We start from the raw sequence: 57,671 nt of genomic DNA on the forward strand, positions 1-57,671 counted from the left end.
GGTGATTTGGATAGTCTCGTTACTCGATACTGATCCTTGTGCCAAAACCACTAAATTATTCCATAAGGCTGGCCGTGTTTTAGCCGAAGACAGATGAGGCGCGCAGGTATGACTGACTTACCCTGGAAACGCATTGTCGTTAAGGTAGGTAGTGCCCTGATTGCTCCACACAAACAAGGTTGCAGCAGCCACTACTTACTCGGCATTGCCCAATTTATTACTTATTGTCGTGCCCAAGGGATCCAAGTTGTCTTGGTCTCTTCGGGCTCAGTCGCTGCAGGATGGCATCACTTTGGCGAGGTTGATAAACCGAGCGTCACAGTGAAAAAAGCCATGGCTGCAGCGGGTCAGGCCGATATGATGGCCACATGGAACAAGTTATTTGATTTCCCAACCGCACAGCTACTGTTAACCCACGGTGATTTACGCAATCGAGATCGTTACATCAGTATTAAAGACACGATTTTCAGCCTACTCGAACATGGGCTATTGCCTATCATCAACGAGAACGATGCCGTCACCGCCGACAAGCTCAAAGTTGGCGATAACGATAATCTCTCGGCCATGGTCGCCGCGGCGGCCGATGCCGATACGCTGATTATCTGTTCTGATGTGAATGGGCTTTACACGCAAAACCCCCATGAATATCCCGATGCACAGCTTATCAAACAGGTGACCGAGATTAATGCCGAGATCTACGCCATGGCAGGCGGCGCCAGCAGTGCCGTCGGTACGGGGGGAATGCGGACTAAGATACAAGCCGCCAAGAAGGCGATTTCCCACGGGATCGAAACCTTTATTATCAATGGTTTTGATGCCGACTCATTCAACCAATTGTTGAAGGGCCAAAACCCAGGAACCTTATTTACCCCCGATGAGAAGCCAATGCAGGATCACTTGCACTGGATGACACATACCTCGCAGGCTCAAGGCGAAGTCATTGTTGAAAATGACTTTAATATCGCCCTTGATATCCATAGCGAACAATTGACCAGTGACGATGTCGTTGCCATCAATGGGGACTTTTCTGTCGGTGACACCATTTTAGTACGCAAAGACGATGGCACTAAATTGGCCAAGGCCAAATCCAATTACAGCAGTTGTTTACTTAGCTTTATTACGGACCAAGACGATCGCGAGTTTGCCAGTGAATTTCAGCAAAAGACTGGACCGATCATTTCCGAGAAAAACATCGCCATTCTCGAGTAAACATCAGCCGAATAAAACTAAGCGAGTAAACATCTAAGCGGAGTAAATATGACTTTAATCAAAAATTTATCTCAAGAAGCTGCCAAAGCGGCTCTGATCCTCGCCCAAGTTGACGAACAGCTTAAAAATACTGTACTCCTCGATATGGCACGCTCATTACGCGAAAAGTCCTATGAAATCCAAAGCGCAAATTTAATCGACTTACACAGAGCGACCGCCGATAACGTCGGCCCTGCCATGCTCGACCGATTAACGCTAACGCCAGAGCGTATCGAAGCTATGGCGGTAGGCATTGAAACCATCGTCGCCTTACCCGATCCCATTGGCAACGAACGCTATATTGGTCAACGACCTAATGGTTTATCCATCAGTAAGATGCGCGTTCCATTGGGCGTGGTTTGTATGATTTATGAAGCGCGCCCCAATGTCACCGCCGATGCGGGTGCCCTGTGCTTTAAATCCGGCAATGCCGTGATCCTGCGCGGTGGTAAAGAGGCGCTGCACAGCAGTAAAATTATCGCCACTATTTTGCAAAGCGTATTGAAACAATACGGCTTGCCCGAGGCGTTAATCACTGTAGTGCCAGACCCAGATCGCGGCCTCATGCTAGAACTGCTGCAGCAACGAGATTATATCGATGTGATCATTCCCCGCGGCGGCGAAGGCTTGATTAACTTTGTGACTGACAACAGTAAAATCCCAGTGATCCAGCATTTTAAAGGCGTGTGTCATTTATACGTCGACAAAGATGCCGATCTGGATATTGCTATGGACTTACTGCTCAATGGTAAAACCCAGCGCACTGGCGTATGTAATGCCCTCGAAGCCCTATTAGTACACCAAGAAATTGCCTCGCAATTCCTGCCTAAAGTAGCCAAAGCGCTGGCCGAGCATAAGGTTAAAATCAACGCTTGTACTCAATCCGGTGGTTATTTTGAAAACTGTACTTACATGGAAGAAGACGATTTCGGCCAAGAGTATTTAGATCTCGAAATTGCCATTCGCCAAGTCGATCACTTTGACCATGCTATCCAACATATTGCCCGTTTTGGTAGCCAGCACACCGAAGTAATTTGCACCGAAAATGAAGTCACAGCCGCACACTTCCAACGTGCGGTCGATGCTTCTGTGGTAATGGTCAATGCCTCTTCGCGCTTCTCCGACGGCAGCGAACTCGGCCTTGGAGCAGAAATCGGCATCGCGACATCTAAGCTACATGCCTACGGCCCAATGGGACTCGAATCCTTGACCGCTGAGAAGTATTTAGTCTCAGGCACAGGCCAAGTACGGGCATAAACCTAAGGTGTAAATCACACTTTTAGGCTTAACAAGTCCGCTGGATTTCGATTCAATTGTAAAGATTAAAGGCCACAGTCGGTAACGACTGTGGCCTTTTTGTTGGCTAAATCGACTCGAACCACAACAGCCTGAGTTCCCAGTCAATGCCCTGAAACCGAGTTATAGTAAGGCATGCGCTAAAAGTGCAGATCCTACTGCGACGGCTTGTCACAGCTCGCTGACAAGCTATTCGCCAATAAGTTACAACCCAGCTTAAACAATTTACACATTGAGCATATTGCATTTATTTTCAACAAACCTATCATGCGATCGATTCTCATTTGCACCTAAACACTTTATTTGCACTCAGGATCACCAATCATTATTTAATCTGAAATCGCCTGAAAGGATTGAAATACCATGCCTCCCCTATCTGTTTTAACGTCTTGGCGCTCGCCATTGATCCCTGTACTTCTCAGCACACTTACTCTGTCGGTTCAAGCCAATACTGACCCTAAGCAAGATGAGAAAAAAGATACAGAACAGATAGAAAGATTGAACGTGGTAGGAACATACACCCGCGCGGCAATGAATAGCGCCACGGGTTTGTCTATGTCACTCAAAGAAACCCCACAAAGCGTCACTTTGATTACCGAAGAAATGATCAGTGACAAAGGTTTGGTCACTATGGAGTCAGTGTTAAATCACACTCCTGGCGTCACTATGGTGGGCGATGCCTCTGAAAATAGTCAGATATTCGTGCGCGGCTATGCACTAGACAGCGGTGTCCAAATTGACGGCTTAATCACAACCTCTTCATCCCATGTTTACAGCGGCTCAATTGATCAAGGTTTAGACCCTGTGATTGCCGAACGGGTTGAAGTATTAAAAGGGGCGGCAGGGATTTTAAGCGGTTTAGGTGAACCTTCTGCCACGGTTAATTTTATTCGTAAACGTCCAACGGATGACACCCGTGCCACGGCAAGTGCAAGTTATGGCTCATGGAATACCTATAGACTTGAGGCCGATGTTTCTGGCTGGCTAACGGATTCGGGCAATGTGAAAGGTCGATTCGTCAGTGCGGTGAAGAAAGGCGATTCTTTTATCGATCGCTATCAGCGCGATACCACAGTGCTCTATGGCGTAGTTGAAACGAGTCTAAGTACCGATACTAGCTTGTCGCTGTTTGCGGACTATCAAAAATCACAAACCGACGGTGTGTATAACTGGAACTCTAATCCCGCATTTTATACCGATGGCACAGCTGTCGATTTTGGCCGCAACTACTCTAGCTCACAGGACTGGACCCATTGGGACGTGACCCAAAAGAGTCTCATGGCCGAATTTAAACATAGATTCGATAACGACTGGTCACTCGTCAGTGCCTATCGTATCGCCAACGCCACCATAGACGCATTGGCCTTTTACCCAGGCGATTATATCGTCAAATCAACCGGCGAATTTGTTGGCCCTTGGGGCGATACCTATGCAGCCCAACATGATCGTGAATCCGATACCAACAGTTTCAACCTGTATGCAACGGGTAACTTCGACTTACTCGGCCGTGAACATAGCGCTGTGATCGGTTTTAACTATGGTGACAACGAGTTCGATAACATCAACACGAACTCCGCCACACAACGTCGCTATAACGTCGCGGATCAGGGCAATTACCCCAAGCCTAATATTCCTAATTCCCCCACCAATGGCCAAACCAATGAACAAAGCCAATCGGGTGTTTACGGCACTGTCCGTGTCAATCTGTTGGATTCACTGAAATTAATGGTCGGTGGACGCGTAAGTAACTGGTCCTATGAAAAGCATGATCTCGTGGGTAACAGCACAGATGCGACCATGGAAAAAACCGGTATTTTCATCCCCTACTACGGCCTAGTCTACGATGTGACCGAGCAGATCGCTGTCTACGCTAGCCGTACTGAGATCTTCAAACCTGGCACCTATTTTGGTGAAGATGGCCAACTGCTCGAACCTGCAGAAGGCACAAACGTCGAAGGCGGCGTCAAGGTCGCGCTGTTCGATGACACGCTAAACATGTCAGCCGCCATCTACGAAACCAATAAAGACAACGAACCCGAATATGCAGGTAAAGGTCAGCTACCTTCCGGTGACTCTATCTACGAAAGTGTGGATGGGATTACCACCAAGGGCTATGAGTTAGAAATTGCCGGACGTCTTACCGACTTATGGGATATCAGCGGCGGTTATACCCACAACAATGCAGAAGATAAAGATGGCCTACGTCGTCAAACTTATCTACCCGAAGATATCTTCAAACTCACCACTAAATATAACTTTGAAGATATTCTGCCGGGCATTACTGCAGGTGCGAGCTGGCGCTGGCAGAGCAGCACCTTCTATCAAGGCACTATTTGGGGTGTCGATGGCGCGCCGAATGTGGCTTACCGCCAAGCACAATCCGCCTACTCACTCGTTGACTTAATGTTTGGCTACCAAATCACACCTTCTATTTCTATGCAATTGAACATTAACAATATTTTCGACAAGAACTACAACCGTTCACTCTGGGGTTACGCCGACTTTGGCGAGCCACGTAATGCCACACTGTCACTACGTTGGACGCTCTAAAACATAGCCCTAACCCGAAATAACATTAAGGATGATCAAATGAAACAAGCACTTGTAATACTCACTTTACTCGGCGGTATCGCTTTTTCGGCTCAAGCACATGAAGTATGGCTTGAGCGTAATAACGATGGTTCAGTTAAAGTGCAATTTGGCGAACCGGGTTCAGAGCAAGCTTCGGCAGAAGAGTTAGCATCGTTAAGCGCGGCGCGTATTTTCGCCGCCAATGCCAAGACACCGTTAACCGCCACAGCGCAGGCCGATCATCTACTGGTCAAAACCCAAGATGGCAAGAGTGACATCAGTTTCTATGCCGATACCGCGTGGCAACCATGGAAAACTGAGACCGGATTGCAGGCTGCAATACTCTATGCCCGCACGGGACAAGAACACACAAAAGCGCTGCAAGATTTTGAATTTACGCCAGTAAAGTCAGGCGCTCCCGAGTTTGTACTTAGCTATAAAGGCGCACCACTGGTGAATCATCCAGTACAAGTTTATCGCCCCGGTTTTTGGAGTAAATCTTTCACCACCGATGCCCAAGGTAAATTCGCCCTCGATACCCCAGATGCAGGCCGCTATTTGCTCGTCAGTAATCACACCACAGAAGGTAAACAAACACTCGCAGGCAACGAGGTTGATAGCGTTTTACACATCACCACCACGAGTTTTATCACTCAGTAATAATCTTAATAGTGAGATGGAGTTAACGTGCGTTATTTAATGATAGGTTTATACATGCTGTGTTCTGCAGTCCACGCAAGCACAGCACCTGTAACAGTCGCCTTGCCACAAACAGGCAGTACCAATGAACTTTTGCCACTCAGTGGCTCCATTAAATCCGCACGGGTAGCCCGCTTATCTGCACGTACCGATGGCCTAGTTGCCAAAGTGCTGGTCGATGCGGGCTCTAACGTTACCGCTGGCCAGCCTCTACTCGCACTCGATGACACCTTAGCCGTACATCAATTAGCACAGCGTCAGGCCGATGTAATGGCCGCTAAGACCATGCTGCTAGAAAAACAGCGACTCCTCACCGAAGCGCAAACACTCAGTTCTCAGCAATTATTCCCCGAAACTGAGCGCGCGATTCGCCAAGCGGCGTTAACCGAAGCAGAAGCTAATCTGCAGAGTTTAACGGCGGCATTAGCACACCAAAAAGAGGTGGTCGCCCGTCACCAACTTATCGCGCCGTTTGCGGGAGTGATTTCAAGCAAACAAACTGAAACCGGTGAATGGGTCAATGTCGGCACTGAAATCTTCACCTTAGTATCCCAAGAACAGCTCTGGCTCGATATTCAAGTCCCACAGGAAATGTTCCAAAACATAGCCACAGCAACTCAAGTCGATATTGCCGCAGATATGCTGCCTGAACAGCAGTTTATCGGCCATGTGAATGCACTCGTCCCCGTGAGCGACCACAATGCTCGCAGCTTCTTGGTGCGCTTAACCATTCCTGATGCGAGTGGACTTTTGATGCCCGGCACATCGGCCACTGCGACCTTCCACTTACAGCGGGCGCAACACAGTGTTGTCGTGCCGCAAGATGCGCTAGTCCGTCACCCCGACGGCCAGTTCAGTGTCTTTACCGTGCAAAACAACATAGCCCAACGGCATACCGTTCAAGTGGGCCACACGAGCGCCATCGGGATTGAAATCCTTAGCCCATTACCTAAAGACGCGCCCGTGGTGATCCGCGGTAACGAGAGCCTACAAGACCAACAGCCAGTCTCTGTACTCAACTCTGCTGTAGGAGGTTAGTGGGATGCTGAAGTTTGGAATTAAACATGGCACCCTACTGTCGGTCATCGTCTTGATATTTTGCGTATTGGGCACGGCTGCCGCACTGCGTATCCCAATCCAAATGATCCCCGACTTAGATGTGCGCACCATCAGCGTGGCCACAGGTTGGCCGGGGGCAACGCCGCAAGACGTCGAGAAAGAAATTCTGCTTGAGCAGGAACGCTACCTGCGCACCCTGCCCAACTTACAACGCATGACATCTTGGGCAGATACGGGTTCGGCATGGATAGAACTCGAATTCCCCCAAAGCACTGAGATAAGCGATGCGCTTATTCGTGTTAGCAATGCGCTCAGCCAAGTATCGTCCTACCCTGAAAACGTCGACCAACCACGGCTTTACAGCAGTTCATATTCAGACAACGCTTTCATGTATTTCCGCCTCGTGCCTGTCGCGGGGAACCCGCTGAATCTAGACATAGACATGATGCGCGATTTTGCTAACGACTTTATTCGCCCACAAATGGAGCGCGTCAAAGGCGTTTCCTCCGTCACTATTCAAGGCGGCGCTGAACGGCAAATTCAAATACGGCTCGATCCCGCCAAACTCGCCCAACGTGGCATCAGCATTATGGACGTGCGCCAAGCCATTCGAGATCGCAACAAGGACACTTCTGCGGGCGATATCGACAGTGGTAAAAAACGTTATTTACTGCGGGTAATTGGCCGTTTTGAGGATTTAAATCAACTTAAGCAACTGATTTTAAAACGCCAAGGTAATACGAATATTCTGCTGCAAGACGTTGCCGAGATAAAACTCGACCACGCCGAGATCCGAGAACTGTCCTTTGCCGAACAAGAACGCACCCTCAGCTTAGCGGTCAAACGGGATGTCGGTTCTAACGTTATCGCCATCAAAGATGCCATGATGCCCGTGATAGCGCAGATCAATCAAAATCAACTCGCCCAGCACGCCATGCAGTTAGAGTTATTCAGTGATGATGTGCGCTATGTGCAAGATTCGGTTGCAAATGTCTGGGTCAATTTAGGCCTAGGTGCCTTACTAGCAACCTTAGTGATGTATCTCTTTTTACGCTCGAATCGAGCCACCCTGATTGGTGTTATCGGTATTCCGCTATGTACCTTAGCCGCCTTCGTCGGGCTGCTGGTGTTTGATCGCACTATTAATGTCATTTCGCTGGCGGGTGTTGCCTTTGCCATAGGCATGACGGTCGATAACAGCATTGTGGTGCTCGAAAGCATTGAACAAGCGCGCAGACGCGGATTAGAGCGTCTCGAAGCAGCCATAAGTGGTATCTACGATGTGTGGCCTGCGGTACTGGCCTCGACACTTACTACAGTGCTGGTGTTTGTACCCATTCTATTTATCAAACAAGAAGCGGGACAACTGTACTCGGATATCGCAATTGCCATCGCTTCATCCATTATCGCTTCTATGCTGGTCGCGGTGTTCATCGTACCCGCCGCTATTGCCCGTTTTGGTTTCGGTAAGATGCACTCGGCGCAGACAAACCAAAGTGAGCCGCCCAAAGCATCACGCATATTGAGCTTAGTCAGCCAACTTGTACTGTCGGCAAGACGCCGCGCCTTTGTGATTGTGCTGTCACTCGTCTCGACGATCGGGCTTGCGGCTTGGCTGATGCCTCCGGCCGAATATTTACCCGAAGGCGAAGAACCAAAAGCCTTTACTTCTATGGTCGCGCCGCCGGGTTACAACCTATCGGAAATGGCTAAAATTGCAGAAGAATTAACGACTCAGCTATCCGCGAGAGTCAATGCCGAGGCGGCATCCTTTGAACGTGGTGAGCAAAAGATCCCGCCGCTAAAATACTATACCCTCAGCGTGGGTGTCGGCAGTATTTGGGTGATGAGCGAACCCGTTCGCAGCCAAGATATGGATGCCATGATGAGCTCACTCACCGCCTTGTTTGAGCAATATCCGGGCATGCGCGCCTATTCATCGCGGGGTTCCATTATTTCCAGCAACGATGGTGGCACCCGCGCTGTCGCCTTGGATATTTCTGGCCCGAATCAAGCCAGCCTCTATCGTGCTGCCGAAGCGGCGTATCAAGCGGCGGAAAAAGTATTTGCCGAACCACAGCTGTATTCTGACCCATCGACCTTGTCGCTAGATCAACCGCTGTGGCAGATTTCCCCTCGCTGGCAACGTCTTGTAGAACAAGATTTTAGCGGTAGCGAGTTTGGCTATGCGGTTTCAGCACTGAGCGATGGCGCCTATGTCGACGAGTTTTTCCTCAATGATAACAAGGTGGATATCTTTCTATTTAGTCTGGCAGGCAATCAACAGAGTCTGTCGCAATTGGCACTCGCGCCGATAGTCACGCCTAAGGGTAATGTGTTGCCACTGCAAGCCTTGGCCGACATTAGCGAGCAAATGGATAGCGACAGTTTACGCCGCGTCGATGGCCGCAGAACCGTGACTCTTTACATTATTCCGCCGCGTTCCATTGCGTTAGAAACCGCGGTGGCTAAGGTGCGGGAAGAATTAGTCCCCATCCTCTATCAACAGGGTGCGGTCGGCAAAGATGTCAGTTTGGATATTTCAGGCGCAGCCGATCAGCTCGAAGCGACGAAAGCGGCACTCTCCAGCAATTTTCTGGTCGCCGTGTTGATCATCTACTTGTTATTAATCGCGATTTTTAATCACTGGGGTTATCCGTTATTTGTACTGATCACTATCCCGCTCGGACTTGCGGGCGGTTTAGTCGGCTTACAAGCGCTTAATTATACTGGCAGCTTATTTGCGTATCTTGGCGGCCAAGGTTGGCACCAACCCTTTGATATGATTACTATGCTTGGATTTTTAATCCTACTCGGCACTGTCGTTAACAACCCGATTTTGATCGTGGAACAGAGCCGTAAAAACCTGCAATCGGGTCAGTTTGGTATCGTTGATGCCGTCAAATCTGCCGTCGCCAGTCGATTAAGACCGATTCTAATGTCTACCGCGACGACCTTGTTTGGCTTATTGCCGCTGGTGTTATTCCCCGGTGCTGGCAGCGAACTCTACCGCGGCGTTGGCATAGTGGTATTGGCAGGCCTCATCGTGGCAACGCTACTCAGCTTAACCTTTTTACCCGCCCTGTTAATCTCTGTGCTATCCCGCACCCACAAGACAAATTCAGCAGAAGTGGCACACCATCATGACTGAAAAAACCAACATGACTCCGCCGTTAACACAAAGACTGATGCGCTGGAAAACTTCAGCCATCTGGAGCGATAGCCTGCACATAGGCAATCGCTGCCTCGCAGCAACCTTTGGCGGCTATTTGTTAAGTGCAGTAGCGACTATTTTGCTCGCGCAAATCCTGCCGTTATCTCAGGTTGATCGGGTGTTAACCGCCATGATGCTGTCATTTACTGTGTACACCTGCGCCGTGATTTGGGTGTTCAGCGTTAAATCAACATGGCGATACTGGCTGGATTTATTCGCGCTTAGCGGTCTGCTGTATTTAGCTTACCTCGCCGCTAAAGCGTTTGATGCAACAAGTGCTCAAGGGAGTGGATTATGAAAGACTCCTTTTTTCGTTCAATGACTTGGCTACACACTTGGGTTGGATTGCTCACATGCTGGGTGTTGTTTCTGGTTTTTTTCGCCGGAACAGCGGCCTATTACCGTGCTGAAATCAACCTGTGGATGCACCCCGAAAACCACGGCAGCCAATATGATGCCAATGCGGATAATCAACAATTGATACTCAAGGGCCTCACGTCCTTGGCACAACAAGCGCCTGACGCTGAGTCATGGTGGATTTACTTACCCACACAACGGATGCCATTACTGACCTATGCATGGAGCGACCCCGCCGCTGAAGGCCAGCGATTTGGTGATTATCATCAAGGCTTTATTAACCCTGCGACAGGTGAAGCCTTACCTAAAGCACGGGAAAGCCGAGGGGGCGACTTTCTCTATCGACTGCATTTCGACTTGTACTATATGAGTGTACTCACGGCGCGTTGGATCGTCGGCTTTTGCACTATGTTCATGCTGGTCGCCATCATCAGCGGGATAGTGATCCACAAACGTATTTTTAAGGATTTTTTTAGTTTTCGCCCCGGAAAAGGCCCGCGCTCTTGGTTAGATGCCCATGTCGCCAGCTCAGTTCTCGCATTGCCCTTTCATCTTATGATCACTTATACCGGCCTAGTGACCCTGATGTTTATGTATATGCCATGGGGACTTAACACGCAATATGGTGATGAAACTCAAGCCTTTTATTCGCAATGGAAACCCATTTACCAAACTCCCGCCGCCACTGGCACACCAGCCACTATGCTCGATAGTCAGAGTTTACTCAGTGCGATTCACAGTGTCGTGGGTGAGTCGCCACTTGAAGGCTTGCAGTTTGATAATCTCAACGACAGCAATGCCAGCGTAACAGTCAAAATCGCCCCTGAGCACAGCTTAAATCAGCAAGCGCCTTGGTATCACTTGTCCACTGTGACAGGTGCTGTGTTGGCGCAGTCGGCTGTGACTTCGGGAGCGAATCAAACCCAAAGTGCCATGATAGCCCTGCACAGTGGTCGCTTTGCTGGCCAAGGCCTACGTTTACTGTATTTACTGGCGGGATTAACGGGCTGCGTGATGATCGCCAGCGGCGCGATTATGTGGGCCGATAAACTGGCACAAAAGCAGCTTAAAAAAGATAAGAATCATAGCGGGCTCACGCTAGTGAACATGTTGAATCTCGCCACCTTTGGTGGCCTGCCCATTGCGCTAGCCTGTTATTTTTATGCCAATCGACTCTTACCCGTCACCTTTGCAGATAGAGAAAACTGGGAAATCCATTGTTTCTTTATCAGTTGGGCGTTAGTCGCACTGCTCGCTTGTTTCAAACGAGATAAACAAACATGGCAACGACTCTTTTTACTCACATCCTTGCTTTATGGTCTGCTACCCCTGCTCAACGCCATGACTTCGCAGTATCAGCTGATAAGCAATCTACAGCGCCAAGCCTATGTTCTCGCAGGATTTGATCTCATGATGCTCGCACTTGCAGCGCTGTTTTACATGGCAGCCAAACGCTTGCGTAGCCCTAAAAAAGTGCTGGCTACACGGGTAACCAAAGCGACGGCAGAATTAGGAGTTGAATCATGACAGCCACAGTCGAATTATTAACCTGTTTTATCGCCATGGGGCTGTTGGCCTTGTCTTATTTTAGCCACCACCGCGCCGTGCGTAACCGCCCGTTAACCGATGCACAGGCACGCGGATTTCGCACCGCTGGTACTGCAACGCTCGTCCTGTGCTATTGGCTTGCCAGTCGTCATTACGGCCCAGCGTACGCCAGCGTATTACTGCTCGGCTGGGTGTGTTTAAGTTCGATAATCCTAGTGATTTTACTCAGTTACAAACCACGCTGGTTACAGCCCATATTGCCCGCCAGCACCGTAGTGTGTTTGCTCGGTTTGCTGTATTAAGTCACCATACCAAGCGCCGAATAACGTCAATCATGATCGAGGTTGGAAAGGTAGGAGATAGGTTTAGCTTGATAAAAAATCGCTGAGTGTGATGTGAAGCGGATAGCCAAACTATAATTCGATAGAATTATAGTGAAAATGCTTAAGCACTCGCATTCCAGTGACTCGCTGTGAATATATCCCTATAGGCTCGACGGCGGCATCCATGCCGCCAACGGTCACTTACATGCAAGTACTTAATCTCGACAACTCAATGCAAACCTTAAGTACGCTCTTTCAAGTTTTACAAATAGACCTAGATAATGAAGTAAAGCCCCTTACAAAGGCTTCAAATAAACCGAAAGTACCCAAGCAACTTGGTTTTTATATAAAAAAACCTTCCAGTCACCACTGGTAGTAATAACTTCAATACGCTCTCCTTTTAAAAGTGAGCCGAGTAGATATCCATTACGATTAGGCTTATCTCTAACATTGAGCTTATCTACTGTAACTTCAAATACTTGTATATTCTCAGATGTAGGTTCGCTGGTACCTTTAACCCCAGAGGATTGGATATTATTTGCTCCGTACAATGTAGACGATTTATAGCTCTGACTTGATGTTCCAACATGACAAGTTTTATTCCACGAAATGCATGAATTACCACATGGTTGGCCTTTCTTACAGTTTTTAGCATAAGTAACTGATGTCAAATTACTCATTAAAAATACTAGCACTAGCACCCATAGCCTATTCATATTTAGTTCCTTTAATGTTCTTACCTAACACCCAAAAGACATGACAAGCAAATCTCTTCGGGCCTAAATTTCATACCTGATGCCGCAGAATACTATTCCCCTCGGAGTTGCCGCAGGGCGAATGGTAAATTCGCGTGAGTCTCGCCATGGATGGCGAGCTAGCTTTCGCAGGTGCATGGACGCATCCTTCGGAAGCGATAGCAAATTTGCCAATGAGCACAAGGAGCTTTCAACTCCGTTGGGGGCGTCATGGAGCATCCAAGGAGGATAGGACGAGCAGTCCTCCTTGGTCGGGTGTGGGGTGAAGCCCCACGACTTTCTCGGCTGTAAGGCCGCAAAACTCAACGTAAATCAAATAGTGATTTACGTTGCCCCATCACACTGTGATTTACCTGCTTGATAGCAACTGGGTTGGCGTGGGCATACGGCGCCGCGAGAGCAAATAAGGCGGGCGTCATTTTTGATCCCGCGCTCTATCCAGTTGATATTGAGGATTTTTGCGACGCTCACCAGATCGCTTTTAATGTGTTTGGGAATAGTGACTGAACCGCCGCTGGCGACACAGGCATTCTTCAAATCGTGGGCGATAGACAAGGCATCTTTACCTTGGGCTTCAATCGCTGGATTCAAATCGATACCAGCGCAGAGCACATGCGGGTTGCCAGCCGAGTCTTCGACTTTAATTGACTCACAGCAGTAAATGCGGGGTTCGTTGCCGACGTTTAAAATCGAAATCTGTGCCGAAGTGCCGACCGTCGGCTCGCTGATCATCCTAAAGACGGCCCAATGCTGACAAGGGTCTTCCACTAGTCGCATATTTCCCCAAGGCAGTGGAATACCGTTACCACGGTAAACGGCTTTGAGTTTGCCCGGCGCGTAAGCGTCGAAATAATGCCAATGAGGATAAGGAGATACCACTGTCATGCGCCGCATGGCGACTGAGGCTGACACTTGCAGTTGCTTGTGTACTTCAATCTCATAGCCGTGGCGGTCGAGTAATTGGCGATAAGGCACTTTAGGGCACAGCAGCGCACCAGCGAAGAAGCTCGATTCAAAATCGCGCCACGCATGCAAGATATCCTGCGCGTTCAAGGTATTGGACTGCATACCCGCCTCTTCATCCACTTCTAATTTGCGGCCTGAGATCATCACACTCTTGAGGCCATCCTTGTTGTGCAACACGCAATGACCTATGTGCACGGCTAAATCATATTTGAGTCTGTTGGGGCGATTTTTGAGGATTTTATTTACATAAATCGTGCTCGGCGGCTCAATAAATGAGGTGACCAACTGACGTGAACTCACGCCCATTTCATCGATAACTTCCTGCGGCGTACTATCTATCCACTTGATTTTTAATCCCATTCCCTTAGCGATATCCAGCATATCGTCCAGAGATAGGGGCATACGTTTGAGGCCGACTTCTTCGGCGGCACGTTCAAGATCGGGGAAATGATTTTGATGGTGTTCTTGATGGGCGCGGATCAATAAATGGGCAAACTGCCGACCTGAGATCCCTGTCTGCGACAGCATCTCAGGTATCGCTATTTGTAAAATATCATTGGAAAACAAAAAGCTGGGTTCAAGTGCCATACCACTTATGCCACCACGTCGGCCCTTGTCTGGCGTAATGGCGTTTTCTTCGGGCACATCGTCTAAGAACCATTCGGCGTCTTTTTGAAAAACCGCGGCGATGACTGCCAGCATTCCGGCACTCGGCACACGCTTGCCACGTTCGATCATCGACAAATATGACACAGAGGGCGCACTTCCCGCGTCGACTCGAATGCATCGTGCCGACAAATCTTCCATCGTTAAATTATTACGTTTCCGTAGGTTACGTATTTTTGTGCCTAGGAAATGTGATTTTCTCATCAAGCTCTGGTCATTGCGCATTTTGTAAAATTCACAGTGTAAAATTTTTATTGTGAAATTGTAGTCAAAAAAAGACTAGACTACAAATCAAGCAATCAAGGAAAGGCTAATGCGAACAAGCTAAGCCATTCCAGTACAAGAAAGGCTTAACCACTCCCACTTAAAGTGGCTAAGCACTCAAAGCGGACAAACCAAATTGAAGACAAACTTTGATAAGCCAAAAGTTAAATCAAAACCCTGAATTTTTTTAAAATTGAAAGAGTGAGAGGAACAAGCGATGAATATGTCAATTATCAAGAGCAACCAGATCCAACCGAATCTAAACAGCCTCATCGCAGAAGAAGTGCTAGCCGTGGCCCAAGTGAATGTCGCCGAGCACGAGAAGATCGCTAATGCGAAACAATTCCTCGACCGCCTCTTTCCACTTAACTCTGGTTCACACCAAGATGTGAGCAGCTATGTGGTTTACTACCAACACCTGTTGGCCTTTTTTGCCGACGGCAGCCACAGTGGTTTACGTCAGCCAAAACAGTTTGTGGCCTTTAACGGCACTAAAGATGCGCCTTGCGCCATAGTGTTACAGGACCTAGGTTGCCACGTTGAACTCAGTTTCGACCGCAGTGGCATGATAGGTGCGAGAGACGTTGCCAATCTGGAAGATATCCAAATCGGAACGTCATTAAACATGGTAGTCGGAACACCAGAGTCACGTTCTGCCGCATCGCGCCATTGGCTCAGCCTATTACATGCGGGTATGTCCAGCGCTAACGACACCCAAGATAAGTTGTTTACCGCAAAGGATGGCAGCGATTACAACTTGAAAAGTATCGTAAATTTATAATTTCACGCTTTGTAACCTCGCCATTTATTATCTAGCCAAGAAGATGAACTGAGCTCAGTTCATCTTCTTCGATTTACCCTCCTACTTTGCCAAATTTTCTAAGAGTCAATAAAACTGATTAACTAGATAAGTTTAATTGATTTTATTGAGGCTCATACACCCAGCTATAATGCCCTCTTGCATCTGTCTCCATGATCAATCCAATTGATCGCCATTTTGTATCCGTCGCTTAATGTGAAGATCTGTGGTTGGAACGATAAACCGAATCGCTCGATCCTAAGGCGTTATGAATTCTTCATCGACATCACAGCAAGATAATAAGACTCATCGCATCGTTTTCATCTGTGCGGGTTTGTTATGCCTCGCGCCTTTTATCTCATCGCCCATGGCGCTAGTGCTCGGTTTTACCTTAGCGAGCCTTGGTTGGGTACCAGTGCAATGGAATATCGCCGCACTCACCAAAAAACTCCTGTCTTATTCGATCATTGGCTTAGGGTTTGGAATTAACTTAAACGCGGCGATCGAGGCGAGCACCCACAACTTCGGCCTGATTGTTGGCTCAATCTTTTTCACCCTCAGCTTAGGGTTTATGCTCACCCGCGCCCTGAAATTTGATCATGTCACGGGCCACTTAATCGCCTCTGGTACTGCTATTTGCGGTGGCAGCGCCATTGCCGCAGTCGCTCCGGCCATCAATGCGCGTAACGATCAAACCGCCACTGCATTAGCCTGCGTATTTGTGCTCAATTCAGTCGCGCTATTTTTATTCCCTGCACTCGGCCACTTGCTCAATATGAGCCAATACGATTTTGGCGTGTGGAGTGCCATCGCCATCCACGATACTTCATCGGTTGTTGGCGCGGCTTCAGCCTACGGCGATGAAGCTTTAAAAACCGCAACCACCATAAAACTTGCCCGCGCCCTGTGGATTATTCCGATCGCATTGGTCAGCGCTATGTTGTTTGGTGGCGATAAGCGCAAGCTTAACCTGCCGTATTTTATCGGTTTTTATTGTTTAGCCATTGCCGTGGCCCATTGGTTGCCACAATTCCACGCTGTTTATGACACCTTATTTATGGTGTCGAAACGGGCATTAGTCCTGTGTTTATTTTTGATTGGTGCAGGAATTACAGTGCAGAAAATGCGGGCGAGTGGCCCCAAACCTTTGTTGCTTGGGGTGATGCTGTGGGCAGCGATTGGTATCACGTCTTTAGTGTATATTCTTTATTTTCAATAGCTAAGATTTAACTCAAAGCCAATCTACTCTGCCGTCGGCTTCATTCGCCAAGCCCAGTAGAGGACGCCAACAAAGGCGGAGAATTCGATAAGTGAACGCACGAGTCCTGTGGTTTGCGTCGAAGCGACCAAGGCAATCAGGCAAAACACGATAATCAGCCAGTTTTTCAATTGCATCTTCCTGCAAACTTAGGGGATGCTCATTATTGTTTAGAACTAAAAACTCAGCAAATATCGATTTTCAATAACAAATAGCTATAACAGCTAAGCCAATCCAGCGCAGATTAAGCCGCCTTAGAACTTGATGCCGCTTCATTCGCAGCAAGATCTTGATTATGTTCTTGAATAAAGTCTTCCATAAACCAAGCACAGAAAGTGTGGCGTCCATCCACAGCCGCTTTGCCATAAATGGTCGATGCCTGTTGTCTGACGGTTTTTTCTTTAGTCTGGCGAACTTCGGCAATTTCTTTAAAACTTAAGCCTTTAAGTAATAAAAATGCCACTTGCTGCTCACTCTTAGTAAAGCCCCAAGTCTCGAATTGCTGCGACACCGCTTGGCTATATTCTTGTCTGGCAGAGCGCATTTGCGTCGACATATTGTCGATTTTTTTATCCGCATGCTCCAACCGTTTAGCCAACGCTTTCACTTCGCGGGAGCGACGAATAAGGTCATAACTTAAGTACATGGCACCAATCACAGTGAGCACTAATAACATGGCTTCCTGGGCAATATGCCATTGGGGAATGCCCAATTGAATGTCGGAAGTGATGTCAAAAAGCTTAAAGCATATGATCAAGGCCAACAGACCAATAATGACAAGATCCTTCATCGAAAAACTCCTAAATAAAAGCAAAATCAACCCATTAATTTATGGGACATATGTACCATAGACGGTTTTATGATACATGTCCCCCACGACTTTCGCCCACCAATCCCTACACTGACAGCACACTTTATTACCATAGAATCGTCCTATGTCTGTCAGTACGTCTTGTATCAAGTTATGTCTGTTGGCGACCTTAGTCAGCTGCAGTTTCCTGTGCCACGCCGCTAATTCCGAGCTATCTCAAGCACTCACCACCAGCCAAGCAAGATTACATTCTCTATCTCAATCAGGCGGTCAGTTACCGCAATCACAAATAAGCTTAAGCAGCTCATCTTGGCTCAATGGCCTGCCGAGCATTAGCTTGGGTCACTTAGGTAGCCTAGATAATGGTAACAGCTACGAGCAGGAACTCTCACTCAATTTGCCAATAAAATCCCCTGCTATGCACAGCAGCGATAAGCAAATTAAACAACTCACCCAAGGCATTCAGGTGCAACAAGCCGCGCTGCAAGGTCTGTATTTATCGGGATTATTGCGACAAAGCCTGTGGGAACATCGTCTTGCTGCAGTGAAACTGGCCCAATTAGATCGCAAGAGCCAATTACTCGACAAGCTTCATAGTCAGCAAAAGCAACTCACAGATGTGGGCGAACTGCCGATTGCCCACATTCTCTTGTTAGAACGCGAACTGGTGGATATTGCACTGGAGCGGGTCGATCTTAATCAGCAACAGGCCGAGGCGCGTGCCCTCTATCAACAACTCACCGGACAAGAGCAAATACCGCAGAACATAGCCGAAACCGCGCGGCCACTTTCTGCCAACAACCAACCCAATGACATGCTCGCGCAGCATCCATTATGGCAACTACTGAGCCTGCAGAAGCAGCAACAGCTGTTGATCATCCAGAGTCAGCAAGCAGGGAATAACGATCCTTGGGCAGTCTCACTCACGGCCAAAAATACCGCCGATAATCAAGTCGATGATCAACAGCTTGGCATCGCCGTTTCTGTACCACTGACCTTAGGTTCTGCCCTATCACAAACCGAATTATCCCAATGGCAACAAGCCAATACCGAGCACACGCTCAACCTCGACCGTACCTATATCGAGCTAAAAACTCAGCTTAAAAAGCTAGAGCAACAGCAACAAAACTTACTCGACCAACAAACATTGCTAACCCAAGCCTTACACCTTAGCCGCACCATCACTGAAGAGCTGGCCAAGGTCAAAGACCAAAATCAAGTTAGCTACGAAGTCTGGCTACGCCGCTATATGGATGCCCTCGATACCGAATCCCGCTTAGCACTGAACCAAGTCGCGCAGCAACAACTGCACTCCCAACAACTGCAAGCCTTAGGAATTTCATTATGATGGCCAAGTACGGCGCATGCCTTTTCTGTTTATCCGCCAGTGTTGCCACTTTAGTGCAGGCTGAATCCTTAACGATAAGCTCCCTCGGTAATTTAGACCTGAGCTACGTACAACCACAGAAAGTCGCCAGTTATGAGGGCAGCCCGTTGCCCGCGCAGGTTGAAATCCTCCCCGGTAACGATTATTGGATCAGCACGCCGGAGAATATCCAGCAGATCAGCTTTCTTGTCGGCCAAGGCCAGCTCGTCACTAAAGGCCAAGCGATTGTCAAACTGACAGGGCCAGAAGTGTTCCACTACCTCGCCCAAGTCGAAGCCGCCAGCAGCTTGTATCAACTAGCCAAAAGCCGTTATGAGCGCAATAAACCCTTATTAAACAATGGCAGTATCAGCGCAGAAAAATGGCAAGAGATCAGCCAAGACTACTTCAGCACTCACCTCGAATACGAGCACATGCAGCATTTTATGGAGATAGTCAAAAGCACAGATGCCACCACAGACTCCCTAGTGGTAGGCACGCCAGTGGCGGGGATCGTTAAACTCAACCAAGTGAATGGACCTTATATGGCGGGTTCACAGCTATTCTCACTGGTGCCCAGCGACAGCATTCGCGTCAAGGTCAGTGTGCCAATGAGTCAGTCACATTCGCTCTCGGCGGTGAATATCAATCAGTGCCATATCGCCATTGAGTCCGTGTCGGCCATCGCCGAAGGTGCCTTTGTGACCGCTTGGTCATCACCCTTACCGCAGGAATGTAACTTACTGTTAGGACAACAGATCACTGTGATTCCCGAGTATCAAAAGGCGGTGTATTTATTGCCTAAAAATAGTGTTTTTAGTTGGGAGCAAGATAGCCAAGTCTTCACTAAAACCGCCGACACGCTCACCTCGATTACGATCGATATTCTTGGTTCAACCCCTGAGCAATATATCGTTGAAAGCGATCAAGATCTGAGCCAAATCCAAGTGTTATCCCAGTCGGTTGCCGCAGTCAAAGGCATAATGCTTGGCCTAGGAGGCGAATAAAATGTTGACCTCAGTCATCCGCTTTTCGCTTACGCAGCGCTTATTTGTGCTGATTGTGGCGCTGATCATCATGTTAGCGGGAGCACGAGCCTGGTTTTCCATTCCCTTGGATGCCTTTCCCGATATTTCGCCCACCCAAGTGAAGATCATCCTCAAGGCGCCCGGCATGACGCCGGAGGAAATCGAAGCGCAAATTACCGTGCCGATTGAAACCGAACTGCTAGGCATTCCCCATCAATCGATTCTGCGCTCAACCACTAAATACGCCATCAGCGATATCACCCTAGATTTTGACGAAGGCACAGATATCTATTGGGCGCGCCAGCAGGTGAGTGAACGCATCGCCGCCGTGTGGGACAGTTTCCCTGAAGGTGTGACGGGCGGCGTAGCGCCTATGAGTACGCCACTCAGCGAAATCTTTATGTTTTCACTCGAAAATCCCAATCTATCACTGATGGAAAGGCGTCAATTACTCGAATGGGAAATCCGTCCGCTACTACGAACCGTTGCAGGTGTCGCCGATGTGAATATCCTCGGTGGCTATGCCAAAAGCTTTAGTGTGACCCCCAAACCTGCAGCTATGGCGGTCGCAGGCGTAAGTTTTGCGGCGCTGCAACAGGCGATAGTTGAGAATAATCACAACGAAGGTGCGGGCAAGCTCACGATTGGTACAGATACCATCATAGTGCGTGCCGAAGGTCGCATCGATGACATCGACGAGCTCAAACAATTAGTGATCAAGGCCGATGATGCCAGAGTGTATCGACTGCAGGATTTGGCCGATATTCAAATTGGCCACTTAGCCCGCTATGGCGCAGTCACTAAAGACGGCAATGAAACCGCCGAAGCCTTGATCATCGCCCTGAAAGACGCCAATACCGCACAAGTAGTCAAAAACATTAAAGAAAAACTCGATCAAATCAGCCTAACCTTGCCAGAAGGCAGCCAGATCAACACCTTTTACGACCGCGCGAATCTGATCAATACCGCGATTAAGACCATCTCCAATGCCTTATTCGAAGCCGTAGTGTTGGTGATCATCTTGCTGGCGCTATTTTTAGGCAACGTACGCGCCGCATTGGTCGTGTCACTCTCGCTGCCTCTTGCCGCATTGATGACGTTTTTGATGATGGATTACTTTAATCTTTCTGCGAACTTAATGAGCCTAGGCGGGCTGGTTATTGCCATCGGCATGTTGGTGGATTCATCTGTGGTCGTAGTCGAAAACATGGTGAATCTCATCGCTACTAAGCAGAGATTACCGCGGCTGCATTTGATTTTTCGCGCGACCAAGGACGTTGCCATTCCCGTGGTGTCGGGCACAGTGATCGTCATGATAGTGTTCTCGCCCTTACTGACCTTGAGCGGGCTTGAAGGCAAACTCTTCACCCCAGTTGCGGTCACTATCGTGTTTGCCATGCTGTCGGCGCTGGTGTTGTCGTTAACTGTCATTCCGGTTATCGCTTCTTATCTAGTCAACGAAAAAGCCGCCAAGGAACCTAAGGCGATTGAAAAGCTTAAACAGTTTTATCTGGTCAGCCTCAAGAGCACGTTTAGCCATCAAAAACGCTTTATGGTGATCGCCTTTAGCTTGCTTATCGTCAGCCTAGGGCTGTTCGGGTTAGTGGGAAAAACCTTTATGCCGACCTTAGATGAAGGCGACATTATCCTGCAGCTGGAGAAATCCCCATCGATTTCACTCGAAGCTTCGATTGCCATCGACAAGCAAATTCAGCAAACCTTGCTGGCTAAAGTTCCTGAAATCAAACAAATGGTGGCGCGTACTGGCGCGGATGAAATCGGCTTAGATCCCATGGGGCTCAATGAAACCGATGTATTCTTAGAACTTCTGCCCCGCAGCGAATGGCGCTTTGCAAATAAAGAAGCGCTTATCGATGCGATCCGCACTGTGTTATTGGACTATCCCGGCGTTAATTTTAACTTCACTCAACCGATACAAATGCGCGTGTCCGAAATGCTCACCGGTAGCATTGGCGACGTGGCGATTAAGGTCTTTGGTAATGATATCGACACCTTAGGTCAGCTCACGAGCCAAATCCAACAGCTGGTTAATGCCACCAGCGGCAGCGTCGATGTGAAAATGGCGATGATCGAAGGCAGCCCTTTTATCAACCTCACCTTAGATAACGAGCTCGCCCGTGGCTTTGGCATGAGCACCATGGAGTTTGCTCGCTACCTGAAAAGTCAGCTCGAAGGCGTGATAGTGACCGAAGTGCTACAGGGTAAGAAACGAACGCCCGTGCTGATGGCTAATAATCAGAGCCACTTAAGCAGCATTAATGAGCTTAAAAATCAGTTACTGGTGATGCCAGATCACTCCTTAAAACGCCTGAGTGATGTCGCCACCTTAAGCTATAAGCAAGGCCCCATCCTTATCGAGCGTGAGCAAGGGAATCGCTTTTCAGTGATCACCACCAACGTGCAGGGTCGCGATATCGTGAGTTTTGTAGAAGAGCTCAACGCTAAAATCGCAAAGGAAATCAAACTCCCGAGCGGTTATAGCGTGAGTTTTGGTGGCGAGTTTGAAAACCAGCAGCGAGCCACCAGCAATTTACTGTTAGTGATCCCCATTGCTATCGCACTGATCACTTTGATTTTATTCACCACATTTGGCTCACTGGCCAAAGCGGGCTTAATCCTCGCCAACGTTCCCTTCGCTATGATGGGCGGCATAGTTAGCCTGTATTTATCGGGGGAGTATTTGTCCGTGCCCGCCTCAGTTGGCTTTATCGCCCTGCTCGGCGTCGCTGTGCTCAATGGCGTGGTAATGGTCAGCTATTACGAACAAACCAAGCATATGTTCAGTAATCTGCGCGAACGGGTGGAACAAGGTGCGGCAAGGCGTTTACGCCCCATTTTGATGACGGCGACAACGGCCATGTTTGGTCTTATGCCGCTAGTGTTTGCCTCAGGTCCTGGGGCTGAAATTCAAAAACCCTTAGCGATTGTGGTGATTGGCGGCCTGCTCACTTCAACCATTACAACACTGTATTTATTGCCAATTCTGTATTTTTGGCTGGAGAAACGTAAATGAGCACAGAACAGCTGTTAGTACTGATCGCCCAAAATGATATTAAGGACGACATAGTCGATACCCTGATAGAGCTGGAGTTTCTGTCGGGTTTTAGCCTAGGCAATATTTGTGGTTTCAGCCGTGAACACAGCCATTTTAATATCAAGGAACAAGTGGAAGGTTATCGGGAGTTTTGCAAATTCGAGATCATGCACCCCGCTGCACAACAAGCGGCGCTGCTCGCTGCGCTGGCGTTGGTCTGCAAACATAATCCCTGTCGCTATTGGATTATGCCCATCTATCAAAATGGCACTCTGTCCTAACTCGCTGAGCGGTTAAATCTCGGCATCCCGACCTTATCGCTAAGGTCGGGATGCCTTATAAAATAGCTACAAAATTGGCGTTGGACGCCGCACTAAAAACCCACTCAGAATCGATAAAATGCAGTAAGCGGTAAAGAAGTAAAAACCATTTTCAAATTGCGCCTGTGTTTTTAGCATTTCCCCCATGCCACCTGAGGCGTTCCCCGCCATAAAGGTGATGATCAGCGCTATCACAAACACATCGGCCATCGACCACTTGGCGAGTGCGTTGACGACGGCATTAATCCTCAGTTTCAGGCCAATCGAGCTAACACATTGCTGTGCCAGCATTAAACTCAACTTCAAGGCTGGCACTATCACACTGAATAACATGACTAATCCCGCGACAAGCCCATTACCAGAGTGATAAAGTTCGGTTACCGTCCCCCAAATACTACGAGTCTTCTGCAGCACTTGGACTTCACCTTTAAGGCTATTAAACCCAAGCAAACCACTGACCATACTTAACATGCCGCGGGCACTGTCACGCCCAGAGTCCTCATCAAAGCTTTGGGCAACTTGCTCTATGCCTTGTTCCGCCAGTTTGGCCTTATCGATACTGCCGCTGATACTCAAAATAGGTTGAGTCACCCCAGGGATTAACAAAGCCAAGGATAAGATAATGATAAAAATAGGAAATAGAGATTTCATAGCACTGTTCATAGCATTGCTCGACCAGAGAAATACTTTCAGTTTACGGTTTTTAGCTCAGGCTCTGCAATCATTCACACCAGCCATCGACTCAGATGACCGGCATTTAAGGTAGGATTTGAGGATTAATAGAAAGGAGTCGGATCGATATCTAATGTACTCGGTGACACGCCGCGTTCAATATAAAGTTCAGATTTTAATAAATCCACCATAGCGACATCAGTGTAACGTTTTACTTTTAAAGAATAAAAACACTTTACGATTGGATGTAGCGCATCCCTATCTTTCGAGGCCCAAACAATACCAACACGACCATCCGATAATTCAACTAAGGAACCCACAGGGTAAACACCAATACAACGAATAAACTCATAGACCAATTCTTGATCCAAATGGAATGGCGTCAGACTGAGTAAAATTTTAAAGGCCGCGGCAGGGCTCATCGCCTCTTTATAACATCGCGTCGCTGTCAAAGCATCGAAGATATCAACGATACAACTCATACGGCCATGGCGGGGGATTTCATCACCCTTCAAACCCCTTGGATAACCTCTGCCATCTAACTTTTCGTGGTGCATTAAGCAGATATCTTTACTGATCTGCGACAGACCAGTAGTTTCGTTCATAATTTCAAGCGCATACACTTGATGCAGCTTCATATGTTCGAACTCTTCCGGCGTAAGTTTGCCCGGCTTATGCAGCACTTTATTGTCGACTTTAATCTTGCCAATATCGTGCAAAATCCCGCCGACCGCCATTTCCCGTAACATGACGCGATCTAGCTTTAAGTATTTACCAAAGGTCACCAGCAGAAAGGCGACATTCACTGAATGTTCAAGTAGATAGGCATCTTTTGAACGGAGTGCAGACATACATTTAAGCGCATCAGCATCCAACATCACTGACTCTATCATGGTATCGGCTAACGCTTCGAAGGGGGCAACTTCGATGGCTTTACCTTCAAAGGTCTCAGATAAGACTTTACGAATGAGGTCTTTCGCTTCGGTAAGCATGACTTTAGCTTGAGCTTGTTGCTTATCGCGGCTAATGAGCGCTTTTTTATTGTCAGTTTGATTATCGTTAGTGATTTTTTTCTTTAACCCACAATGTTCAGCCGAACGATCAGCGTCTACCCAAACAAATTTAATACCACTTTTAGCTAACTTTAAAATCGCATCCTTGTGTTTAATTTGTCCTGCATTTGCAATAGCAAGTTGACCTTTATCATTTTTGTCTATGGCACTGACAAACATACCCAATGTCAGCTGTGACACTGGTAATTTGATAAGTTCAACTGATTCTGCCGACTCACTCATATCTACAACCCCAAGGATGATGTGCCTGAATAAAATATCAACTTAACCATACGACATTAAAGCGACTTACGCTCAAATGTTCTGTTGTTATTTTTGATTATTATAGAACAGACGTGAGGGGCATTCTAAGACGAGGATTAGAAAATCACCATAGACTTTCTTGGTAAATAAAGGGGCTTAAACAAGATACGATGAAATCAGAGCTTAGGCGTAGATTAGACTCATTTCAATCTCTCATTATTTCAACAAATGCCTAAGGGCTAGGCATTCAAAACCTGCGACCCTCACGCGCAAAAAGCTCACAACTACCCCACATAACGCTCAGCCATTTCAGTTGACTCTTCCACCAATAAACCATTGCGTAAACTCAGTTGCCGTGACACAGCACTGTGTTCAATGCTTCTGTGAGTGCTGAGCAAAATAGCGCAACCTTGGGAGCTTAACCGCTTTAGCAAGTACCACACTTTGCCGTAGTAATGCTTATCCATCCCTGCCAATGGATCGTCCAAAAGCAGCACCTTAGGGCGTAGGCAGGCGAGTGACGCTAAGGCAATCAAGTGCTGTTGGCCGTAGGATAATTTGTGGGGCGACAGATGGGCTAAGCTAAATAAATCCAACTCGTCCAACATTTGCACCGCTCGCTCTTTGGGGAGTTCAAAGCGCCTAAGGCTAAACTGCATTTCGGCTAGCACGTTAGACTCGAATAATTGTCGACTCGGCCTTTGCATCAACAGTCCCAATTCCGCGCCATAAATCCCCAATTTAGGCCTTCGCCCTAGCACTTTAAGGGGAAGACGCTGCCTTAAACTGTGCACACCCGCTATGGTTTTCAATAGACTCGTTTTACCAGAGCCGTTGTCGCCCACTAAGGTCACTATCTCCCCCGCTTGCAATTGGAATCCTTGTGGACACGCAAATAATGTGGGACAAGCATCGAACCCAAAATCAAAGGCTTCGGCGCTGACCAAGACTTTGCCTAAATGCTCAAACTTAGCCTGATTTCGCCACGCAGGCGCTTCAATTTGCGGCGCATCGCTCACGGTATAGATGCCTTCGGACAACTTACCAGCCTCTAACTGCCAATAATGCTGAATAATCTCGGCGAATGCCGAGGCGTTATGCTCAACCAATACTAGCGCCATACCATCTTGGATAAGATTGCGAAGCACGACCAGCAGCTCACTCACACCGTGATCATCGAGTTGTGCCCAAGGTTCATCGAGCAGCAGTAAATGCGGCTCTGATACTAGTTGGGCGGCAATCATTAAGCGATATTTTTGACCGAGGGAAAGCGTGCTGACTTGGGTATCGAGGCGTAGATACAAGCCCACACGCCGCAGTGCTAATTGCACTTTAGGTAGCATTTGCTCAGCGGGAATACCGAGGTTTTCTAAGGCGAAAGCCACCTCGGCACCAACGGTTTGCCTTAGTAGCTGAGTTTGTGGGTCTTGCATTACCAGACCCGTAACCAATTGAGGATAACGCCAGATGTCACCTTCATGCGGGCGATTTAACACGCCCGCCAGTAGGTTTAGCAGACTCGATTTTCCTGAGCCCGTAGGACCGCTCACGCAATGACATTGGCCAGTGCCAATCGCCAAGTTAATTTCCTGCAATACCGTCGGTAACTGGCTGCCATAGTTGAAGCTAACGCCTTCGAGATCTAAGAGTTTCATGCTATATCTGCCTATAAAGATCTAACGAACAGCCTATGACAAGGCTTCACCCTAGTCGTCTTTTCATTCCCACGCCGAGTCATACGTTAATAGACATCTAACTTGTCACGTAGAAAATTTAAGATGTGCCAGCTATTGTGGACCGCGATTATTCTGTCTCAACCGAAAAACGTTTAAAAACCAACCTAGATCGACTAATTACGACAAAGGGAAAGTACATTTAACGACTAAGAGACAAAATGTCCACCGAGGGTGACTTGCCCGACAAAAAGACCCACTCAAGTCACATTTTTTATCAGCGTAAAATGAGACTATGGCGAAAGTCACACGATAGGGCCTTACATCTTGACACACTCGACCGTGGCCTTTAATTTGAGCGAAAGATTCTTATTTACAGACTAAAATCACTACAGGTAAATAGCTTGTAAAAGAGGATATTAACCTGAGTCGAATTTACTGACGCTGACAGAGTGACCTTCAGCTTTCGCCTTCATCCGTTATCTTTGGAGTTCTATTTGCCCGTTCATGCCCTGTCTGAAGACCTTAAGTCTCTCATCGACAAACTCATTCAATTAAAGCAAGTTCCACCGACGGAACCGATAGTGCAGTTGTCACTAAACACTGTCGCTATGCCTTTAATTTCATGGCTGGCATCCCAGACTCAATACCCAAGGATCTACTGGCATGGGCGCGACAGAATCGAAGAAGTCGCGGCGATAGGGGCGTGCAAAGACTTTAGATTTGAAACCGGAATCAATGATCAGCAACTGGCCATGGCCTACCAAGAGCAGCGAGCCTTATCGACGAATCAGAATATTCGCTACTATGGCGGTGTTGCCTTCGATCGCACTATAGAGTCTTGGCCTGAGTTCGGTAATAGCCGCTTTATCCTGCCGCGCATTGAATTTAGACGCAGTGGTAACAAATTTAGCCTATTAGTGAATCTTAATTTTGCTGATAATGATCACCATAGCGAGATAGATAAGGCCATCGGCGCTATCGAAGCCGTCATGCCTGCTAAGCCACTCTCGCCACCTAAAAAGATCGTTCCACTTGGGCGCAGTGACAAACCTGATTTTGAACGTTGGAAGACATTAGTCGAGCAAGTGGTGGATCCTAAGTTCAATCAAGATACCCCAAAAGTCGTGTTATCCCGCTTAACACAACTTGAAGTCAACGAACCTATCGATCCTTGGATGGTACTGGCTTGCTGGCAGGGCCGTAATCCCAATAGTTTCCAGTTTGGCTTTCAATTTAGCCCAGATCGCACTTTTATCTCTTGCTCACCAGAGCGTTTATTCCGCCGCCGTCAGCAGGAACTATTTACCGAGGCACTTGCTGGTACAACGGTACGCGGTCTCAATCAAGAAGAAGATATTGCGCTGGCGAACGCTTTATTAGAAGACAACAAAAATAGCGTTGAAAACCAACTTGTTCGCAGTCACATAGTGAATATGCTCACGCCGCTGAGCAATTATGTTGGCGCCGATGAATTAGCGACTATTTTTAAGCTGAACCATATTCAACATTTACACCGTGCAATTCGAGCCGAATTGAAGCCGGGCGTAAATGATTTCCAACTGTTGCAAGCCCTGCATCCTACTCCTGCAGTTGGCGGCTTGCCGCGGTATTCAGCGCTAAACTTTATTCGTCAACGTGAAGGTTATATTCGTGGTTGGTACGCCGGTGCCTGCGGCTATTTCAATAAATATGAGAGTGAGTTTTCGGTAGCGATCCGCAGTGCGCTGATCGAACCCGGTCGGATTAATCTATTTGCGGGGGCGGGAATTATTGCAGGTTCTGAGCCCGAAGCTGAGTGGCAAGAGCTTGAAAATAAACTCGCAACCATAATGTCGATTCTATTCGAAATGTAATAAGCCTAGTAAAAATTAAGACTATTCAGCGCCATCAGCCCTTCGTTTTTCAATCGTTTCAAGGTAAAGCCTGTCCTGTTCACCCGAATCGATTAAGCGCTTATGTGCAAGGTCAAAATGTTGTTTCAACATCTGGCCTTTCTCGGTGTTAGCGAAAACAAAATAGGTTTCGGCCTTGAGTACGCCTTGAATAATCACAAAATTTTGTGGCGCCTTTAATTTAGAAACAAACGTAAGCAAATTAGGTTTGTAATCTAGCACGGCATCTATACGTCCAGCATTTAAGCTATTGAGCATAGTCAGCATATCGCTACTTTCTTCGTAATACATAGGCACAGGTGTCAGCATATTGTATCTGTAGGCCAGCATGGCCTGAACCTTCTTGTGGGATAGGCTTTCAATACCAGTCCATCCTGCCGCCACCTCGGCAGTAACAGCCACATCGATAGAGTCCACTTCAACCATATTCTCTGTTAATAGCCCCTTTTTAATATCACCCTTGTAAACGCTGAGCGTGATATCGGTACGATTGTGCTCAACAAGATATAAACTGCGGGCAAAAGGCATAAACTGTACATTGAGTTGCCATTCTGGCTCAGGGAAAATCCGCTGAAGTAACTCGAAGTAGTAACCCGTTTTATCACGATTGGCAAATCCCTCCCAAGTTGACGTTGCGACATTGACCACTATCGGCTGAGCGGCGGAAACAGATACAGGTAACACAGCTAAAAATAAGCAAAAAGTAGCAAAAAATCGTCTCATGGCTATCCTCCTTCGACGTATTCAAAGTGTAGAAGAGTTTTCATTCTATGTGCACATTTAAACAGCAGACTTGCATCTTAAAACTCGACCACTATAATGGCGACCCGATTTCAGCACGCAGTCATCGGCAATAAAGTCGTAAACATAATAAATTGAATATTAGCGGGTTCCCTCACCCCGCCCTACACAACTAAAAAGGCCACATATGTTAATGTTAACCACAGCGCAGCTTCGCCGCGCTTTATTCCTATTAGTAGGATTTCACATACTGATTATTTGCGTCAGCAACTACTTAGTACAATTGCCATTTCAACTGTTTGGCTACCACACAACTTGGGGGGCATTCAGCTTTCCGTTCGTGTACTTAGCCACAGATCTCACTGTCCGTATTTTTGGCCAACAAGCCGCACGCAGCATCATACTCAAAGCTATGATTCCCGCTTTGATGATTTCCTACGTGATGGGAGTGATGTTCCATCAAGGCAGCTTTCAAGGTGCTGATTCACTTGCACAATGGAATACCTTTGTGTTCCGAATTGCCTTTGCCAGCTTCGCGGCTTATTTGATTGGTCAGTTGATGGATATTAAGGTTTTTGCCCGTATTCGAGCCAGTCGCTCTTGGTGGGTCGCCCCAGCAGCCTCCACCTTAGTCGGAAATCTGGTCGATACTCTAGTCTTTTTCAGTATCGCCTTTTACGCCTCTTCCGATAGCTTTATGGCTGCCAATTGGCCCGAAATCGCTACAGTCGATTACGGCTTTAAGCTAATCGTGAGCTTAGGCCTTTTCCTACCGGCATACGGTGTTTTGCTAAAAGTCTTACAGGACAAGATTTTGCGAGCCAATCCGCAAGAATCAATTTCCTGATTAACCCAACTGGCCAGACCTGTTATAATTTAACCAGTTAATAGCTCAGCCCTGCTCCTGTTAACGCGCGAGTGGGGCTGATTTTTTATGAGAGTAAACTATGTATTCTATTGAAATTAAAGCAGAGTCAAGTTTGACTCCCGAGTTAGCCGCTCAGCTTATCCAACTTAGCCAACAAATCCCAGAGCTCGATCACCCACTCACAAACGAAGTGTTAGACCAGCGCTTACAGGGCAAGACATGTTTGATCTTAGTCGCATATGTAGAAGGTGAACTTGCGGGTTTTAAACTGGGTTACGAGCAAGAAGAAACCATATTTTACAGCTGGTTGGGTGGGGTAGCATCCGACTTTAGACGTTTAGGCTTAGCGCAGAGTCTACTCGAATATCAAGAAACTTGGGCGCGCCGCCAAGGATATAATCATATTCAAGTGAAGACGCTGAACCGCTTCCCTGCGATGCTTAATTTATTGATCAGTAATCAATATTTAATTACTGAACTGACAGCCGATCCTAAAAGCTTAGTCGATCATAAACTGTATCTGTGCAAGTCGATCTAAACCGTTAATGGATGAGAGCAAAACGATATTTGTAAAGATGTGCACTTTTTGCAATAAATAGCTTGCAAACACAATTGAGAATGATTATCGTTAACGTGCGTTCCAAAACTCATCTTTAACAACGATGACTGGTAATCGACGTTGTTATGGAGCTCCTGAGTTTGCAAGCACGACATTGCTCACACACACTCTTTGTGGCCGGACTCATCATCCGGCTTTTTTTTGCCTAAAAATCAGTAATGCAAAGCCACATAATACAAAGCTAGCAATCGCTCGACATATTTTAATTCAAACCTAATCAGCCAAATACAATACACTGCCTATCTAACGGGATAAGACTAATTTGCAGACATATCGCTGTAGTTGCCCGCAAAGTGTAAGCCATCGTAGGGATTATTTTGCTGATCTTCCTTCGCTTCATGATACAAACCTATGGTAAATAAAGACCCTTTACCCAAAGTTGAACTCACTTCTATCGTGCCACCAATCCGCTTGATAATGCCGTAACTGAGCGAAAGACCTAAACCAGTGCCATCCTTACGTGTGGTATAAAAAGGGTCGAAAATCCGTCCAAGCTGCTCTGGCGCTATCCCTGAGCCTTCATCTTCCACTTCGATTTTGACGCCAATCGGCATATCCTGCTGCACCCAGTCATAGGTTCGCACCCAAATACGTCCTTTACCGTCCATCGCATGCGCCGCATTCACTACAAGATTAATCAAGACTTGCAGCAACTGCGGACGATTAACCTGTACTGGACAACTGGCGTTCAACTCAGTGATCAGCACGACTTCTTGTTTTTGAATCGAATGTCGCACCAACACCAACATTTCTTCGATAATAGGAGTCATCGGATGCATTTCTAGTGGTGCGTTGAATTCGCCAGGTCGGCTGTATTGTAACAGGCTACGGATGATAGTGCTGATCCGCCCAACCTGTTGAATGACTAGATCAATTTCTTCTTTTACTACTTCAGCATTATCACCAAGTTCGTAGCGCAGTAATTCCATATTGCCAAGAATTACAGCAGTCGGATTATTGATTTCATGGGCGATACCTGCGGTCAATTCGCCAAGAGCAGTGAGCTTCTCGTTAGTGACGAGCTGTTGACGCGTTTCGTTTAGTAATGCCACGTTACGTTGCAGCTCTAAGGTTTTATCCTGCAGGCTGCGAGTACGCTCTTCAACCTTCATTTCAAGCTGTTCTGCAGCCGCTTGAATTTGGGCATTTCGACGCTGTAGCAAGTCAAGCATACTGTCAAATTGCTCGGCTAGGTTCGATAACTCATTATCCCTATCTAATCCTAAGGCGCCGATACGAATATTGCGCCCCGACTGCACTGCTTGTACAACATGGTGAATACGTTCAATGGGCTGCAATAAACTATAAGCACCGCGATAAACCAGCAAGCCAGAGACCAACAGCACTAACATTAGAATCGTGCCTAGCTCTATGATATTGAGTAAATAATTATGGATAAATGGCGATTCAGAAAAGCCGGTATAGATCATACCGACACGTTGGCCGCGAACATCTTCCAAGGGGGCATAAGCGGAAATAAACCAATCGTTAAATACGAAAGCGCGATCGACCCACTGCTCGCCTTGAGTTAACACTTTGTCTTTCACTTCCTCCGACACTAAACTGCCAAGCGCGCGGCCCAGCGTCTCATTGCCTGTGGGATAAAAATGCAGCGGCACGTTGGTGGAAATACGGATGTTATCTAAGAAGATGGTCACAGTGCCGATGGAACGCTCGGGCAAGGTGCCTTTGTCGTATACCAGATCACGAATGTGGTCGACGATTCGAGTATCGCGATTAAACAAGATCCCACCATCGAGATACCAAGCCACTTTGCCTTCCATATCAGGGACGGGCAATAGGCTACGGCTCAATAAACCACGTTCTTCAACGGTTTTAACGGGGCTCTGCGCCCGCAAGGTTGCAACTATCGGAATGCTCGCAGTGATAGCCAATTCGGGGTCGATACGTGCTAAACGCTCGGGCGGCAGCACCATCAAGCCGGAGTAAGGTAATAAACCGTCTAACTTAGGAAGGATTTGGCGTAAATCTGGGTCTGCGGCCGCTTCGGCAACACTGACTAAACGCAGATAATCGAGATTTAGCTGTTTTTTCTGTTCAAGGAGAAAAGCATCAATACTGGCTCGGTAGCTGACTTCGCCACTTAATTCTTTACCACTGAAAAGTGGCCTAAAGTCATTTTGAAAAGTCCAAGACGTCACCACACGTTCAAGTTGTTTTTCTTGGCGTACTTGCACTTGCTGCAAAGTGTTTTCGGCAACAGACAAGTCAGCTTTAACCTTCATAAACAGCTGCTTACCTGTGTAACTGATGTTCCAGTAAATAGTGATAAACACTAAACTCACCAGTGTCAGTAGAATGGGCAGTAACGTCAGGATTAATATGCGATAGCGCACTTTGGCCTGCATTTGCTGCCAACTGACACCAAAAAAGTGAGTGAAGAATGACACCCTATGACTCCTGTTCGCCACTAAAATCAAACCACTCTTTATACTTGCGATCTAAGGTCTTACGCGAAACGCCTAAATCCCTCGCCGCGGCAGACTTATTGCCAGAATGTAAGTCCACAACGCTAGTCACATGGTGTTTTTCCACATCTTTCAATGGCCAATCCAATGGATAACCCGATGTGGATAAAGACTCACTCTTCATCTGCTGCTTCCAATATTCCGCTGGCGGTTTGCCCAGCAAAATACAACGCTCAATCATGTTGCGCAGTTCACGAATGTTACCAGGCCACTCGTGTTGCTGTAGTTTCACCATATCTTCATGGCTCCACACGACTTCTCTTACCCCTAATTCAGCAGCAAGTTGGCGAGTGAAATGATGGGTTAACTCCACGACATCTTCGGGTCTATCACGTAATGGCGGGATTAAAATATCGAGCACATTCAGCCGATAATATAAGTCTCGACGGAAATTCCCTGCATCCACTTCATCAATCAGAGTACGGTTAGTGGCCGCGATCACTCGCACATCGATGTTCACTTCTTTCTCGCTGCCCACTGGGCGAATCGCTTTTTGCTCTAATACTCTGAGCAATGCCGTTTGCATTTTCAGTGGCATTTCGCCAATTTCATCGAGAAAAATCGTCCCGCCCGAGGCAAAACTGAATAAACCTTCACGATTGCCTTTCGCACCCGTAAATGCACCGGCGGTATGGCCAAACAATTCACTTTCGAGCAGTTCAGGGGCGATAGAGCCACAGTTAACTGGGACAAAAGGTCCCTGACGTCCACTGAGCAAATGCAATTGCCGTGCGACTAATTCCTTACCCGTGCCCGACTCACCTTGGATCAAGACAACGGCATTGGTCGGCGCCACACGTTCGATGATATGTTTCACCGACTTCATGGCTTCACTGCTGCCAATAATGGTCGATGAATAACCGATTGAAACCTCACGACGCAGCATCAAGTTTTCACGTTTAAGCAAGCGACGTTCGATACAGCGATCGACCGCAGTCATCATCTGTTCAAGGTGGAAAGGTTTCATGATGAAGTCAGACGCACCAGCGCGTAGCGCGGTAATAGCGACTTCCATGTCAGCATAGCCAGTCATAAATATGATGTCCGAACGACGCCCCTGCTCATCCAACGCTTCATGCCATTCGATACCCGAACGACCAGGCAGACGAATGTCGACGATAAGCAAATCGAAATGGCAACGGCTACGCAGCTGCTCCGCATCTTCGATACTGCCCGCCGTTTCGACTAAGGCAAATTTCTTCGAGAGTGCCTTATTTAAAAAACTCCGCATTCCGGGTTCATCATCAACAATCAGTACCGATACTGCCGATGGAAGAGGCTTGAGGTTATTATCTATCTGGCTCATATTGTCTGCTTCTGGACATTTTGACTCATTTGCGACCAATTCTAGCACTGAAAATAGATGAATAGGTCACTATGAACCATCAGAAGTTTGTCCTGAGACAATTTGTCTGTAGAGTATTTGTTAAGCTTGGGATCAAGCTCACAAATTAGGTTAAGCTGTGAAGAAAATGACCGCATTCTCAGCTTGGCATCTAACTTGCTTTCAACCGAACGTATTACAATTTACGAGACCTTCCACTCAGTAGGCATTTGAGTTGGAATCCTATTTTCCGCCAAGGAGTACCCATGCTAAACATGAAATCTCATATGAAGTCATTACTGGGACTGGTTGTTGCAGCCAGTATGTTCACTGTTTTACCCGCTCACTCGACTGAAATTATCAAGTTAGCCACCACCACCAGCACAGAAAACTCAGGCCTATTGAAAGAACTGTTACCTAAGTTCGAAAGTGAATCAGGCTACAAGGTTCAAGTCATCGCCACAGGTACAGGTAAAGCCCTGAAACTAGGTGAGCAAGGTGACGTGGATTTAGTCATGACTCACGCGCCTAGCGCCGAAGCTAAATTCGTCGCCGATGGTTTTGGTGTTGAGCCCCGTGGCATTATGGAAAATGATTTCGTAGTACTTGGCCCTAAAAACGACCCAGCAAAAATCCGTGACAGCAAAACAGCCGAAGAAGCTTTCGTTAAAATGGCAAAATCAGGCGTGCCTTTTATCTCTCGTGGTGACAATTCAGGCACTCACATCAAAGAGTTAGAAGTATGGAAAGCGGCAAATGTTACTCCTAACTTCAAAGGTTATACTTCAGTAGGTCAAGGCATGGGTAAAACCCTGCTGATGGCAAACGAAATGCAAGGTTACACTCTGTCTGACCGTGGTACTTTCGTGGCTTATAAAACTAAGCTCGATCTTGCCGTTGATTTCGATGGTGGCAAAACCTTAGCCAACCCATACCAAGTCATTCTCATCAACCCTGCTAAATACCCAGATCTGAACCACAAAGGCGCTAAAGCATTCAGCGACTGGTTGATCAGCAAAGAAGGTCAAAGCATGATCAACAACTTCAAAGTCGAAGGCGAGCAATTGTTCAAGGCAACTTATAGCGAATGAACGACGGCTGGCTAGCACTATTACAGCAGGCGTTAAGCCTGCTGTTTTCTTTAGACCCTGACGTTTGGTCCATCATTTCGATCTCGTTTTCGGTTTCTTTCGCGGCACTGCTGATCACGCTTGTTCCTTCCATGGTGCTCGGCTTTGTGTTGGCGTTTGCACCATTTCGCGGCAAATGGATAGTCACTAACTTAGTTCAAACTCTGCAATCAATCCCTACAGTGGTTATCGGTCTACTCGTGTATTTACTGCTAACGCGTAACGGTCCTCTGGGCGATCTAAAATGGTTATTTACCCAAGAAGGCATGATTCTCGGGCAAATGTTCATCTGTGCCCCCGTGCTAATTGCAATGAGCCAAGCCGCATTCACTAGCGTTGATCGCAGAGCTTGGGAAACCTCACGCACCTTAGGTGCCTCTTGGTGCCGTGCAGTGTGGACAGTATGCCGAGAACTGCGCATGCCCTTACTGCTTGCGATTGTCGCAGCGTTTAGTCGCATTCTGACCGAAGTCGGCTGCTCTATGATGGTCGGCGGCAATATTTTAAACGTGACCCGTAATATTCCTACCGCAATCGCACTTGAAACCAGCAAAGGTGACTTCGCCCAAGCTATCGCCCTCGGGCTAGTGCTGCTAATCTTGGCCTTGATCCTCAACTTTGCCTTAGGTAGTTTACGCGGCAAAGCCATGCCAAGGAGCCATTAAGCAATGACTAAGGTCAAACTGATCGCCCGTGACGTAGAAATGTCCTTTGGCGCGCGCCTGTTATTCAAAGCCGACGTATTATCGCTCTGCCAAGGAGATGTGATTTATCTGCAAGGCGACAATGGCACAGGCAAATCAACCTTGATGAAAATTCTGGCGGGCTTAATGCCACCAACCAAAGGCCATATTGAGGCTGTCGGTTTTGCCAAAAATGCTTGGTGGCGACGCAATCCATTGTTAGGTAAGGCCGTTTATCTGCACCAACATCCTTATTTGTTCGACGGCACAGTAGAATATAATCTCACCTATGGGCTGAATTTCAGCTCAGAAACAAAAGCCAAGGCTAAACAGCGGATTACTCAAGCAATTGAGATGGCGCAGCTAGGGTCGCTGCTGCAGGCAAGGGCAAGTAATCTCTCTGGCGGCGAAAGACAGCGCCTCGCGATTGCGCGCGCTTGGATCCTACAACCTAAACTATTAATGCTCGATGAACCCACCTCCAATATGGACAAGGATTCCCAAGAGCTAGTATTGAAAATGATCCAACAACTCAAACACGAAGGCACAGGAATGTTACTGAGTAGCCATCAGAATTGCGCGCTAACCGCCATCTGCGAACAACAGTGGCACATAGAAGGTGAGCGCGTGATGACCTCTTATCAACAGCCTGAATCTTTGCCAGCACAGGAGCCTTTGTATGTCATCGCAAATTGATGCCGTTATTCTCGCCGGTGGTATGGCCCGTCGCATGGGTGGCGACGATAAAGGTCTCGTCGAATTAAACGGCGAAGCCATGATTAAGCACACAATAGATAGAATAAAACCTCAGGTTAAGGAGATCCTGATCAACGCAAATCGTAACCAAACACGTTATGCTGAGTTCGGTTTTAAGGTGATAAGTGACGAGCATAGTGGTTTCCTCGGACCTTTAGCGGGTATGATCACCGCTATGGGCCAAACAGATGCAGACTACTTATTGGTAGTGCCCTGCGACTGCCCACTCCTGCCACTCGACCTTGTTCCGCGTATGTTGGCAGCAATTGAAGCAGAAAAGGCCGATATTGCTGTTGCCAGTGACGGTGAGTATGAACAACCCGTTGTTTTACTCTTAAAACCTAGCTTACGTGACTCGATGAAAGCGTTTCTTGAGGCGGGTGAGCGTAAAGTGGACTTTTGGTATATTAAACATCACTTCGTCGTAGCGTCATTCGCCGACCAGCCCAATGCTTTTGTGAATGTGAATACGCCAGAACAAAAACAACGACTAGCGATAAAAATCACCCAATAGCTAAAAAGGCTCCAATAACCCAAATTAGAGGTGCAAATGAGTAACCCCTTCGTCAATCCGCTCGCTATTCCCGTTCTCGGATTTTGTGCCTACAGTGGCACGGGGAAAACCACCTTACTCAAGCAATTGATCCCCGAATTAAATCAACGTGGCCTGCGCTTAGCCGTAATCAAACATGCCCACCATAATTTCGACGTAGATATTCCCGGCAAAGATAGTTACGAAATGCGTAAAGCGGGCGCACGACAAATGCTGGTCGCCTCCCATGTACGCTGGGCGCTGATGACAGAAGACGCGCGCGATGGCGATCCTGAGTTAGTCCATTTACTCAAGCAAATCGAAGCCGACAAAGTCGATATTGTCCTCGTCGAAGGCTTTAAAAAGCTCGCATTACCTAAAATTGAATTGCACCGCGCCGCCCACGGCAAACCTTTTATCTACACCCAAGATGAGAATATCCTCGCCATCGCCTGTTGCGACGATACTCAATTGCCCAGCGACGCACTCCCGAGTGAGCTGCGCCGTCTCGATCTCAACAATGTCAGCCAGATTGCCGATTTTGTGATGGAGTACGCCCAAAACTGGGAAGCGCCACTCCAATACCCCATTTCGGCAGTGGATACCTGCGCCATAGGCGACAACAAAAACCTTACCGTCAGCCAAGGTTTAGCGCAAATTTTATCCCATGTTTCACCCGTGGCAGAGATTGAAGACATTGAGTTAGACGCCTTAGATAACCGCGTACTGGCCAGCGACAGCATTTCTCCCGTCAACGTGCCACAACAAACCAATTCGGCGATGGATGGCTACGCCTTTGTCTATCAAGACCCCATGCCTACCACCTTAAAATTGGTGGGAGAGGTTCTTGCCGGTCATCAATATTCGGCCACGCTTAAAGTCGGCGAAACCGTGCGTATCATGACGGGCGCAACAGTGCCTGCAGGTGCTGATACAGTGCAGCCCCGAGAGCTTGCCAAGGAAGTCGATGGCATTGTTAGCTTTGAAGGCCGCATTCTTTCTGGCCAACACGTTCGCCTCGCTGGAGAAGATATTGCTCAAGGCCAAGTCGCACTTGCAAAAGCCACTCGCCTAAGCGCCGCCGAACAAGGTTTACTGGCCTCACTCGGGCTCAATCACCTGAGTGTATATCGCCGCCCAACTGTTGCAGTATTCTCTACCGGCGATGAAGTGAGCCAGCCCGGCGAAGTGCTCAAAGCTAACTGCATTTATGACTCAAACCGCTTTACCATCAAAGCGATGGCAAAACGTCTCGGTTGTGACGTTATCGATTTAGGTATTATCGAAGATTCTGAAGCCGCCCTTGAAGCAACTCTCGCTAAAGCCGCCAACCTTGCTGATGTCGTCATTAGCTCGGGTGGTGTGTCTGTCGGCGATGCGGACTACATCAAAACCGTGCTTGCACGCCTCGGCAAAATTGATTTCTGGCGGATTAGCATGCGTCCGGGTCGGCCACTCGCCTTTGGTAAAGTGAATGACAGCTTATTCTTCGGGCTACCTGGCAACCCAGTCGCAGTCATGGTGTCTTTCCTGCAATTTGTGCAGCCCGCTTTACGAAAATTAGCAGGTGAAGTGAACTGGCAAGCGCAGCTATTCCCTGCAATAAGTGATGAAACTCTACGAAGCCGCCAAGGCCGCACCGAATTTATTCGCGGGATTTATCAGCTTGGTAAAGATGAACGCCTACACGTGAGTAGCACGGGCAACCAAGGTTCTGGGATGTTAAGTTCAATGGTTAAAGGGAATTGCCTCATCATCATAGGGGATGATGCAGAAGCCGTGAATGCAGGTGAAACTGTATTTATTCAACCCTTTGCGGATCTGCTTTAGGATCCAGTGAGTTTTTATGAGTCTAATTGTGGATTCCTTTGGCCGTAAGGTCGAATATTTACGGCTCTCGGTCACCGACCGCTGCGACTTTCGCTGTATTTATTGCATGACGGAAGATCCCTGTTTTCTGCCAAAGGACCACGTACTCCACCTCGAAGAATTAGCTTGGATTGCCCAAGCCTTTACCGAGCTTGGTGTGACTAAAATTCGCCTGACCGGCGGTGAGCCCTTAGTTCGCACCGATTGCGACCAGCTAGTGGGTCTGCTTGGCAAACTGCCTGGGCTGACGGATTTATCCATGACCACCAATGGTTCAAGGCTGACAAAATTCGCTAAACCCATGTTTGATGCAGGATTAAAGCGCCTCAATATCAGCCTAGATACCTTAAACCCCACACTGTTTACTCAGCTAACGCGTAACGGCAAATTAGACAGAGTCATCGATGGTATTGATGCGGCTATTGCGGCGGGATTTGAACGTATCAAGATTAATGCGGTGATTTTAAAACAGCAGAACGATAATGAAGTTATTGATTTAGTTGATTTCTGCCGTGGCCGTAACTTAGACATCGCCTTTATCGAAGAAATGCCACTTGGCGAAATGGATGAGCGGAAACGCGCCCGTCATTGCAGCAGCGATGAAGTAAAAGCCATCATTAATAGTCACTATCAGCTACAGCTTTCCAACAAACGTACCGGTGGCCCAGCACGTTATTACACTATGGCCGACAGCCCAATCCATATCGGTTTTATCTCGCCCCACAGCCACAACTTCTGCCACGAATGTAATCGCGTGCGCGTCACAGTCGAAGGCCAATTATTGCTATGTTTAGGCAATGAACATGCCGTTGATCTCAAAAGCATAGTCCGGGAATTTCCGGCTGATATTGAAAGATTAAAAGTCGCTATTCTCGCGGGAATTAATCTCAAGCCTAAGCAGCACGACTTTGGCAATAATCAGGTACAAATCCTACGCTTTATGAACACCACTGGCGGTTAAGCATCACCACTCCATCGCTTAAGGGCTAGCATCTCAATTTGGCCGTGATAAACTCGAAGCATCACCCCATACTTAGCGTTACACATTTCTATGGCATTAACTCGTAAGCAATGGAATAACATCATCATAGTCGCCTGCGCCTTTATGGTCGCCGTGCTGACTTTTATGGATAACAAAACCAATAATGTTCCGAGTGATGCTCAGCGACTGTTTGACGATAATGCACCGCTTTCACAGCTGCAACTCGACGGGTTATGGCTGCACAAGCAAGCATCACAATGGGAGTGCGACACTAAAGTCCTCAACTGTGATGAATGGGCAAAGGCGTGGCAAACCATACGGGTATCCCCCTTAACCGCCGCGCCAGAAACCACAGATAATCCGCAAGAATTAGTTATACAGATTGCAGATATCCGCGATGCTCAACTGTGGATCTATTTTCCCAATGAAGGCGCCTTAAAGTCTCCCGCAGGTAATTGGTATTTAGTACCACCGAGTTTAAGATCTAAACTGCAACCGATCCTCGATGCGAAACCCGCAGCTTAATGCCACCCCATTTTACTTAAGATAAGAAAGAATCCATGCCGGAATTACCAGAAGTTGAAGTCACCCGTCAGGGTATTGCCCCCTACCTTGTCGAGCAAACCGTAATTGATCTTGTGATCCGCAATGGCTCGTTGCGCTGGCCTGTGCCTGACATCGCCAAACAAATTATCGGCCAAGTCATACGCCAAGTGCGACGCCGTGCTAAGTATCTGTTAATCGACACTGATGCGGGCACTAGCATAGTGCATTTAGGCATGTCGGGGAGTTTACGGATTTTGCCCCACGATACCCCAGTGGAAAAGCATGACCATATCGACTTAGTGCTCGCCAACGGCCGCATTTTACGTTTTAACGATCCAAGACGATTCGGTGCTTGGCTATGGTGTGAACTCCCAGAAGAAGCGCATCCATTACTCGCCAAACTGGGGCCAGAGCCACTGACCCATGCCTTTAATGTCGCACAATTAGCGGCAGCTTTAGCGGGCAAGAAAAAAGCGATCAAGCTCTGCCTGATGGATAATCATATCGTAGTGGGTGTAGGCAATATTTACGCCAATGAGGCCTTGTTTGCGGCGGGTATTCATCCAGAGGCCGAAGCAGGTAAAATCGATATCGAGCGTTTGACCGTTTTAGTTGCCGAAGTGAAGCAAATCTTAGCCCACGCCATTAAACAGGGTGGCACCACGCTGAAAGACTTCACCAATGCCGATGGCAAGCCGGGCTACTTCGCCCAAAAACTGCATGTCTATGGTCGCGGCGGTGAAACCTGCACAAGCTGCGGTAACTTGCTAAGTGAAATCCGTTTAGGCCAACGCACCACAGTATTTTGTGGCATTTGCCAAACACGCTAATATTGCGTTATTTATAAGCCAAAATGCCAAGCAAGTGCTTGGCATTTTTCGTTATTTAATCAGTTACAGCTGTCAAAAACGATACTCAAAACTGCTAAATAGCGTGGCATTGGTATCATTTTCTTGAACTTCAAACTCCGATCTCGATACTGTTCCACCTAAGCTCCACATGCCTTTCCACACTGGCATACGGTAAGAAAGCTCCAGCATCAATAAATCTTCTTTTGGCGGTTGTGGCGCCCAAGTGTTTGCCACATTGGAGCCATCTTTATTCAGCTTCGCATAACGCAGCAACGAGGTAAAACCACGGCTATTATTAAACTGGCCAACTAATCCAACCACAAACACTTGTGCATCGCTATCATAGGTAGAACCCAAAGCACGACCATAGTAGCGAGCACCACTCAGATAGACAGGATCCTCATAGAAACAATTGGCACTATCACCATCGCATTTTACATAGGTGTCCGAATATTCCATGAACAACTTAAACTGCTTACCCGATGTGCCAAAATGGGTATCAATACCCCAAAGTGAGCCGCAGTCACTACCATTTTCACAACTATGTTCGAGATATAATCCAACGGGGATATCCTGCAAAGTATCGGCATAACGCATATCAATACTTTGAGTTCTATGGCCTGCATCGCGGCGCTCATTCGGCGCACAATCATTTGTACCATCGATACAAACAGCATTACTCGCAACCGAATCCCACCAAGAGTCAAAGTTACAATCTTGACCCTCACCACAAAATAAAGTCGACCAAGACAATCCCACTTCTAACTGTTTAATCGGTCTTGCACTTAAGCGCATATCCCACTCAGCCGTCTTAGGCACAGCACGATCCACTTCAGTTAAGCTAAATCCAGTTTTAAAGGTCCAAGGGCCAATCCAAGATAACCAAGGTGTTTCAAAAGCCGCGGCATTGTTACGGCTCAAGGTTAACGATGACATAGGGCGGGCGTTATTAGAACGATGTATAGCCGAGTCAAACCCCGGTCCCCACCACTGCTCAACCGCGCCTAAGGTTGCGATCCAATTGCCAAAAATGATGGCAAAATAAGACTCATCAAGGCGGAAGTTTTTATTATCTTGCGGATCATAGGTTTCTGCCACAGTCGCCTTATAAGCAACACGCGATCCTAAATACTCGTAGGAGCCTAGCACTTCACCTTTCTCGCGATAGTCAGAACCATAATGTTGAAAGCGAGCAGGATCAGATGCTGCCGATACTTTTATCCGTGCATTACCACGATTATCGACAGCATTTTGATAATAAAAATTAACCCGTGCAAAGGCTTGTACTAAAGAGGGAGAAAGCAGCTCAGGCTCAATTTTCGCTAAATCACCACCAATGCCTGACCACATCAATGGATAAGTATTCACAGGCACAGTGATCACACCCGCATCAGCAAGTGCTTGAATGTCAGCTCTAAGATAAATATCAGAGGCATCGACCCAAGGTGCAGCAGCAAGCATTGAAGAAAAAAACAGGCCAGAGGCAATGCTAGTAGCAAGGATCGTGGGGGAAAAAAAAGCCTTCATAACATCCTTTTAAGTATCATCACAAGGCAACAATGCCTCAAAGTTAACACAAAACTCCTACGTAAAAACTATCTAGTTCGCAGGTAAAATCTAGGGTTTAACCAACTTAAGCTTTGCCGCCAATGCAGCCGTTACTTCAGGGTGAACAAACTGGCTCACATCGCCACCATGCAAAGCGACTTCCTTTACTAAGGTTGAAGAGATAAATGAGTTTTCCTCGGCAGGCGTTAAAAACACGCTTTCCAGATCAGGGCTCAATCTGCGATTCATATTTGCTAATTGGAATTCATATTCAAAGTCGGATACCGCGCGTAACCCACGCACAAGTACACTGGCCTTTTGCTCCTTGGCAAAATCCACTAGCAACCCCGAAAACCCCACCACCTCGACATTATCCAAATGAGCAGTCACCCGATTGACCAATTCAACTCGCTCTTCAAGGGTGAATCTAGGCTGCTTGGAAGGATTAGCCGCAATGCCAATCACCACATGTTTAAACAGTTTAGCCGCACGCTCAATCAAGTCGGCATGACCATTGGTGATAGGATCAAATGTCCCTGGGTAAATTGCTCTTGTATGCACTTTGCTGACTCAACTCACATGGATGCCAAAAATCATTGCTCGCCAGTCTACTCGTTTTAGCCAAGCGAGTGAATAATCGCAGCAAAAACGACTTTAAATACCGATAAAAAACTTAAAAATAAGCAAGAACGCTATTGATTAAGCCCATGTAAAGGCACGAACAGGTATAATGTTGCACGAAATTAAAACCGACCACATACAATGTTGCTCCCCTATTTAACGATATACACTGAGCAGTGTTAGGTTTAAAAACGACGTTTGAAGACACGCAGAAGAGCATATATGAAGAAAATCGCGATTTTTTGCCATAACTTTTTCTCCAACGGCACAGTGAAAGTCGCCTTGTCGCAGGCAGAAGTGTTACAGGAAGCAGGACAAGATGTGCATTTGTTTGTGTTTCACAAGGAAGGCGATTTTATACCTCCGCAAAATGTGACTATTCATTATCTGTTTGAAGCAGGTCAAAAACCTTCGCTACAGGAGCAGATACAACAACTCAAAGCTAAAGTGAGCGCCGCCGAAAAAACGGGCAAGTTTTCACTCTTTCTAAGTAATTCAACTGACTGCGATGTTGTTGTTTCCGGCTGTCATTTCGATCCTTGCTACTACTTCTGTCATTGTGCGTTAAAACAAGAGTTATTGATGGAGTTAAAACGCGGTCCAGTACACTTCTGGCGCAGATGGAAAAAAGCCAAGGCTCTGATCGGCAAAAAAATCATCACAGTCTCAAATGGTATTGCCGACGAACTCAGAGCCACTTCTTGGTTAAAACCCCAGAGCGTGCAAACCATCTACAACCCTTTTCGCTTAGAAGAAATAAAAATTAAGACTCAAGAAGTTATCGCCGAAATTCCCAATGAGCCTTATATGATCCATGTGGGTAGAGTCACTCGTCAAAAGCGCCATGACATTCTCTTCAAAGCATTGAGGGATATGCCGACAGCACCTAAACTCGTGCTTCTCTGTAATCGACCAAATAAAGCGCGTAAATTAGCCAAAAAATACGGTGTTGAGCACCGAATTATCACACCCGGTTTTCAACATAATCCCTATGCTTGGATTGCCAACGCAGAATTAATGCTACTGAGCTCAGATTTTGAAGGCTTGCCAACGGTAGTCATTGAGTCATTGGCCTGTGGCACCCCCGTCGTAAGCACTGACTGCCCTCACGGCCCGAATGAAATCCTTACCGGACATTTAGCTAAATATTTGGTCCCCGTTCGCCAACCTGCATTGTTGGCACAAAAGGCTCTGGAATGTCTGGCATCGCCTCCATCGCTTGAAGACCTTGCTATTCTTAAAGCCGTAGATAGTCAAAATATTGCAAAGCAATATTTGAACTTAGCCGAATAAATATCTTTAATACGGTAAAAAGTAGAAACTCTATTGAATATAAGTAGAGTTTCTACTTAACCTCCAACACCCGTTACACTCTGATACAGTATGAAAGCTCGTTTTAATTGGATTAAAAAACACAAGATGTTAACAAATGCATCAAACAAAGAGTAATAACACACAGAAATACAATACATTTAGCCTGTATAATTACTATTATTGAACATCGATAAAACAGTTTATTATAAGGTTAACCATTCTGTATTTATGAATAAATAAATTCATTGATAGTCTATTTGAAAAATATCAAAATACTTCCCATCAAATAATTCTGCCTAAGTAGAATTAGCAATAAATGATTTTTTGGGGTAGTAATGAGTAAGCTTAAAGTGGCTTTATTAGTTGATGAGTACTTTGGTGGTACAGGCACAGTGTATGGTGGATACGGTTTTCTAGCACGCCACTTAATCGCCAAACACTTACCCAACGAAAATATTGAAGTAGAAGTGCTGATAAAAAAAGACTGCAGCAAGCAAAGATTAATACCTCGTCGCTATATGATCGATGGCATTAAAGTTTATCGCTTAGCTGCTAAGTTTATGGATTTCCTTAATATTAGGTTTCTGAAAAAGAAGAATTACGATATATTTCTGTCAATAGAAATGACAACCCACTCATATCGCATTCTAAAAACCATTCCCAATATTGATAAAAAACTCCTATTTTGGGTTCAAGATCCAAGACCTGATTATGAATGGGATGAAATTAATACCGTAAAACTTTTCCCTGAGAAAAGTTATTGGGACAGTAATATTTATCAGTTTGTTCATGACCTTTGGGCGGCAGGGAAAGTCTCATTTATTTCTCAGGCACGCTTTTTAGATCGTAAAGCCAGAGATCTCTACAATCTCGATGATAAAACAGAAATCAAATATTTACCCAATCCTATCGAGATCGATCATAATTTCGATGTAGAAGCACACCCGAAGAAAAATCACATTATCTTTCTGGGACGAATTGAGTCAGTCAAACGTGGTTGGTTATTTTGCGAGATAGCTAAACTGATGCCTGAATATGAATTTTTCATGCTAGGTCAGTCATTTAGGCAGTCAAAGAAAAATCAGTCCATCATGAATGACTACCTAAATATTCCCAACCTACATTTTGTAGGGCATGTAGAAGGCGATCGAAAAAACCAGCTAATCAAAGATGCTAAAATTTTAGTCAACACTTCAATTCACGAAGCTCTACCAATTTCTTTCTTAGAAGCGTTATCTTATGGCACCCTTCTCGTCAGTTGCCGTGACCCCGACGAGCTGACGAGTCAATTTGGCGTATTTACAGGTACAGTGCTCGGAGATGGTTTTGATAAAGTCGATTTATTTGTCGATGGTATACGCCATCTGATGGAAAACGAACAACTAAGACAAGAACTCGCGGTTAAGGCAGTTGACTACATCAAAGCAAACCACAGTATTGAAGATTTCCAGAAAAATATGCAAGAAATCATCTTTAAACTGGTTGAAGAAACGAAACTGCAAGGCTAACAAAATGGGCCGATATTTCAATATCGGCCCATAAGTAACGACAACTAGCTAAAACAACTTCCAATAACCTAGCTTGCGCCGCATCTTAAAATGGCGCAACAAGTTCAATGGTTTAGGTTTTAGCCAATCTGTGCCTTTATCAATCAAAGCATCTGTTGCGGCTAAAACTCGCTGGCTAGATTGACCATCGCCCGTAGGGTGAATTTGATTGCAATAATCATGGATGTGCGCCATCAAATCATCAGGACGACTCAGTGCTCGCGTTAATGCAGATTCAATATCCTCAACCCGACTGATATCGATTAAATGATCTTTCGGTGACTGATTTTTAAAGGTCACCACTGGTTTTCGCTGCATTAAAAACATCAACAGAATCGATGAAGTGTCACACAACATCACATCCCCCGCCTGCAGCAAAGGGATCACATTATCAGTTTCAACAAACTGTAAATTCTCGTTTTCTAAAGCCTTGTACTGCTCAACAATCTTAGGATTCATCTTTGGATGAAATTGCACTAACCAGCGCCATTGGCTCTTTTGCGACAGGGCTTTAATCTGCTCAAATACCACAGGTGCGCAGGTCAAACTTGGGGAAAATGTTGAGCAAAAGAGTACTACAGGCCTTGGGTCATCAGCTTTGATATAAGGATTATCTTTATTCTCAAGAAATAGGGGGTCGAGCGCAGGCCATCCCGTTTCAACGACAGTAAAAGTACCAAACTTTTTCTCTAGTTTCAGAAAGGGCAGAGTCGTCGCAGGGCCTTGGGTACAATACAAATCAAAACAATCTCTGATTTCGAAGTGATCTTCTCGGCCCTTATGATTCATTTTACCCGCATTAAATCCATGGAATACGCCCACTTTAACCCCAGGAATAAAATGAGGGACAACGTTCCCAGGCACGAATACCGCATCTGGTTTCCACGCTTTCACAGCATCGATGCTCTGCAAGCGCAGTTCATCGGTTTTTAAAAACTTAGGATCGACCTCATTTCCCTCTAAGAACCAGCTAACCTCATCACCTCTTTCCAAAATGACTTGTTGAAGTGGCCTTAACATCGCATAGGAATAGTTTTGCGCTATGTAAAATAAATAACGTCTTTTGGCTTGTTTGGCTTCTTCCACAAGCATGCTCCTAAAACACAAACGGATAAATTATTTTGCCAACGCTAAATATTGTTCGGCAATTAAGGTCGCATCGACTTTGGCCAAAATCTCAACCTGCTCGAGGGATGGCGGCAAGCTAACAACCTCGTCTATCATTTTAGCTAACGCTTTGGGATCACGACGCGGCACGAGATAAGGCACTAAATTTCCGGTTAAAATCTCACTGGGTCCATGTGGGCAATCAGTGCTCACAACAGGAGTCCCACAAGCTAAAGATTCAATCAAGACTGTCGGTAAACCTTCAAAATCAGAGCTGAGCACTAATGCCTTAGCCTGCTTAATCCATGGAAAAGGATTACTTTGAAAACCGGGAATAATTAATCGCTTTTCAATACCAAACTTTTTCGCTGCTTTTATCGCTTTTTTGTGGTTATGACACAAGAGAACGACAGGAAGTTGATTTTGCGTGAGCTTGAGGGCTTCAAACAGCACATCATGGCGCTTTTGCTTAGCAAAGCGACCGACATGAATAAGATAATCTCCCTGAGGGATTTGCGGATTATCTTGCTGTGATTGAGATGTGATTTCGTTAAATTCAAATGGATTATAGATAGTTTGCATAGATGCTGGATGCAAACGACCTTTATCTTTAATCTCCTTTGCTATGCCATTTGAGACAGTAATCAAATGCTGGCCATTGAGCGCTTTTTTGGATTTTAGCTTCTTGAAATAAGCAAACGGTCCCAGTTTAAATTGGCGGCTCAACTCTTCTTCTACAGAAGAATGGACTATGACATAAAGCGGTGAAACACCAGTTTTGGTCATCATTAAATTGGTTTTATCTAAATTTGATAAAAACAAATCAAACTTGCCCACTTGAGATTCAATTTCCGCGATTTTTGCGCTGAGTTTGTTAACCGAAGCATTCAATCGCCCAAAATGGTCGAAATCTTTATCCTTAGGGACAAAACATTGATGAATGGGTAAGTCATCTGGGATTTCATAATAGCGATTATCTTCCATGACTAAAAAATGCGGCTCATGCCCTAAGCGAATAAATTGCTTGGCTAAGGTAATCATGACCTTTTCGGCTCCGCCACCCGCTAAACTGTCAATGGCAATGGCTATCCGCATGATTTATCTCCTAAACGATATTCTGAATACCCACCGCTAATGCAGCGATATTTCAAGAGTGCTGAACAAGAATGCACGATACTAACAAGCCTTAACTGAGTGTCTGCTGAACCACTAACTCAAACTTCTCAATCACGGCTTCAACACTGATCAAAGCCATCAAATGCTCGCCTTTGGCGCGAGTGCCCCACTTAACTTCGCCGCTATGTTGGGATGCTATCGCCTCATCATAGGCGCTCGCCACATATTGCTGCGATAAATACGGACCTGTGCGCCCAGGATTGGAATGGGCATATAAACCGATCACCGGAGTACCTTGGGTCACCGCCATATGCGCAGGGCCCGTATCAGGCGCTAACACTAAACTGGCGCGTTTTAGCAGCGCCAATAATTGCGTCAGACTGGTTTTGCCCACTAAATTATCGATTTTAGAGGGACAAGCCTGCAAAATTTGCTCTGCTAAATCCTTCTCAAGTTGAGTTGGGCCACCGCAAAGCATGACTCTAAATCCTTTCGCAATCGCATGGCTCGCAACGGCGGCATAGCGCTCTGGTAACCAGTTACGTTCTGCCTTACTGGCTGCAGCGCAAATGATAAAGACTTTTTCATTGTCTTTAATCTGCGTCTGGGCAAATTCAGTATCCGCAATTGGCACAGGCATATGCCATTGAGGAGTGAGATCGTTAACGCCAATCGCCTTAGCGAATCCCATAAATCCTTCGAGCACATGGGGCTTGGCCAAGGGCTCCACCCTGTGATTTGTCACTAGCCACTGACCTTCTTTGGCGCGGGCACGATCGAAGCCTATGCGCACCTTTGCCGAAATGGCTAATGAAACCAAGGTAGCACGTAGCGCAACCTGCATATGCAGCAGCACGTCAAAACGTCGGCCTTTTAAGGCCTTACGCAAATTAAAATAGCTGCGCCATCCTTGAGATTTATCGAAAATAACAAACTCAATGCCGGGTAAATGCTTCAACAATTGATATTCGAGTTTACCGATCACCCATGTGATTTTGAGCTCGGGGTATTGCCGCTGAATCGCCTGCACCATAGCCACGGCATGACAGACGTCACCGATAGCGGATAAGCGAAGCAAACAAAGAGAATTCATGGTATTGGGATTTAAACTCATTGGGATTGAAGCTAAAAGCTCTTAAGGTTATTTGGCGCAAGCTAAGGATCTTAATGTAGAATGGCCCTAGGTGCCACGCTTAAGTCAACAAATCTCCGATGAATGCTCAGATACAGCTCATAAAAACAGCCCAAGGTCACATTGCAGTTTGCCAAGATACGCCAACAGATATCGATCCCGCGTGGTTCTCGGTGGATTTTTGGCGGGCTAAAAATGCTGTCGTCGGTTCATCCAAAGGCCGCTACACCACTTGGTTTGTGGCATTTGAGCACAGTCATTGGGTATTGCGTCATTATTGGCGTGGCGGCTTAATGGAGAAATTCAGCAAAGATGCTTACGTTTATACTGGCCTCGAAAATACCCGCGCCATGGGTGAGTTACGCTTATTAGACGTTTTGTATCGCGAAGATTTTGCTGTACCTAAACCGATTGCCGCCAACATAGTGCGCGATGGATTATTTTACCGCGCCGATATTATTATCGAACGGGTCGAAGGCGCCGAAGATTTAGTCGCTAAACTCGGCAAAGGGGTCATGAGCACTGAGCAATGGCAAGCATTAGGGGCTTGCATCGCCCATTTCCACCAGCGTGGTGTGTACCACGCCGATCTCAATGCCAAGAATATTCTGTTCCAGCCCGCGCAAACAGAACCCTTAACGCCAGAGCGGTTTTATCTTATCGATTTCGACCGCGGCGAGTTAAAAACACCTAGCCCACAATGGCAGCAATCGAATCTAGACAGACTGTTACGTTCCTTTAATAAAGAACAAGCCAAGCTACCAAACCTTGCCTTCACCGCTGATAACTGGTCATCACTGATGCAGGGCTACCAAACGGCAATGCAAAGCGCCTGATCCACCTAACAAATTATCCCGTTGAATTAAGCCTTTATGAGGGATTGCGCTAAAGCAAATTGTCGTTGTAAGGCACCACGATTAGCCTCAACCACAGCCAATCCCGCGTTCACCGCCTGCAGGCGTAACTCAGGTTTAGCAAAATACTCAATCAAGTTAGCGGCAAGTTCATCCGCCGAAGCGACAACCCTTAGCCCACCAGCATCCGCCAACATCTGCGTAATTTGAGCAAAGTCCCAATGGTTCGGCCCCACCATAACAGGCACGCCCATAGCAACAGGCTCCAAGGGATTATGACCACCGTTAGTGATCAGCGTGCCACCGACAAAAGCTTGATCCGCCGCGCCATAAAAGGTCAGAAGTTCACCCATGGTATCGCCCACTAGCACTTGTGTCGTGGCCGCCACAGGAAAATTACCGCTGCGGCGAACAGATTCAAAACCTTGGCTGGCAACAAACTCAGCAACGGCAGAAAACTGCTCAGGATGACGCGGTGCAATAATCAGCAAGGCATCGGGCCACTGAGCCAATAATTGCCTATGGGCGATGAGCATGGCGTCAAATTCTCCAGGATGCACACTGCCTGCGACCCAAATCGGCGAGGTTTTACGCCCCCAAGTCTGACGCAACAGCTTGGCATTGGCTAAACGCTCAGGCGTAATACTGAGATCAAACTTCAAGCTACCGCATACTGTCACTCTGTCCGGCGATACACCTAACTCGATAAAACGCTGCGCTTCTACTTGAGTCTGCACCGCAATAACATCGAGTCGTTGCAACATAGGTCGACTGAGTTTAGGGCGCTTAGCATATTGCGCCGCCGACTTGGCCGACAGGCGGGCATTCGCTAACATCAAGCGCACACCGCGTTTGGCAGCAACAGCAACTAAGTTAGGCCACAGCTCAGTTTCCATAATCACACACCACTTAGGCGAGACTTGGCACAAGAAACGCCTCACGCACCAAGGTAAGTCAAAGGGCAAATAACAATGCTGCACTGAGTCACCAAAGGCTTTGCGCACTTCTGCAGACCCTGTTGGGCTGGTTGTGGTAACCGTAATGCTTAGCTCAGGGTGTGATTGCATAATCAAACGGATCAATGGGATTGCCGCGAGCGTTTCGCCCATAGACACAGAATGGACCAGTAAATCCGTCGATTTAAGTCGGGTTAATCCAAAACGCTCCCCCCAACGACCGCGGTAATCAGGGCTTTTAATAGTACGAAATGCTAAATAGACGACTAGCAAAGGGGATAATAAATATAAGATCGTGGAATAGAGAAAACGATTCATTAAAAACGTGCTTATGAGTTTTGCCTGATGAATAGCGGCAATGTTAGCATATGCACCAAATTAGGGATAATTTACCAGCAGTTCGGCGGTCGTTGGTTAGCTTTCTTTGATCAATTATGTGGCGTTCACTAGCAATTTGGATAACTTATGAAAACCCGCGACAAAATAATCTATGCCAGTCTTGAACTGTTCAACGAGCATGGCGAAAGAAACATCACCACCAATCACATTGCTGCTCACTTAAATATGAGTCCCGGGAATCTTTATTACCATTTTCGCAATAAAGAAGACATTATCCGCTGTATTTTCAGTCTATATGAGAATCATCTCGAATCGGGTTTCCAACCCTATGAAGATAAGCAAGTGGATGTAGAACTGTTAATCGGCTACTTCGATGCTATGTTCTATACCTTGTGGCAATTCCGCTTTATGTACGCCAATCTTGCGGATATTCTCGCCCGCGATGGAGAACTAAAAAAACGCTATTTGCACGCACAGCAGCAAGTCTTAACGCGTTCAAGCCATGTGCTGCATAAACTCACACAAGATGGATTTCTGTGTGTCGATGCTGACAAAATCACGCCACTGGCGGATACCATTAAGATGATCGTCAGCTTTTGGATTGGTTATCAACTCACACAATCCAGCACGTCAACCATTACTAAAGCGACACTTTATGAAGGCGTTTTAAGGGTGCTGATGATTTTCAAAGCCTATGCAACCCCGACTTCCGTTGCGACTTTTACTCGCCTAGAGCAACATTACCACGCGCTAGCGAGTCAAGAATCCCTATAACATCATCCCAAACGCCTATGTTGGGAACTCGCATTCGGAACTAAACTCAAAGCAATTATAGTACTGAGTGCGAACCCGTTTTCGCTCTACAACGCTTAAAAGAATACTCAGTCAAACAGTGGCAAACTTATGTTGCACATTAGTTTTTATAATGTAAAAACCACTTTAGCCCTAAACTAGTTTATCTTGCGAACCTGCATGAAAAAAAGGCTGTAGGCCGATTAGGTTTAGAGTTAGAATGCCGCCACTCCCAAAATCAGAATAAAGTTAACTAAGGAGATATCAGGTGGCCTCTACCTCATTCTACGCACAGATTAATCAACAGCTTGCAGACATCAAAGCCGAAGGCTTATATAAAAGCGAGCGTGTTATTGCCTCACCACAACAGACTGCCATTCAAGTTAATCACCAAGAAGTTGTTAACTTTTGCGCGAATAATTACCTAGGCCTAGCGAATCACCCCGAGCTAATCAAAGCCGCCCAACAGGGTTTAGACAGCCACGGCTTTGGTATGGCATCAGTACGTTTTATTTGCGGTACCCAAGACATACATAAAAAGCTAGAAGCTAGCCTGAGCGAATTCCTCGGCACTGAAGACACCATTCTTTACTCTTCATGTTTTGATGCGAACGCAGGTCTATTCGAAACCTTGTTAGATGCAGAAGACGCGATTATTTCCGATGCGCTAAACCATGCTTCTATCATTGACGGTGTACGTTTATGTAAAGCGAAGCGTTTCCGTTATGCCAACAACGACATGGCCGATTTAGAAACTCAGCTGATCGCCGCGAAAGCCGCTGGCGCCCGTAACATCTTGATCGCCACCGATGGCGTATTCTCCATGGACGGCGTGATTGCTAACCTGCAAGGCGTATGTGATTTAGCCGATAAATACGGCGCACTGGTGATGGTCGATGACTCTCACGCGGTAGGTTTTATCGGCGCGAACGGCCGTGGCACGCACGAATATTGCAATGTGATGGACAGAGTCGACATCATCACAGGCACCTTAGGCAAAGCCTTAGGCGGCGCATCGGGCGGTTTCACTTCGGGTAAAAAAGAAGTCATCGACTGGTTACGCCAGCGTTCACGTCCTTACCTGTTCTCTAACTCATTAGCGCCATCAATCGTGACTGCATCTATCCATGTGTTAGAAATGCTCAAATCAGGCCAAGCCCTGCGCGAAGCCGTATGGGAAAACAGCCGTTATTTCCGTGAGCAAATGTCAGCAGCAGGCTTTACCTTAGGCGGCGCCGACCACGCGATTATCCCTGTGATGATTGGTGATGCGAAACTGGCGGGCGACTTTGCTAACCGCTTATTAGCAGAACATATTTATGTTATTGGCTTCTCGTTCCCAGTCGTTCCTAAGGGACAAGCCCGTATCCGTACGCAAATGTCAGCGGCACATACCCGTGAGCAACTCGACAAAGCGATCACCGCCTTTACCCGTATTGCCAAAGAAATGGGCATTATTTAGGACTTAAGACAATGAAAGCACTAAGCAAGTTAAAAGCCGAAAAAGGTATTTGGTTAGTCGATGCGCCTAAGCCAGTGATGGGCCACAACGATCTGCTGATCAAAATTAAAAAAACTGCGATTTGTGGCACCGACATGCACATCTACAACTGGGACGAATGGTCACAAAAAACCATTCCAGTCCCCATGGTTGTTGGTCATGAATATGTAGGCGAAGTGGTTGATATCGGTCAAGAAGTTCGTGGTTTTAAGATAGGCGACCGCGTGTCTGGCGAAGGCCATATCACCTGCGGCCACTGCCGTAACTGCCGCGCAGGCCGCACCCATTTATGCCGTAACACCTCTGGCGTGGGTGTCAATCGTGAAGGTTCATTTGCAGAATACTTAGTTATCCCCGCCTTTAACGCCTTTAAAATCCCTGATGATATCAGCGATGATTTAGCCTCAATCTTTGACCCGTTTGGTAACGCTGTGCACACAGCATTATCCTTCGATTTAGTCGGTGAAGACGTGTTGATCACAGGCGCAGGTCCCATCGGCATCATGGCGGCAGCAGTATGTCGTCACGTAGGTGCTCGCCATGTGGTGATCACCGACGTCAACGAATACCGCTTAGAGCTGGCCCGTAAAATGGGCGCCACGCGCGCTGTGAACGTGTCAAAAGAAAACCTAAAAGACGTGATGAAAGAACTGGGCATGACCGAAGGTTTCGACGTTGGATTAGAAATGTCTGGCGTACCATCGGCCTTCCACGCCATGTTAGATACCATGAACCACGGCGGCAAAGTCGCTATGCTCGGTATTCCAAGTGGTGAAATGGCCATCGACTGGAGCAAAGTGATCTTCAAAGGTTTGGTCATTAAAGGCATCTACGGCCGTGAAATGTTCGAAACTTGGTACAAGATGGCCAGTCTTATCCAATCAGGCTTAGATATTTCACCTATCATCACTCACCACTTCAAGATTGATGATTTCCAACAAGGTTTCGACGCTATGGGCTCGGGCCAATCGGGTAAAGTGATCCTCAGCTGGGATTAATCCTCCAGAGCATTACCTAGATAGGGGCTGTACACTCGCAGCCCCTTGTTGCACACTTATCCCATCTTGATTTCCATCTCTTAGCTTTGTCAGGTTTTATTATGTCTTCCTTTAAACACTTAAGCGTTAATCAATTGCTGCAAATGACCGAAGCACAGCCAGTGCAAATCGTCGATATCCGCGATGGCAATAGCTTCACCAACGGCCATATTGCAGGTGCAACTAACCTGAATAACGAAAACCTAGCGCAATTTATTAGCCAAGCCGATATGGATAGCCCACTCGTGGTGGTTTGTTATCACGGCATGAGCAGCCAAAATGCGGCGCAATATTTATGCGAACAAGGTTTTGATGACGTTTACAGCCTAGACGGTGGCTATAGCGCTTGGCATGAGGCGAATGCATGATAGAAATTGGCAGACTCCCCAACAGCAGAGCCGCGCAGGCATTTGTCGATTACCTCAAAGGGGAAGACATTGACTGCCAAATTGAGCCGCTGGAGCAAGGCGTCGCCATTCTGGTTATCCATGACAAAGATGTGGAGCAAGCACGCAAAGAGTTTGCCCACTTTATTGCTCACCCTTACGACAATAAATATCTGCAAGCCTCATGGGAACACGGCGATACCCAAACCAAACTCGATTATGGTGCCCCTTCGCTGCAGTTGTTCACCCAATTTATTACTGGCGCAGGCCCAGTCACGCTGATCGTATTTGCGGTTTGCGTACTCATTTTTGCGGCGATGAACTTAGGATTCGCCAACCAAACCTACGAAGCACTGTCCTATTTTGGGGCAGTACCTCATTCTGAGTTCAGCCAGTTCTGGCGTGTTTTTACACCGAGCCTGCTGCATTTTTCAGCCATGCACGTCATCTTTAATTTGCTCTGGTGGTGGTATTTAGGCGGTAAAATCGAAACCCGTATCGGTACTGCACCATTACTCATCCTGCTGTTTGTCGCAGGAACTCTGCCAAACGTTATCCAATATTATGTCGGTGGACCTAACTTTGGCGGGCTGTCCGGCGTTGTGTATGCAGTGGTGGGTTACACTTGGATCATGGGTATACGTAAACCCGCAGCAGGAATAGATTTCCCACCATCATATATGGGCTTTATGATGATATGGTTGGCATTGGGATTCACAGATATTCTAGGGGTTTCGGTTGCTAATGGTGCCCACATTGGCGGCTTACTCATAGGTTTAGCCCAAGGTTTATTTGATAGCCGCAAATCCTCGAGCTCAATCTAATAACTCAATCTAATATTGTGAACCAAGATAAATCCTGAAATTTATCTT

At 46.9% G+C, this 57,671-nt stretch carries 51 protein-coding genes (1 of these 51 only partly in view); 35 read left to right on the forward strand and 16 right to left on the reverse strand.

Annotated features, from left to right (window positions below):
• From putP to KO537_RS17030, 10 genes are all read left to right on the forward strand, one after another.
• On the forward strand, positions 1-97 hold the end of the coding sequence (gene putP, locus KO537_RS16985) for a sodium/proline symporter PutP (protein WP_168826179.1). It extends 1,400 nt beyond the left edge of the window; the window shows 97 of its 1,497 coding nt (coding positions 1,401-1,497); its start codon lies off the left edge, out of view; it ends in the stop codon at positions 95-97.
• Positions 98-108: 11 nt separating this feature from the next.
• On the forward strand, positions 109-1,209 hold the full coding sequence (gene proB, locus KO537_RS16990) for a glutamate 5-kinase (RefSeq protein ID WP_105250714.1): 1,101 nt from the start codon (positions 109-111) through the stop codon (positions 1,207-1,209).
• Positions 1,210-1,257: 48 nt separating this feature from the next.
• Positions 1,258-2,505, forward strand: a complete 1,248-nt coding sequence (locus KO537_RS16995; RefSeq protein WP_173248388.1) for a glutamate-5-semialdehyde dehydrogenase — start codon at positions 1,258-1,260, stop codon at positions 2,503-2,505.
• 402 nt (positions 2,506-2,907) lie between these two features.
• Positions 2,908-5,094, forward strand: a complete 2,187-nt coding sequence (locus tag KO537_RS17000) for a TonB-dependent siderophore receptor (protein WP_219235081.1) — start codon at positions 2,908-2,910, stop codon at positions 5,092-5,094.
• Between the two features lie 39 nt (positions 5,095-5,133).
• The gene (locus KO537_RS17005; protein ID WP_219235083.1) at positions 5,134-5,775 is read left to right on the forward strand and encodes a DUF4198 domain-containing protein; all 642 of its coding nucleotides are present in this window, start codon (positions 5,134-5,136) and stop codon (positions 5,773-5,775) included.
• 27 nt (positions 5,776-5,802) lie between these two features.
• Complete coding sequence (locus KO537_RS17010; protein ID WP_173248394.1) at positions 5,803-6,852, forward strand: efflux RND transporter periplasmic adaptor subunit; 1,050 nt, start codon at positions 5,803-5,805, stop codon at positions 6,850-6,852.
• Between the two features lie 4 nt (positions 6,853-6,856).
• A complete protein-coding gene (locus KO537_RS17015; protein ID WP_219235084.1) occupies positions 6,857-10,024 on the forward strand; it encodes an efflux RND transporter permease subunit in 3,168 nt (1,055 codons plus the stop codon).
• Entirely contained in the window at positions 10,017-10,385 is a 369-nt protein-coding gene (locus tag KO537_RS17020; protein WP_105250720.1) for a hypothetical protein, read from the forward strand. The genes KO537_RS17015 and KO537_RS17020 overlap by 8 nt, the downstream gene beginning before the upstream one ends.
• Positions 10,382-11,971 (forward strand): PepSY-associated TM helix domain-containing protein, encoded by a 1,590-nt coding sequence (locus KO537_RS17025; RefSeq protein WP_219235086.1) that lies wholly within the window; start codon positions 10,382-10,384, stop codon positions 11,969-11,971. Before KO537_RS17020 ends, KO537_RS17025 begins: the two co-directional genes overlap by 4 nt.
• Positions 11,968-12,294: a DUF3325 domain-containing protein gene (locus KO537_RS17030; protein ID WP_012090624.1), complete on the forward strand. Its 327-nt coding sequence runs from the start codon at positions 11,968-11,970 to the stop codon at positions 12,292-12,294. Before KO537_RS17025 ends, KO537_RS17030 begins: the two co-directional genes overlap by 4 nt.
• Positions 12,295-12,611: 317 nt before the next feature.
• On the opposite strand, the gene KO537_RS17035 is transcribed toward KO537_RS17030, so the two are convergent.
• Together KO537_RS17035 and KO537_RS17040 are read right to left on the reverse strand one after the other, a co-directional pair.
• Entirely contained in the window at positions 12,612-13,031 is a 420-nt protein-coding gene (locus tag KO537_RS17035) for an SH3 domain-containing protein (RefSeq protein ID WP_105250723.1), read from the reverse strand.
• A 363-nt stretch (positions 13,032-13,394) separates the two neighbouring features.
• A complete protein-coding gene (locus tag KO537_RS17040) occupies positions 13,395-14,927 on the reverse strand; it encodes a DUF3612 domain-containing protein (RefSeq protein ID WP_219235088.1) in 1,533 nt (510 codons plus the stop codon).
• A 256-nt stretch (positions 14,928-15,183) separates the two neighbouring features.
• Here KO537_RS17040 and KO537_RS17045 point away from each other — a divergent pair, with 256 nt between their 5' ends.
• Complete coding sequence (locus KO537_RS17045) at positions 15,184-15,747, forward strand: malate synthase (protein ID WP_011845404.1); 564 nt, start codon at positions 15,184-15,186, stop codon at positions 15,745-15,747.
• 286 nt (positions 15,748-16,033) lie between these two features.
• Positions 16,034-16,984, forward strand: a complete 951-nt coding sequence (locus KO537_RS17050; protein ID WP_219235091.1) for a putative sulfate exporter family transporter — start codon at positions 16,034-16,036, stop codon at positions 16,982-16,984.
• Positions 16,985-17,007: 23 nt separating this feature from the next.
• Here the strand turns inward: KO537_RS17050 and KO537_RS17055 are convergent, their stop codons facing one another.
• Both KO537_RS17055 and KO537_RS17060 read right to left on the reverse strand, forming a co-directional pair.
• Positions 17,008-17,154, reverse strand: a complete 147-nt coding sequence (locus KO537_RS17055) for a hypothetical protein (protein WP_105253023.1) — start codon at positions 17,152-17,154, stop codon at positions 17,008-17,010.
• 113 nt (positions 17,155-17,267) lie between these two features.
• Positions 17,268-17,813, reverse strand: a complete 546-nt coding sequence (locus KO537_RS17060; RefSeq protein ID WP_219235092.1) for a LuxR family transcriptional regulator — start codon at positions 17,811-17,813, stop codon at positions 17,268-17,270.
• Between the two features lie 145 nt (positions 17,814-17,958).
• Here KO537_RS17060 and KO537_RS17065 point away from each other — a divergent pair, with 145 nt between their 5' ends.
• The 4 genes from KO537_RS17065 to KO537_RS17080 are packed head-to-tail and all read left to right on the forward strand — an operon-like array spanning position 17,959 to position 23,564.
• Positions 17,959-19,182, forward strand: a complete 1,224-nt coding sequence (locus KO537_RS17065; protein WP_219235094.1) for a metal transporter — start codon at positions 17,959-17,961, stop codon at positions 19,180-19,182.
• Positions 19,179-20,207, forward strand: a complete 1,029-nt coding sequence (locus tag KO537_RS17070; protein ID WP_219235097.1) for a membrane fusion-like protein — start codon at positions 19,179-19,181, stop codon at positions 20,205-20,207. Before KO537_RS17065 ends, KO537_RS17070 begins: the two co-directional genes overlap by 4 nt.
• A 1-nt stretch (position 20,208) precedes the next feature.
• Positions 20,209-23,262: a CusA/CzcA family heavy metal efflux RND transporter gene (locus KO537_RS17075; protein ID WP_219235098.1), complete on the forward strand. Its 3,054-nt coding sequence runs from the start codon at positions 20,209-20,211 to the stop codon at positions 23,260-23,262.
• Entirely contained in the window at positions 23,259-23,564 is a 306-nt protein-coding gene (locus KO537_RS17080; RefSeq protein WP_006079422.1) for a DUF3240 family protein, read from the forward strand. The genes KO537_RS17075 and KO537_RS17080 overlap by 4 nt, the downstream gene beginning before the upstream one ends.
• A 66-nt stretch (positions 23,565-23,630) precedes the next feature.
• Here KO537_RS17080 and KO537_RS17085 read toward each other — a convergent pair whose 3' ends face one another.
• From KO537_RS17085 to KO537_RS17095, 3 genes are all read right to left on the reverse strand, one after another.
• A complete protein-coding gene (locus KO537_RS17085; RefSeq protein ID WP_219235100.1) occupies positions 23,631-24,266 on the reverse strand; it encodes a paraquat-inducible protein A in 636 nt (211 codons plus the stop codon).
• A 113-nt stretch (positions 24,267-24,379) separates the two neighbouring features.
• Positions 24,380-25,570: an HD-GYP domain-containing protein gene (locus tag KO537_RS17090; RefSeq protein ID WP_105250731.1), complete on the reverse strand. Its 1,191-nt coding sequence runs from the start codon at positions 25,568-25,570 to the stop codon at positions 24,380-24,382.
• Positions 25,571-25,875: 305 nt separating this feature from the next.
• On the reverse strand, positions 25,876-27,246 hold the full coding sequence (locus KO537_RS17095) for an ABC transporter ATP-binding protein (protein ID WP_219235101.1): 1,371 nt from the start codon (positions 27,244-27,246) through the stop codon (positions 25,876-25,878).
• Between the two features lie 515 nt (positions 27,247-27,761).
• On the opposite strand from KO537_RS17095, the gene KO537_RS17100 reads away from it, so the two are divergent.
• On the forward strand, positions 27,762-29,120 hold the full coding sequence (locus KO537_RS17100; protein WP_173248418.1) for an isochorismate synthase: 1,359 nt from the start codon (positions 27,762-27,764) through the stop codon (positions 29,118-29,120).
• Between the two features lie 21 nt (positions 29,121-29,141).
• On the opposite strand, the gene KO537_RS17105 is transcribed toward KO537_RS17100, so the two are convergent.
• Positions 29,142-29,882 carry a transporter substrate-binding domain-containing protein gene (locus KO537_RS17105; protein WP_173248420.1) on the reverse strand — a complete coding sequence of 247 codons (741 nt, stop codon included), beginning with the start codon at positions 29,880-29,882 and terminating at the stop codon, positions 29,142-29,144.
• A gap of 205 nt (positions 29,883-30,087) precedes the next feature.
• On the opposite strand from KO537_RS17105, the gene KO537_RS17110 reads away from it, so the two are divergent.
• Positions 30,088-30,747 (forward strand): 7-cyano-7-deazaguanine/7-aminomethyl-7-deazaguanine transporter, encoded by a 660-nt coding sequence (locus tag KO537_RS17110; protein WP_105250735.1) that lies wholly within the window; start codon positions 30,088-30,090, stop codon positions 30,745-30,747.
• Positions 30,748-30,847: 100 nt separating this feature from the next.
• Positions 30,848-31,306 carry a GNAT family N-acetyltransferase gene (locus KO537_RS17115; RefSeq protein ID WP_219235103.1) on the forward strand — a complete coding sequence of 153 codons (459 nt, stop codon included), beginning with the start codon at positions 30,848-30,850 and terminating at the stop codon, positions 31,304-31,306.
• 338 nt (positions 31,307-31,644) lie between these two features.
• On the opposite strand, the gene KO537_RS17120 is transcribed toward KO537_RS17115, so the two are convergent.
• Together KO537_RS17120 and KO537_RS17125 are read right to left on the reverse strand one after the other, a co-directional pair.
• Complete coding sequence (locus KO537_RS17120; RefSeq protein ID WP_219235106.1) at positions 31,645-33,798, reverse strand: cache domain-containing protein; 2,154 nt, start codon at positions 33,796-33,798, stop codon at positions 31,645-31,647.
• A gap of 1 nt (position 33,799) precedes the next feature.
• On the reverse strand, positions 33,800-35,182 hold the full coding sequence (locus KO537_RS17125; RefSeq protein ID WP_219235107.1) for a sigma-54 dependent transcriptional regulator: 1,383 nt from the start codon (positions 35,180-35,182) through the stop codon (positions 33,800-33,802).
• Positions 35,183-35,466: 284 nt separating this feature from the next.
• Here KO537_RS17125 and KO537_RS17130 point away from each other — a divergent pair, with 284 nt between their 5' ends.
• The 8 genes from KO537_RS17130 (at position 35,467) to mutM (ending at position 42,528) form a co-directional block, all read left to right on the forward strand.
• Positions 35,467-36,291, forward strand: a complete 825-nt coding sequence (locus KO537_RS17130; RefSeq protein WP_105250739.1) for a substrate-binding domain-containing protein — start codon at positions 35,467-35,469, stop codon at positions 36,289-36,291.
• Complete coding sequence (locus tag KO537_RS17135; RefSeq protein ID WP_105250740.1) at positions 36,288-36,995, forward strand: ABC transporter permease; 708 nt, start codon at positions 36,288-36,290, stop codon at positions 36,993-36,995. The genes KO537_RS17130 and KO537_RS17135 overlap by 4 nt, the downstream gene beginning before the upstream one ends.
• A 3-nt stretch (positions 36,996-36,998) precedes the next feature.
• Positions 36,999-37,709: an energy-coupling factor ABC transporter ATP-binding protein gene (locus KO537_RS17140; RefSeq protein ID WP_113940168.1), complete on the forward strand. Its 711-nt coding sequence runs from the start codon at positions 36,999-37,001 to the stop codon at positions 37,707-37,709.
• Positions 37,693-38,283, forward strand: coding sequence for a molybdenum cofactor guanylyltransferase MobA (gene mobA, locus KO537_RS17145; protein WP_219235110.1), 591 nt, complete (start codon positions 37,693-37,695; stop codon positions 38,281-38,283). The genes KO537_RS17140 and mobA overlap by 17 nt, the downstream gene beginning before the upstream one ends.
• Positions 38,284-38,319: 36 nt before the next feature.
• On the forward strand, positions 38,320-40,131 hold the full coding sequence (locus KO537_RS17150) for a bifunctional molybdopterin-guanine dinucleotide biosynthesis adaptor protein MobB/molybdopterin molybdotransferase MoeA (protein WP_219235112.1): 1,812 nt from the start codon (positions 38,320-38,322) through the stop codon (positions 40,129-40,131).
• A 16-nt stretch (positions 40,132-40,147) separates the two neighbouring features.
• The gene (gene moaA, locus KO537_RS17155) at positions 40,148-41,131 is read left to right on the forward strand and encodes a GTP 3',8-cyclase MoaA (protein ID WP_219235114.1); all 984 of its coding nucleotides are present in this window, start codon (positions 40,148-40,150) and stop codon (positions 41,129-41,131) included.
• A 90-nt stretch (positions 41,132-41,221) separates the two neighbouring features.
• Positions 41,222-41,677 carry a hypothetical protein gene (locus KO537_RS17160; RefSeq protein ID WP_219235116.1) on the forward strand — a complete coding sequence of 152 codons (456 nt, stop codon included), beginning with the start codon at positions 41,222-41,224 and terminating at the stop codon, positions 41,675-41,677.
• A 35-nt stretch (positions 41,678-41,712) separates the two neighbouring features.
• Positions 41,713-42,528: a bifunctional DNA-formamidopyrimidine glycosylase/DNA-(apurinic or apyrimidinic site) lyase gene (gene mutM / locus KO537_RS17165; RefSeq protein WP_113940164.1), complete on the forward strand. Its 816-nt coding sequence runs from the start codon at positions 41,713-41,715 to the stop codon at positions 42,526-42,528.
• 72 nt (positions 42,529-42,600) lie between these two features.
• Here mutM and KO537_RS17170 read toward each other — a convergent pair whose 3' ends face one another.
• Together KO537_RS17170 and coaD are read right to left on the reverse strand one after the other, a co-directional pair.
• Positions 42,601-44,076, reverse strand: a complete 1,476-nt coding sequence (locus KO537_RS17170; protein WP_219235118.1) for a capsule assembly Wzi family protein — start codon at positions 44,074-44,076, stop codon at positions 42,601-42,603.
• A gap of 90 nt (positions 44,077-44,166) precedes the next feature.
• Complete coding sequence (gene coaD, locus KO537_RS17175) at positions 44,167-44,658, reverse strand: pantetheine-phosphate adenylyltransferase (protein ID WP_105250747.1); 492 nt, start codon at positions 44,656-44,658, stop codon at positions 44,167-44,169.
• 282 nt (positions 44,659-44,940) lie between these two features.
• Between coaD and KO537_RS17180 the strand changes: the two genes are divergently transcribed.
• Both KO537_RS17180 and KO537_RS17185 read left to right on the forward strand, forming a co-directional pair.
• A complete protein-coding gene (locus KO537_RS17180; protein WP_105250748.1) occupies positions 44,941-46,011 on the forward strand; it encodes a glycosyltransferase in 1,071 nt (356 codons plus the stop codon).
• A gap of 356 nt (positions 46,012-46,367) precedes the next feature.
• Entirely contained in the window at positions 46,368-47,540 is a 1,173-nt protein-coding gene (locus KO537_RS17185; protein WP_173497803.1) for a glycosyltransferase family 4 protein, read from the forward strand.
• Between the two features lie 48 nt (positions 47,541-47,588).
• On the opposite strand, the gene KO537_RS17190 is transcribed toward KO537_RS17185, so the two are convergent.
• The 3 genes from KO537_RS17190 to KO537_RS17200 all read right to left on the reverse strand — a co-directional run bounded on the left by KO537_RS17190 (position 47,589) and on the right by KO537_RS17200 (position 50,916).
• The gene (locus KO537_RS17190) at positions 47,589-48,665 is read right to left on the reverse strand and encodes a CDP-glycerol glycerophosphotransferase family protein (RefSeq protein ID WP_219235120.1); all 1,077 of its coding nucleotides are present in this window, start codon (positions 48,663-48,665) and stop codon (positions 47,589-47,591) included.
• A 30-nt stretch (positions 48,666-48,695) separates the two neighbouring features.
• A complete protein-coding gene (locus tag KO537_RS17195) occupies positions 48,696-49,781 on the reverse strand; it encodes a glycosyltransferase (protein ID WP_219235122.1) in 1,086 nt (361 codons plus the stop codon).
• Positions 49,782-49,872: 91 nt separating this feature from the next.
• Positions 49,873-50,916, reverse strand: a complete 1,044-nt coding sequence (locus tag KO537_RS17200; protein WP_219235124.1) for a glycosyltransferase family 9 protein — start codon at positions 50,914-50,916, stop codon at positions 49,873-49,875.
• Between the two features lie 98 nt (positions 50,917-51,014).
• On the opposite strand from KO537_RS17200, the gene KO537_RS17205 reads away from it, so the two are divergent.
• Positions 51,015-51,770 (forward strand): 3-deoxy-D-manno-octulosonic acid kinase, encoded by a 756-nt coding sequence (locus tag KO537_RS17205; RefSeq protein ID WP_219235126.1) that lies wholly within the window; start codon positions 51,015-51,017, stop codon positions 51,768-51,770.
• A gap of 26 nt (positions 51,771-51,796) precedes the next feature.
• Here the strand turns inward: KO537_RS17205 and waaA are convergent, their stop codons facing one another.
• Positions 51,797-53,062, reverse strand: a complete 1,266-nt coding sequence (gene waaA / locus KO537_RS17210) for a lipid IV(A) 3-deoxy-D-manno-octulosonic acid transferase (RefSeq protein ID WP_219235128.1) — start codon at positions 53,060-53,062, stop codon at positions 51,797-51,799.
• A 147-nt stretch (positions 53,063-53,209) separates the two neighbouring features.
• On the opposite strand from waaA, the gene KO537_RS17215 reads away from it, so the two are divergent.
• The 5 genes from KO537_RS17215 to glpG all read left to right on the forward strand — a co-directional run bounded on the left by KO537_RS17215 (position 53,210) and on the right by glpG (position 57,623).
• A complete protein-coding gene (locus KO537_RS17215) occupies positions 53,210-53,857 on the forward strand; it encodes a TetR/AcrR family transcriptional regulator (protein WP_219235129.1) in 648 nt (215 codons plus the stop codon).
• 286 nt (positions 53,858-54,143) lie between these two features.
• Positions 54,144-55,337 (forward strand): glycine C-acetyltransferase, encoded by a 1,194-nt coding sequence (locus KO537_RS17220; RefSeq protein ID WP_219235132.1) that lies wholly within the window; start codon positions 54,144-54,146, stop codon positions 55,335-55,337.
• Between the two features lie 11 nt (positions 55,338-55,348).
• Complete coding sequence (gene tdh, locus KO537_RS17225; RefSeq protein WP_012090660.1) at positions 55,349-56,374, forward strand: L-threonine 3-dehydrogenase; 1,026 nt, start codon at positions 55,349-55,351, stop codon at positions 56,372-56,374.
• Between the two features lie 101 nt (positions 56,375-56,475).
• Positions 56,476-56,781, forward strand: a complete 306-nt coding sequence (gene glpE, locus KO537_RS17230) for a thiosulfate sulfurtransferase GlpE (protein ID WP_006084745.1) — start codon at positions 56,476-56,478, stop codon at positions 56,779-56,781.
• Entirely contained in the window at positions 56,778-57,623 is an 846-nt protein-coding gene (glpG, locus tag KO537_RS17235) for a rhomboid family intramembrane serine protease GlpG (protein ID WP_219235134.1), read from the forward strand. Before glpE ends, glpG begins: the two co-directional genes overlap by 4 nt.
• The last annotated feature ends 48 nt before the right edge of the window (positions 57,624-57,671 follow it).

The organism is Shewanella sp. NKUCC01_JLK, assembly GCF_019345615.1.
Lineage (GTDB): Bacteria > Pseudomonadota > Gammaproteobacteria > Enterobacterales > Shewanellaceae > Shewanella > Shewanella oncorhynchi.

Coding starts and splice junctions, on each gene's coding strand:
- proB (WP_105250714.1), top strand. CDS start 109: ATGACTGACTTACCCTGGAAACGCATTGTCGTTAAGGTAGGTAGTGCC.
- KO537_RS16995 (WP_173248388.1), top strand. CDS start 1,258: ATGACTTTAATCAAAAATTTATCTCAAGAAGCTGCCAAAGCGGCTCTG.
- KO537_RS17000 (WP_219235081.1), top strand. CDS start 2,908: ATGCCTCCCCTATCTGTTTTAACGTCTTGGCGCTCGCCATTGATCCCT.
- KO537_RS17005 (WP_219235083.1), top strand. CDS start 5,134: ATGAAACAAGCACTTGTAATACTCACTTTACTCGGCGGTATCGCTTTT.
- KO537_RS17015 (WP_219235084.1), top strand. CDS start 6,857: ATGCTGAAGTTTGGAATTAAACATGGCACCCTACTGTCGGTCATCGTC.
- KO537_RS17020 (WP_105250720.1), top strand. CDS start 10,017: ATGACTGAAAAAACCAACATGACTCCGCCGTTAACACAAAGACTGATG.
- KO537_RS17025 (WP_219235086.1), top strand. CDS start 10,382: ATGAAAGACTCCTTTTTTCGTTCAATGACTTGGCTACACACTTGGGTT.
- KO537_RS17030 (WP_012090624.1), top strand. CDS start 11,968: ATGACAGCCACAGTCGAATTATTAACCTGTTTTATCGCCATGGGGCTG.
- KO537_RS17035 (WP_105250723.1), bottom strand. CDS start 13,031: ATGAATAGGCTATGGGTGCTAGTGCTAGTATTTTTAATGAGTAATTTG.
- KO537_RS17040 (WP_219235088.1), bottom strand. CDS start 14,927: ATGCGCAATGACCAGAGCTTGATGAGAAAATCACATTTCCTAGGCACA.
- KO537_RS17045 (WP_011845404.1), top strand. CDS start 15,184: ATGAATATGTCAATTATCAAGAGCAACCAGATCCAACCGAATCTAAAC.
- KO537_RS17050 (WP_219235091.1), top strand. CDS start 16,034: ATGAATTCTTCATCGACATCACAGCAAGATAATAAGACTCATCGCATC.
- KO537_RS17060 (WP_219235092.1), bottom strand. CDS start 17,813: ATGAAGGATCTTGTCATTATTGGTCTGTTGGCCTTGATCATATGCTTT.
- KO537_RS17065 (WP_219235094.1), top strand. CDS start 17,959: ATGTCTGTCAGTACGTCTTGTATCAAGTTATGTCTGTTGGCGACCTTA.
- KO537_RS17070 (WP_219235097.1), top strand. CDS start 19,179: ATGATGGCCAAGTACGGCGCATGCCTTTTCTGTTTATCCGCCAGTGTT.
- KO537_RS17075 (WP_219235098.1), top strand. CDS start 20,209: ATGTTGACCTCAGTCATCCGCTTTTCGCTTACGCAGCGCTTATTTGTG.
- KO537_RS17080 (WP_006079422.1), top strand. CDS start 23,259: ATGAGCACAGAACAGCTGTTAGTACTGATCGCCCAAAATGATATTAAG.
- KO537_RS17085 (WP_219235100.1), bottom strand. CDS start 24,266: ATGAACAGTGCTATGAAATCTCTATTTCCTATTTTTATCATTATCTTA.
- KO537_RS17090 (WP_105250731.1), bottom strand. CDS start 25,570: ATGAGTGAGTCGGCAGAATCAGTTGAACTTATCAAATTACCAGTGTCA.
- KO537_RS17095 (WP_219235101.1), bottom strand. CDS start 27,246: ATGAAACTCTTAGATCTCGAAGGCGTTAGCTTCAACTATGGCAGCCAG.
- KO537_RS17105 (WP_173248420.1), bottom strand. CDS start 29,882: ATGAGACGATTTTTTGCTACTTTTTGCTTATTTTTAGCTGTGTTACCT.
- KO537_RS17110 (WP_105250735.1), top strand. CDS start 30,088: ATGTTAATGTTAACCACAGCGCAGCTTCGCCGCGCTTTATTCCTATTA.
- KO537_RS17115 (WP_219235103.1), top strand. CDS start 30,848: ATGTATTCTATTGAAATTAAAGCAGAGTCAAGTTTGACTCCCGAGTTA.
- KO537_RS17125 (WP_219235107.1), bottom strand. CDS start 35,182: ATGAGCCAGATAGATAATAACCTCAAGCCTCTTCCATCGGCAGTATCG.
- KO537_RS17130 (WP_105250739.1), top strand. CDS start 35,467: ATGCTAAACATGAAATCTCATATGAAGTCATTACTGGGACTGGTTGTT.
- KO537_RS17135 (WP_105250740.1), top strand. CDS start 36,288: ATGAACGACGGCTGGCTAGCACTATTACAGCAGGCGTTAAGCCTGCTG.
- KO537_RS17140 (WP_113940168.1), top strand. CDS start 36,999: ATGACTAAGGTCAAACTGATCGCCCGTGACGTAGAAATGTCCTTTGGC.
- mobA (WP_219235110.1), top strand. CDS start 37,693: ATGTCATCGCAAATTGATGCCGTTATTCTCGCCGGTGGTATGGCCCGT.
- KO537_RS17150 (WP_219235112.1), top strand. CDS start 38,320: ATGAGTAACCCCTTCGTCAATCCGCTCGCTATTCCCGTTCTCGGATTT.
- moaA (WP_219235114.1), top strand. CDS start 40,148: ATGAGTCTAATTGTGGATTCCTTTGGCCGTAAGGTCGAATATTTACGG.
- KO537_RS17160 (WP_219235116.1), top strand. CDS start 41,222: ATGGCATTAACTCGTAAGCAATGGAATAACATCATCATAGTCGCCTGC.
- mutM (WP_113940164.1), top strand. CDS start 41,713: ATGCCGGAATTACCAGAAGTTGAAGTCACCCGTCAGGGTATTGCCCCC.
- KO537_RS17170 (WP_219235118.1), bottom strand. CDS start 44,076: ATGAAGGCTTTTTTTTCCCCCACGATCCTTGCTACTAGCATTGCCTCT.
- KO537_RS17180 (WP_105250748.1), top strand. CDS start 44,941: ATGAAGAAAATCGCGATTTTTTGCCATAACTTTTTCTCCAACGGCACA.
- KO537_RS17185 (WP_173497803.1), top strand. CDS start 46,368: ATGAGTAAGCTTAAAGTGGCTTTATTAGTTGATGAGTACTTTGGTGGT.
- KO537_RS17195 (WP_219235122.1), bottom strand. CDS start 49,781: ATGCGGATAGCCATTGCCATTGACAGTTTAGCGGGTGGCGGAGCCGAA.
- KO537_RS17200 (WP_219235124.1), bottom strand. CDS start 50,916: ATGAGTTTAAATCCCAATACCATGAATTCTCTTTGTTTGCTTCGCTTA.
- KO537_RS17205 (WP_219235126.1), top strand. CDS start 51,015: ATGAATGCTCAGATACAGCTCATAAAAACAGCCCAAGGTCACATTGCA.
- waaA (WP_219235128.1), bottom strand. CDS start 53,062: ATGAATCGTTTTCTCTATTCCACGATCTTATATTTATTATCCCCTTTG.
- KO537_RS17215 (WP_219235129.1), top strand. CDS start 53,210: ATGAAAACCCGCGACAAAATAATCTATGCCAGTCTTGAACTGTTCAAC.
- tdh (WP_012090660.1), top strand. CDS start 55,349: ATGAAAGCACTAAGCAAGTTAAAAGCCGAAAAAGGTATTTGGTTAGTC.
- glpE (WP_006084745.1), top strand. CDS start 56,476: ATGTCTTCCTTTAAACACTTAAGCGTTAATCAATTGCTGCAAATGACC.
- glpG (WP_219235134.1), top strand. CDS start 56,778: ATGATAGAAATTGGCAGACTCCCCAACAGCAGAGCCGCGCAGGCATTT.